General features: G+C 45.4%; 61 protein-coding genes and 1 pseudogene. 44 read left to right on the forward strand and 18 right to left on the reverse strand.

All coding sequences use genetic code 11. The annotated features are described in order from the left end of the window. Window positions 1–86 precede the first annotated feature (86 nt). Together GXP75_RS13175 and GXP75_RS13180 are read right to left on the reverse strand one after the other, a co-directional pair. Entirely contained in the window at window positions 87–944 is an 858-nt protein-coding gene (locus tag GXP75_RS13175; protein WP_242556986.1) for a manganese catalase family protein, read from the reverse strand. A 164-nt stretch (window positions 945–1108) separates the two neighbouring features. After that, window positions 1109–2227 carry an NADH-dependent flavin oxidoreductase gene (locus GXP75_RS13180; RefSeq protein ID WP_242556987.1) on the reverse strand — a complete coding sequence of 373 codons (1119 nt, stop codon included), beginning with the start codon at window positions 2225–2227 and terminating at the stop codon, window positions 1109–1111. 456 nt (window positions 2228–2683) lie between these two features. Here GXP75_RS13180 and GXP75_RS13185 point away from each other — a divergent pair, with 456 nt between their 5' ends. The 9 genes from GXP75_RS13185 to prpB all read left to right on the forward strand — a co-directional run bounded on the left by GXP75_RS13185 (window position 2684) and on the right by prpB (window position 11572). Then, window positions 2684–2986 carry a hypothetical protein gene (locus GXP75_RS13185; RefSeq protein ID WP_150223200.1) on the forward strand — a complete coding sequence of 101 codons (303 nt, stop codon included), beginning with the start codon at window positions 2684–2686 and terminating at the stop codon, window positions 2984–2986. A 22-nt stretch (window positions 2987–3008) separates the two neighbouring features. Continuing rightward, window positions 3009–3632, forward strand: coding sequence for an N-acetylmuramoyl-L-alanine amidase family protein (locus GXP75_RS13190; protein ID WP_242556988.1), 624 nt, complete (start codon window positions 3009–3011; stop codon window positions 3630–3632). Between the two features lie 110 nt (window positions 3633–3742). After that, window positions 3743–4486, forward strand: coding sequence for a glycerophosphodiester phosphodiesterase (locus tag GXP75_RS13195; RefSeq protein WP_242556989.1), 744 nt, complete (start codon window positions 3743–3745; stop codon window positions 4484–4486). A 245-nt stretch (window positions 4487–4731) separates the two neighbouring features. Then, window positions 4732–5913 (forward strand): acetyl-CoA C-acetyltransferase, encoded by a 1182-nt coding sequence (locus tag GXP75_RS13200; RefSeq protein WP_003325490.1) that lies wholly within the window; start codon window positions 4732–4734, stop codon window positions 5911–5913. A 28-nt stretch (window positions 5914–5941) separates the two neighbouring features. Next, window positions 5942–6793, forward strand: a complete 852-nt coding sequence (locus GXP75_RS13205) for a 3-hydroxybutyryl-CoA dehydrogenase (RefSeq protein ID WP_242556990.1) — start codon at window positions 5942–5944, stop codon at window positions 6791–6793. A 37-nt stretch (window positions 6794–6830) separates the two neighbouring features. Then, window positions 6831–7964 (forward strand): acyl-CoA dehydrogenase, encoded by a 1134-nt coding sequence (locus GXP75_RS13210; protein ID WP_063638522.1) that lies wholly within the window; start codon window positions 6831–6833, stop codon window positions 7962–7964. An 88-nt stretch (window positions 7965–8052) separates the two neighbouring features. Next, a complete protein-coding gene (mmgD, locus tag GXP75_RS13215; RefSeq protein ID WP_150223204.1) occupies window positions 8053–9171 on the forward strand; it encodes a citrate synthase in 1119 nt (372 codons plus the stop codon). A 43-nt stretch (window positions 9172–9214) separates the two neighbouring features. After that, window positions 9215–10648 (forward strand): bifunctional 2-methylcitrate dehydratase/aconitate hydratase, encoded by a 1434-nt coding sequence (locus tag GXP75_RS13220; protein WP_277990744.1) that lies wholly within the window; start codon window positions 9215–9217, stop codon window positions 10646–10648. A gap of 18 nt (window positions 10649–10666) precedes the next feature. Then, the gene (prpB, locus tag GXP75_RS13225; RefSeq protein WP_242556991.1) at window positions 10667–11572 is read left to right on the forward strand and encodes a methylisocitrate lyase; all 906 of its coding nucleotides are present in this window, start codon (window positions 10667–10669) and stop codon (window positions 11570–11572) included. Between the two features lie 73 nt (window positions 11573–11645). Here prpB and GXP75_RS13230 read toward each other — a convergent pair whose 3' ends face one another. Then, window positions 11646–11888 (reverse strand): DUF2627 domain-containing protein, encoded by a 243-nt coding sequence (locus tag GXP75_RS13230; RefSeq protein ID WP_003325497.1) that lies wholly within the window; start codon window positions 11886–11888, stop codon window positions 11646–11648. A 151-nt stretch (window positions 11889–12039) separates the two neighbouring features. Here GXP75_RS13230 and GXP75_RS13235 point away from each other — a divergent pair, with 151 nt between their 5' ends. The 8 genes from GXP75_RS13235 (at window position 12040) to GXP75_RS13270 (ending at window position 22101) form a co-directional block, all read left to right on the forward strand. Next, entirely contained in the window at window positions 12040–14118 is a 2079-nt protein-coding gene (locus tag GXP75_RS13235) for a sigma 54-interacting transcriptional regulator (protein WP_242556992.1), read from the forward strand. Between the two features lie 124 nt (window positions 14119–14242). Further along, the gene (gene yqiS / locus GXP75_RS13240) at window positions 14243–15148 is read left to right on the forward strand and encodes a phosphate butyryltransferase (RefSeq protein WP_242556993.1); all 906 of its coding nucleotides are present in this window, start codon (window positions 14243–14245) and stop codon (window positions 15146–15148) included. A gap of 11 nt (window positions 15149–15159) precedes the next feature. Next, window positions 15160–16254, forward strand: a complete 1095-nt coding sequence (gene bcd / locus GXP75_RS13245; RefSeq protein WP_003325501.1) for a branched-chain amino acid dehydrogenase — start codon at window positions 15160–15162, stop codon at window positions 16252–16254. A 17-nt stretch (window positions 16255–16271) separates the two neighbouring features. Continuing rightward, a complete protein-coding gene (gene buk, locus GXP75_RS13250; protein WP_242556994.1) occupies window positions 16272–17363 on the forward strand; it encodes a butyrate kinase in 1092 nt (363 codons plus the stop codon). 24 nt (window positions 17364–17387) lie between these two features. Continuing rightward, on the forward strand, window positions 17388–18812 hold the full coding sequence (gene lpdA / locus GXP75_RS13255; RefSeq protein WP_242556995.1) for a dihydrolipoyl dehydrogenase: 1425 nt from the start codon (window positions 17388–17390) through the stop codon (window positions 18810–18812). A 14-nt stretch (window positions 18813–18826) separates the two neighbouring features. Next, complete coding sequence (locus GXP75_RS13260; protein ID WP_242556996.1) at window positions 18827–19819, forward strand: thiamine pyrophosphate-dependent dehydrogenase E1 component subunit alpha; 993 nt, start codon at window positions 18827–18829, stop codon at window positions 19817–19819. Window positions 19820–19831: 12 nt separating this feature from the next. Continuing rightward, window positions 19832–20815, forward strand: a complete 984-nt coding sequence (bfmBAB, locus tag GXP75_RS13265; protein ID WP_106033466.1) for a 3-methyl-2-oxobutanoate dehydrogenase subunit beta — start codon at window positions 19832–19834, stop codon at window positions 20813–20815. 23 nt (window positions 20816–20838) lie between these two features. Beyond that, entirely contained in the window at window positions 20839–22101 is a 1263-nt protein-coding gene (locus tag GXP75_RS13270) for a dihydrolipoamide acetyltransferase family protein (protein ID WP_242556997.1), read from the forward strand. A gap of 85 nt (window positions 22102–22186) precedes the next feature. Here the strand turns inward: GXP75_RS13270 and GXP75_RS13275 are convergent, their stop codons facing one another. Together GXP75_RS13275 and GXP75_RS13280 are read right to left on the reverse strand one after the other, a co-directional pair. After that, window positions 22187–22564 carry a hypothetical protein gene (locus GXP75_RS13275; RefSeq protein WP_003325507.1) on the reverse strand — a complete coding sequence of 126 codons (378 nt, stop codon included), beginning with the start codon at window positions 22562–22564 and terminating at the stop codon, window positions 22187–22189. Between the two features lie 119 nt (window positions 22565–22683). Beyond that, window positions 22684–23586 (reverse strand): YegS/Rv2252/BmrU family lipid kinase, encoded by a 903-nt coding sequence (locus GXP75_RS13280; protein WP_242556998.1) that lies wholly within the window; start codon window positions 23584–23586, stop codon window positions 22684–22686. 164 nt (window positions 23587–23750) lie between these two features. Here GXP75_RS13280 and brxB point away from each other — a divergent pair, with 164 nt between their 5' ends. The 6 genes from brxB to GXP75_RS13310 all read left to right on the forward strand — a co-directional run bounded on the left by brxB (window position 23751) and on the right by GXP75_RS13310 (window position 28275). Continuing rightward, window positions 23751–24188, forward strand: a complete 438-nt coding sequence (brxB, locus tag GXP75_RS13285; protein ID WP_061572876.1) for a bacilliredoxin BrxB — start codon at window positions 23751–23753, stop codon at window positions 24186–24188. 257 nt (window positions 24189–24445) lie between these two features. After that, window positions 24446–25213: an arginine ABC transporter substrate-binding protein ArtP gene (gene artP, locus GXP75_RS13290; protein ID WP_150223213.1), complete on the forward strand. Its 768-nt coding sequence runs from the start codon at window positions 24446–24448 to the stop codon at window positions 25211–25213. 63 nt (window positions 25214–25276) lie between these two features. After that, window positions 25277–25936, forward strand: a complete 660-nt coding sequence (artQ, locus tag GXP75_RS13295) for an arginine ABC transporter permease ArtQ (protein WP_003325511.1) — start codon at window positions 25277–25279, stop codon at window positions 25934–25936. Beyond that, window positions 25929–26651, forward strand: coding sequence for an arginine ABC transporter ATP-binding protein ArtM (gene artM / locus GXP75_RS13300; RefSeq protein ID WP_061670033.1), 723 nt, complete (start codon window positions 25929–25931; stop codon window positions 26649–26651). The genes artQ and artM overlap by 8 nt, the downstream gene beginning before the upstream one ends. Window positions 26652–26724: 73 nt before the next feature. Continuing rightward, the gene (locus GXP75_RS13305; protein ID WP_010789152.1) at window positions 26725–27693 is read left to right on the forward strand and encodes an aromatic acid exporter family protein; all 969 of its coding nucleotides are present in this window, start codon (window positions 26725–26727) and stop codon (window positions 27691–27693) included. Between the two features lie 51 nt (window positions 27694–27744). Next, entirely contained in the window at window positions 27745–28275 is a 531-nt protein-coding gene (locus GXP75_RS13310) for a L,D-transpeptidase (RefSeq protein ID WP_242556999.1), read from the forward strand. A gap of 21 nt (window positions 28276–28296) precedes the next feature. Here the strand turns inward: GXP75_RS13310 and prli42 are convergent, their stop codons facing one another. Then, window positions 28297–28389 carry a stressosome-associated protein Prli42 gene (prli42, locus tag GXP75_RS13315; RefSeq protein ID WP_149917137.1) on the reverse strand — a complete coding sequence of 31 codons (93 nt, stop codon included), beginning with the start codon at window positions 28387–28389 and terminating at the stop codon, window positions 28297–28299. 103 nt (window positions 28390–28492) lie between these two features. Here prli42 and mce point away from each other — a divergent pair, with 103 nt between their 5' ends. Genes mce through GXP75_RS13330 form a run of 3 tightly spaced genes read left to right on the forward strand, consistent with a single transcriptional unit; the run spans window position 28493 to window position 31567 of the window. Then, window positions 28493–28921 (forward strand): methylmalonyl-CoA epimerase, encoded by a 429-nt coding sequence (gene mce / locus GXP75_RS13320; protein ID WP_242557000.1) that lies wholly within the window; start codon window positions 28493–28495, stop codon window positions 28919–28921. Further along, the gene (locus GXP75_RS13325; RefSeq protein ID WP_396022467.1) at window positions 28908–30434 is read left to right on the forward strand and encodes an acyl-CoA carboxylase subunit beta; all 1527 of its coding nucleotides are present in this window, start codon (window positions 28908–28910) and stop codon (window positions 30432–30434) included. The genes mce and GXP75_RS13325 overlap by 14 nt, the downstream gene beginning before the upstream one ends. A gap of 17 nt (window positions 30435–30451) precedes the next feature. After that, on the forward strand, window positions 30452–31567 hold the full coding sequence (locus GXP75_RS13330; protein ID WP_061572882.1) for a M20/M25/M40 family metallo-hydrolase: 1116 nt from the start codon (window positions 30452–30454) through the stop codon (window positions 31565–31567). A gap of 53 nt (window positions 31568–31620) precedes the next feature. Here GXP75_RS13330 and GXP75_RS13335 read toward each other — a convergent pair whose 3' ends face one another. From GXP75_RS13335 to GXP75_RS13345, 3 genes are all read right to left on the reverse strand, one after another. Beyond that, a complete protein-coding gene (locus tag GXP75_RS13335; protein ID WP_242557001.1) occupies window positions 31621–32355 on the reverse strand; it encodes a YqjF family protein in 735 nt (244 codons plus the stop codon). Between the two features lie 161 nt (window positions 32356–32516). Next, window positions 32517–33350, reverse strand: a complete 834-nt coding sequence (locus GXP75_RS13340) for a membrane protein insertase YidC (RefSeq protein WP_242557002.1) — start codon at window positions 33348–33350, stop codon at window positions 32517–32519. 29 nt (window positions 33351–33379) lie between these two features. After that, window positions 33380–33661, reverse strand: coding sequence for a hypothetical protein (locus GXP75_RS13345; RefSeq protein ID WP_003325522.1), 282 nt, complete (start codon window positions 33659–33661; stop codon window positions 33380–33382). A 78-nt stretch (window positions 33662–33739) separates the two neighbouring features. Between GXP75_RS13345 and GXP75_RS13350 the strand changes: the two genes are divergently transcribed. Next, a complete protein-coding gene (locus GXP75_RS13350; protein WP_242557003.1) occupies window positions 33740–34984 on the forward strand; it encodes a DNA polymerase IV in 1245 nt (414 codons plus the stop codon). A gap of 109 nt (window positions 34985–35093) precedes the next feature. After that, complete coding sequence (gene gndA, locus GXP75_RS13355; RefSeq protein ID WP_003325524.1) at window positions 35094–36503, forward strand: NADP-dependent phosphogluconate dehydrogenase; 1410 nt, start codon at window positions 35094–35096, stop codon at window positions 36501–36503. A 107-nt stretch (window positions 36504–36610) separates the two neighbouring features. Here gndA and zwf read toward each other — a convergent pair whose 3' ends face one another. Continuing rightward, window positions 36611–38083: a glucose-6-phosphate dehydrogenase gene (gene zwf, locus GXP75_RS13360; protein ID WP_242557004.1), complete on the reverse strand. Its 1473-nt coding sequence runs from the start codon at window positions 38081–38083 to the stop codon at window positions 36611–36613. Window positions 38084–38313: 230 nt separating this feature from the next. On the opposite strand from zwf, the gene rnz reads away from it, so the two are divergent. Together rnz and rpmG are read left to right on the forward strand one after the other, a co-directional pair. Beyond that, entirely contained in the window at window positions 38314–39240 is a 927-nt protein-coding gene (gene rnz / locus GXP75_RS13365; protein WP_242557005.1) for a ribonuclease Z, read from the forward strand. An 80-nt stretch (window positions 39241–39320) separates the two neighbouring features. After that, window positions 39321–39470, forward strand: coding sequence for a 50S ribosomal protein L33 (gene rpmG, locus GXP75_RS13370; protein WP_003325527.1), 150 nt, complete (start codon window positions 39321–39323; stop codon window positions 39468–39470). Between the two features lie 331 nt (window positions 39471–39801). On the opposite strand, the gene GXP75_RS13375 is transcribed toward rpmG, so the two are convergent. Together GXP75_RS13375 and namA are read right to left on the reverse strand one after the other, a co-directional pair. Continuing rightward, window positions 39802–40575, reverse strand: a complete 774-nt coding sequence (locus tag GXP75_RS13375) for an alpha/beta fold hydrolase (protein ID WP_242557006.1) — start codon at window positions 40573–40575, stop codon at window positions 39802–39804. A 121-nt stretch (window positions 40576–40696) separates the two neighbouring features. Further along, window positions 40697–41713 carry an NADPH dehydrogenase NamA gene (gene namA / locus GXP75_RS13380; protein WP_003325529.1) on the reverse strand — a complete coding sequence of 339 codons (1017 nt, stop codon included), beginning with the start codon at window positions 41711–41713 and terminating at the stop codon, window positions 40697–40699. A 175-nt stretch (window positions 41714–41888) separates the two neighbouring features. On the opposite strand from namA, the gene GXP75_RS13385 reads away from it, so the two are divergent. Continuing rightward, window positions 41889–43505 carry a M20/M25/M40 family metallo-hydrolase gene (locus GXP75_RS13385; RefSeq protein WP_242557007.1) on the forward strand — a complete coding sequence of 539 codons (1617 nt, stop codon included), beginning with the start codon at window positions 41889–41891 and terminating at the stop codon, window positions 43503–43505. Between the two features lie 90 nt (window positions 43506–43595). Here GXP75_RS13385 and proC read toward each other — a convergent pair whose 3' ends face one another. Beyond that, window positions 43596–44429 carry a pyrroline-5-carboxylate reductase gene (gene proC / locus GXP75_RS13390; RefSeq protein ID WP_242557008.1) on the reverse strand — a complete coding sequence of 278 codons (834 nt, stop codon included), beginning with the start codon at window positions 44427–44429 and terminating at the stop codon, window positions 43596–43598. Between the two features lie 418 nt (window positions 44430–44847). On the opposite strand from proC, the gene GXP75_RS13395 reads away from it, so the two are divergent. From GXP75_RS13395 to GXP75_RS13415, 5 genes are all read left to right on the forward strand, one after another. After that, on the forward strand, window positions 44848–45801 hold the full coding sequence (locus tag GXP75_RS13395) for an MBL fold metallo-hydrolase (protein ID WP_242557009.1): 954 nt from the start codon (window positions 44848–44850) through the stop codon (window positions 45799–45801). Between the two features lie 14 nt (window positions 45802–45815). Then, window positions 45816–46595 carry an SDR family NAD(P)-dependent oxidoreductase gene (locus GXP75_RS13400; RefSeq protein WP_242557010.1) on the forward strand — a complete coding sequence of 260 codons (780 nt, stop codon included), beginning with the start codon at window positions 45816–45818 and terminating at the stop codon, window positions 46593–46595. A 61-nt stretch (window positions 46596–46656) separates the two neighbouring features. Next, window positions 46657–48009: a D-serine ammonia-lyase gene (dsdA, locus tag GXP75_RS13405; protein ID WP_242557011.1), complete on the forward strand. Its 1353-nt coding sequence runs from the start codon at window positions 46657–46659 to the stop codon at window positions 48007–48009. Window positions 48010–48093: 84 nt separating this feature from the next. Continuing rightward, a complete protein-coding gene (coaA, locus tag GXP75_RS13410) occupies window positions 48094–49053 on the forward strand; it encodes a type I pantothenate kinase (protein WP_061572895.1) in 960 nt (319 codons plus the stop codon). Between the two features lie 27 nt (window positions 49054–49080). Beyond that, entirely contained in the window at window positions 49081–49467 is a 387-nt protein-coding gene (locus GXP75_RS13415) for a VOC family protein (protein WP_242557159.1), read from the forward strand. On the opposite strand, the gene GXP75_RS13420 is transcribed toward GXP75_RS13415, so the two are convergent. Continuing rightward, window positions 49462–49629: a hypothetical protein gene (locus tag GXP75_RS13420; protein WP_242557012.1), complete on the reverse strand. Its 168-nt coding sequence runs from the start codon at window positions 49627–49629 to the stop codon at window positions 49462–49464. The genes GXP75_RS13415 and GXP75_RS13420 overlap by 6 nt on opposite strands. Window positions 49630–49643: 14 nt before the next feature. Next, a pseudogene (locus GXP75_RS13425) lies at window positions 49644–50000 on the reverse strand (MDR family MFS transporter); the annotation flags it as partial. Between the two features lie 193 nt (window positions 50001–50193). On the opposite strand from GXP75_RS13425, the gene GXP75_RS13430 reads away from it, so the two are divergent. Continuing rightward, window positions 50194–50370 carry an MBL fold metallo-hydrolase gene (locus GXP75_RS13430; RefSeq protein WP_242557013.1) on the forward strand — a complete coding sequence of 59 codons (177 nt, stop codon included), beginning with the start codon at window positions 50194–50196 and terminating at the stop codon, window positions 50368–50370. 386 nt (window positions 50371–50756) lie between these two features. Here the strand turns inward: GXP75_RS13430 and GXP75_RS13435 are convergent, their stop codons facing one another. Both GXP75_RS13435 and GXP75_RS13440 read right to left on the reverse strand, forming a co-directional pair. Beyond that, window positions 50757–51851: an AI-2E family transporter gene (locus tag GXP75_RS13435; protein WP_214918617.1), complete on the reverse strand. Its 1095-nt coding sequence runs from the start codon at window positions 51849–51851 to the stop codon at window positions 50757–50759. 78 nt (window positions 51852–51929) lie between these two features. After that, window positions 51930–52136: a YqzH family protein gene (locus GXP75_RS13440; RefSeq protein ID WP_061572901.1), complete on the reverse strand. Its 207-nt coding sequence runs from the start codon at window positions 52134–52136 to the stop codon at window positions 51930–51932. Window positions 52137–52303: 167 nt separating this feature from the next. On the opposite strand from GXP75_RS13440, the gene GXP75_RS13445 reads away from it, so the two are divergent. From GXP75_RS13445 to GXP75_RS13475, 7 genes are all read left to right on the forward strand, one after another. Then, window positions 52304–53542 (forward strand): DNA polymerase IV, encoded by a 1239-nt coding sequence (locus GXP75_RS13445; RefSeq protein ID WP_088117527.1) that lies wholly within the window; start codon window positions 52304–52306, stop codon window positions 53540–53542. Continuing rightward, window positions 53539–53883 (forward strand): YolD-like family protein, encoded by a 345-nt coding sequence (locus tag GXP75_RS13450; protein ID WP_061572903.1) that lies wholly within the window; start codon window positions 53539–53541, stop codon window positions 53881–53883. Before GXP75_RS13445 ends, GXP75_RS13450 begins: the two co-directional genes overlap by 4 nt. A 276-nt stretch (window positions 53884–54159) precedes the next feature. After that, window positions 54160–54648 (forward strand): GNAT family N-acetyltransferase, encoded by a 489-nt coding sequence (locus GXP75_RS13455; RefSeq protein ID WP_061572904.1) that lies wholly within the window; start codon window positions 54160–54162, stop codon window positions 54646–54648. Then, window positions 54645–54989 carry an antibiotic biosynthesis monooxygenase family protein gene (locus GXP75_RS13460; RefSeq protein WP_061572905.1) on the forward strand — a complete coding sequence of 115 codons (345 nt, stop codon included), beginning with the start codon at window positions 54645–54647 and terminating at the stop codon, window positions 54987–54989. Before GXP75_RS13455 ends, GXP75_RS13460 begins: the two co-directional genes overlap by 4 nt. Further along, window positions 54986–55945, forward strand: coding sequence for a GNAT family N-acetyltransferase (locus GXP75_RS13465; protein WP_214918620.1), 960 nt, complete (start codon window positions 54986–54988; stop codon window positions 55943–55945). Before GXP75_RS13460 ends, GXP75_RS13465 begins: the two co-directional genes overlap by 4 nt. 77 nt (window positions 55946–56022) lie before the next feature. Beyond that, the gene (locus GXP75_RS13470) at window positions 56023–56346 is read left to right on the forward strand and encodes an iron-sulfur cluster biosynthesis family protein (RefSeq protein ID WP_061572907.1); all 324 of its coding nucleotides are present in this window, start codon (window positions 56023–56025) and stop codon (window positions 56344–56346) included. Between the two features lie 14 nt (window positions 56347–56360). Continuing rightward, window positions 56361–56600, forward strand: coding sequence for a DUF2552 family protein (locus GXP75_RS13475; RefSeq protein WP_003325550.1), 240 nt, complete (start codon window positions 56361–56363; stop codon window positions 56598–56600). 44 nt (window positions 56601–56644) lie between these two features. Here the strand turns inward: GXP75_RS13475 and GXP75_RS13480 are convergent, their stop codons facing one another. Then, window positions 56645–57556: an alpha/beta hydrolase gene (locus GXP75_RS13480; RefSeq protein WP_242557014.1), complete on the reverse strand. Its 912-nt coding sequence runs from the start codon at window positions 57554–57556 to the stop codon at window positions 56645–56647. Window positions 57557–57671 lie beyond the last annotated feature (115 nt).

A 57671-nucleotide genomic window follows, 5' to 3' on the forward strand; every position in this document is an offset into this window, starting at 1 on the left:
GTTCGTTGGTCTTTATTTCGTCTGTAAATACACAATGAAAAACCCCGGGTACAATCCCGGAGCCTGTGAGCGATGCTGTTTTCAATTTAAAAATTCAAATCTCTTGTCCCTGGGCTGTGCTCATTAGGCATTTCAGGCAACGTCGGAACAGGGAATCCTTTCGGAGGATCTGTGACAGCAAGGGTTTCATTATTTCGGCTAGGCGTTTGGCCTTGGAAAATTTCTTGTATTCTTGTTGGATCGAGTCTAAAGTTAAATTGGGCATTGTGATATCCCATCTCTACATATTTTCGGCATTCCGGATATTTATCAATATCATAATTCGGGACTGGAAAAAGCTTACCCCATTCTACACCTAGCGTTTCAAGCGCCTTGGCAAAAGCGTTTTGATGCGCGTTATCCCTTACAATCAGAAACGCCAGTGTTTCACGGAAGGTTTTGTTTGAACTCATCTCATAAATGCGGGTTTTCTGAAGGACGCCCGTTGATTCAAGCACCAGGTTATCAAGAAGATCACCAATCAGGTTGCCGTGGCTGTAAACCCAAGAACCGTTCCAAGGATTTCCGGCGGCATCAACCGGAAGGGAAGCTTGAGCGCCAATAATATAATGATGCGGATTTGCATGTCTGACGGCATCGTCAAGAGGCGCCTGATCAGCTCCTGCATTTCCCGGACGGGAGGATTCGCCTGAATCATTTAATAGTTGGTTGATCGTGTTTTGAACAAGCTCTACATGGGCAATTTCTTCTAAAAATACACCGCGAAGCAAATCACGGTATTGGTTATCTTTTCCTCTGAAATTTGAACTTTGGAAGAAATACTGCATCATTGTCCGCATTTCGCCAAAGTGACCGCCTAATATTTCCTGTAATACTTTTGCGGCTTCGGGATCAGGCTGATCAGGTGTAATCACATTGATTAATTCCTCTTTATAGTAGTACATCAAAAAACCTCATTTCTCACATAAGTTTTATTCAGCTATTATTGTTCAGCTTAATGGTGTTTTTATTCACGCATTTGTCTTTGGCAGATGCATAGATGCAACTAAACAGAGGATTACATTAAAAAAGACTGCCGAATGAATTTCGACAGTCTAAAATATGAGCTTTAATCTTCGAACGGCACCCAGCCCGGTGTGTTTATAATCATTTGCCACAAAGGTTCAGGCAGATGATACTTCGGTTTATCTCCCAATTTAATAATGGTTTCGATTTCTTCTTCACGGCCTTCTTTCACTTTCGCAGGCCATTGGGGATCAACTAAAATTTCTCGTCCCATGGCAGCTAACGGGATGCCGCTTTGGATAACTTGCAATGCCTCGTCAGCAGTATGAATTGAGCCTACTGCAATTAGCGGTACTTTGTTTCCGACACGCTCGTTCAGCAAGTCCATACGGGTGCGTGTTTCATCTGCTCCTCGGCGGGCTTTAGAATTGACGTCCATAAGCGATATGTGCAGGTAGTCAAGTTCTTTTTCTGCAAGAGCGTCAACAAGTGTAAAGGTTTCAGCCATTGTAAGCCCCGGAGTTTCCGGTTCTTCCGGAGACAGACGGTAGCCGAGTACAAAGGGCTCTTTAGCATGGGAGGCAATGGCTTTTTTTACTTCATCTACTATAGCGAGAGGAAATGCTAAACGTTTCTCAGCGCTTCCTCCCCAACGGTCTGTGCGCTGGTTTGTTTTTGGAGAATAGAACTGCTGAATTAAGTAACCGTTCGCTCCATGGATTTCCACGCCGTCAAAGCCTGCTTCAATCGCGCGTCTTGTTGCCTCTCCAAACGCTTTTACGATATTTTCGACCTCATGATCTTCAAGGGCGCGGACGATTTGTTTGCCATTATCAAATATATCACTTGCTCCGACAACTTCTTGATTCGGCACAAGTTCAGGAGGGCATTCAATGCCTCCGTGGTGAATTTGGACAATCGCTTTTGATCCTTGCGCTTGGATGGCTTGAGCTAACTTTTTCAAGCCGGATATTTGTGAATCTTGGTTGATTGCCGGCTGGCCCGGAAATGCTTTTCCGTCAGCCGTTACGTTGGCGCAAGCTGTGATAACCATTCCCATTTCTTTTGAACGGGGAATAATATAGTCAAGTTCTTGGTCAGAGATGGTTCCATCCTCGTTTGAAGAATAATGGGTCATCGGGGCAACCGCGATACGATTATCTATTGTTACACCGCTTGGAAATGTGAATGGCTCAAACAGAGGTTCATACTTTTTCTTCAATATCATCATCTTCTTTCTGTCAGTTAACTCGAGAGTATTCTAGCCCACATCTTAAATTTAATGCAAATGTTCTGCTTATGCCTTTCAGAATCAATTAAAAAATGTCTGATGGTTAGATGAAAATTAGCTGACTCCTCACCGTCGTTCATCACGCTTCCATTCTGATACAAAATACGTAAGAAAAGCTCAGGCTGCGGGCCTCTTTTTTTAGTTTGCCGCAAATTTTTGAAAAATGATGAAAAAGTCGTTCATTTCCGTTAATTTTTGCAAATGACATTCAAATATAGAGACATATTCATGGACGATTCAGCTTGCTTTCTTTCTAACAATAGGAAATCAGCAGGTAGGATAGCCCTTTATAAATTTATGGAAATGAAGCCGGGCTAACCGGCGTCCTTTACAAATCTATTATTCTGGTAAAAGATAGAGCCGAACAAGAAATTAAGAGGTGATCACGTGAGACAAACAGTTCTTCTTTTGTTCGGTGTCCTGATGCTGGCTGGGTGCGGAGCGGCGGCAAGCGCAAATCAGGCTGATTCTTCCCCGAAATTTACACAGGAAGGGAAGTATATTGGGGCGGCAGACCGCCATACCATAGCGGTGAATATTGACGGCGAAGAAAAAATGATTGAGGTGCCCAAGAATAAGCGGAATGAATGTGAATCACTCCCCGATTATACGAAAGTACAGGTGAAATATACAAAAGACGATAACGGAACGTTGAAGCTTGAAGATATTAAAGAGAACGAGAACTTATAGAGAGACCTGGAGGGAGAGTAACGTGAAAGTTTTATATAAAAGCTTGGCGATATTCGGGCTGGCGGCTCTGGTGCTGGCCCCGGAAGCCAAGGCGGCCGAACCGCTTGAAGGGAAAACCATTTATATTGATGCGGGACACGGCGGCTCTGACAGCGGAGCCGTCGGAAATGGATTATTCGAAAAAAATATCAACCTGGCTGTCTCTAATGATGTAATAGACAAGCTCAAAAATGAGGGTGCAACGGCTGTTGCGTCAAGAACAGACGATACCTTTTTAAGCTTGGAGGAGAGAGTCGCAAAAGCAAGCATGAACGGATCTGACCTGTTTGTCAGCATTCATGCAAATTCAGGTGTTTCTTCAGCTTCAGGGACTGAAACGTATTTTAATTCTGATTACGAAGCGGAAAATAGTGAACGCTTAGCGGCCGATATTCAGAATGAGCTGGTGCCGGCATTAGATACGACAGACAGAGGCGTCAAGGAAGCGGAATTTTATGTTATTACATATTCACAGATGCCAAGTGTATTAGCTGAGCTTGGTTTTATCACAAACAGCTCTGATGCGGAAAAGCTGAATAGCGGCCAATATCAAGAGAAGGCTGCCGACGCGATTGTCGGAGGAATTGAAACGTATTACGCGAAGTAGCGTTCAGCCGCCAATATTAAGAAAGTGTAAAAAAGCATTGGTTTCTAGATCACCCGGGCCAAAACATTTATAATAAAGAAAAATGCTGAGAATGGCTTTGAGGTGAAACAATGACGAAGATTTTTGCCCATCGGGGAGCTTCCGGGCATTTCCCTGAAAATACGATGCTCGCGTTTGAAAAAGCGATTGAAGCTGGCGCGGACGGTATTGAGCTGGATGTGCAGCTGACAAAAGACGGCCGAATTGTCGTCATTCATGATGAGAAGCTCAACAGAACGACGACTGCTGCAGGTTTTGTGAAGGATACGGCTTATGATGTGATCCGATCAGCCACTGCCTCCGCCAATCGGAAAGAGGAGTACGGGGATGTCAAGGTGCCGCTGCTTTCTGACGTCCTGTCATGGGCGGAAAAAGCTGATTTTCTTATTAACATAGAATTGAAAAACAGTGTATTCCGTTATGAGGGGATGGAAGAAAAAGTATTAGAGCAGATTAAGCGCTTCGGCATTGAGGAACGGATTATTTTGTCCTCGTTTAATCATGAGAGCCTTGCGTTGTGCAGCAGGCTTGCGCCCGAAATAGAACGGGCGGTTTTAACATTAGATGTGATTTACAAGCCTGAGCAATATGTGAACGCCATTCCGGCATCCGGTTATCATCCGAAACTCCACACTCCGGCAGTAACCGATGAGATCATAGAAAATCTAAAAGCCGGACATATTGCCTTCAGGCCTTTTACGGTCAATCATGCAGATGACATGAAATGGATGATTAAGGCTGGAGCAGAAGGGATTTTTACAGATTTTCCCGAAAAAGCCGTTTCTATTGCCCATAATGAAGATACTTTATGCTAAAATGAAATCAGGCTGCCGTGTTTTCTCGGCAGTCTGCAATTTACATAACAGTGATAGCGCTTACATGTGTGGACAAGTCTTTATATTGGTTAACAATTCATAACGGATTTGCCGATGCATAACATTCAAATAGGATGATGTATGGGTAAAAGTAATTGGTAAGATACACGTCATTTGTAAGCGCTGTCTTGTTTCTCCCATACGCAACGATGTGGAGATTAAAGAAGTAAGGAGAGGGTGAAATCATGACGAAAACAGTCATCGTGAGTGCCGCAAGAACGCCTTTTGGTAAATTTGGCGGGGCTTTAAAGGAGCTGAAGGCTGCTGAACTTGGGGGAATCGCCATTAAAGAAGCTTTGAACCGGGCGGGAATCAATGGGAGTCAAGCAGACGAAGTCATTATGGGCATGGTCGTTCAAGCAGGCGCAGGCCAAATCCCGTCTCGCCAGGCTGCCCGTTTGGCGGAGGTGCCGTGGGAGGTGCCGACTGAAACGATTAATAAAGTATGCGCATCAGGTCTTCGGGCGGTCACCTTGGGGGATCAAATCATTAGGGCTCAAGATGGGGATATCCTTGTAGCTGGAGGAATGGAAAGCATGAGTAATATTCCTTATGCCGTTCCGGCTGGACGCTGGGGCGCCCGTATGGGGGATGCTGCAATGCAGGATCTGATGGTTTATGACGGATTAACCTGTGCTTTTGATCAGGTTCACATGGCTGTTCATGGAAATACTGCGGCTGAAGAATATGGAATTACCCGTAAGGAGCAGGATGAGTGGGCTCTGCGCAGCCAGAAAAGGGCTGCTCATGCGATTGATGAAGGGAAGTTTAAAGAGGAAATTGTGCCGGTTGCTTGGGTTGACCGAAAAGGGAAGACGAAAACAGCGGATACCGATGAAGGTCTGCGCCGGGAGACCAGTTTAGAGCAGCTTGCTAAGCTGCCGCCGATTTATTCGAAGGAGGGATCGGTCACTGCCGGCAATGCACCGGGAGTAAATGACGGGGCGGGAGCTTTTGTGCTCATGTCAGAAGAAAAAGCCGCCGAGCTCGGAAAGAAACCGCTGGCGACGATACTCGGATTCGCAGCAGTCGGCCAAGAAGCATCATGTCTTGCTGCGGCCCCGGGGCTTGCCATCAATAAGCTGCTGAAAAAAACCGGTTTTTCGGTTCAGGATATCGACTTATTCGAAGTTAACGAAGCATTTGCTTCTGTTGCGTTGACATGCGAAAAAATCGTCGGATGGGACCGTGAAAAGGTAAACGTGAATGGCGGGGCCATTGCTCTTGGACACCCGATTGGAGCAAGCGGCGCAAGAATACTTATGACTTTGATATACGAATTGAAGCGAAGGGGAGGCGGTTTAGGCATCGCTGCCATCTGCAGCGGGGCCGCCCAAGGTGACGCTATATTAATCCGGGTCCATTGAAATCTATCTTGCGCAAAGGGAGATAAATATGGAAATAAAAAAAATCATGGTAGTAGGTGCGGGACAAATGGGAGCGGGAATCGCTCAAACAGCCGCTGAGGCAGGCTTCAATGTGATGATGAACGATCTGAAGCCGGACTTTGTTGAAAAGGGATTTGGCATCATAAAGAAACAGTTGGCAAGAGATGCGGAAAAAGGCCGGAAAACAGAGGAGGAAACAGAAGCCATCATAAACAGAATTTCCTGTACCGACAATCTGGAAAACGCGAATGATGCTGATTTTGTGATTGAGGCGATCATAGAGAGCATGGAAGCGAAAACAGCACTATTCAAAAAACTGGATCATATCTGTCCGTCGCATGCCATTTTAGCCAGCAATACGTCTTCCTTACCCATTACGGAGATTGCGGCAGTCACGAAGCGGCCGGAAAGCGTCATCGGCATGCACTTTATGAATCCGGTGCCGGTTATGAAGCTGGTAGAAGTGATTCGCGGCTTGGCCACCTCTGATGAGACATTTGCAACAGTTAAAAATCTATCTGAAAAGATGGGAAAAACGCCTGTTGAGGTAAATGACTTTCCCGGGTTTGTGTCTAACCGGGTGCTTCTCCCTATGATCAATGAAGCGGTCTATTGCATCTATGAAGGAGTAGCAGCCCCGGAGGCAATAGATGAAGTAATGAAACTTGGAATGAACCACCCTATGGGTCCGCTTCAACTGGCAGATTTTATCGGGCTGGATACGTGTCTTTACATTATGGAAGTCTTGCATTCAGGGCTCGGTGATCCCAAGTATCGCCCATGTCCGCTGCTGCGCAAATATGTAAAAGCAGGATGGCTTGGCAAAAAAAGCGGACGCGGGTTTTATGCCTATGAGTAATAAGCTTCCTAAGTAAATCCATCCGGGGGTGGCCGACGTGTATTTTAATGAAGAGCAAGTGATGATGCGGAAAATGGTGCGTGATTTTGCCAGAAAAGAAATAGCTCCCATTGTCGAAACGATGGAAATGACAGATGAATTTCCTTTGCAGCTGATACGGAAAATGGGTGAGTACGGTCTGATGGGTATTCCTGTTCCGGAAACATTTGGAGGAGCGGGAGCTGATATTACATCCTATATCTTGACCATTCATGAGATTTCGAAAGTCAGCGCTGCGATCGGAGTCATTTTATCTGTCCATACATCCGTCGGAACGAATCCGATCCTGTATTTCGGAACAGAAGAGCAAAAAAGAAAATATATACCCAAACTTGCATCAGGTGAATACCTCGGCGCGTTTGCCCTGACTGAGCCATACTCGGGATCAGATGCTGGCAGCATTCGTACAACGGCAGTAAAAAAGAATGGAAAATATGTATTAAACGGATCAAAAATGTTTATCACCAATGGCGGCGCGGCAGATACATACGTCACGTTTGCCCTCACAGAACCGGGAAAAGGCACAAGGGGCATTTCTGCCTTTATTGTAGAAAAAGACACGCCGGGTTTTATAATCGGGAAAAAAGAAAGAAAAATGGGTTTGCACGGTTCCAACACAACAGAATTAATCTTTGATAATGCTGAAATTCCCGCGGAAAACCTGTTAGGGCAAGAAGGTGAAGGGTTTAAAATCGCGCTTGCAAATCTTGATGTCGGACGGATCGGCATCGCGGCGCAAGGACTCGGAATCGCTGAAGCCGCTCTCGACTATTCCGTCCAATACTCAAAGCAGCGTGTGCAGTTTGGCAGACCCATAGCGTCCAATCAAGCCATTTCTTTTAAACTTGCAGATATGGCGACAAGAGCGGAGGCATCAAAACATCTTGTCTACCATGCGGCCGACCTTCATAACCGCGGTTTGAAATGCGGAAAGGAAGCATCCATGGCTAAGCAATTTGCCACGGACACGGCGATGAAAGCGGCGATAGATGCTGTTCAAATTTACGGGGGATACGGCTATACCAAGGATTATCCGGTGGAACGATTATTTCGTGACGCGAAAGTAACACAAATTTATGAAGGTACAAATGAAATTCAAAGACAAATCATCTCCAAATATATACTCCAATAATCGACCTCTGATATACTGCCAAACCTTCATGATCAACGTCAGAACAGACCATTTTGGACTAAAAATCTGTGAAGCGAGGATGATGAAAATGGAAAACGATAAAAAATATTCACCTGGGCTTGATGGCGTCATTGCGGCTGAAACAAAAATTTCTTACCTTGATACCGAGGCGGGCCAGATATTAATTCAAGGCTATGATCTGATTGAACTTTCTAAAACAAATAGCTACATGGAAATGGTTCATTTGCTTCTGGAAGGCTCGCTGCCGGATGAGCATGAAAAAAAATCACTTGAAACGAATGTGGAAAGCGAATGTGATCTGCCGTCTGACATTCTCAGTATGTTTAAGCTGCTCCCAGAAAACACACACCCGATGGATGGTTTGCGAACTGGGATTTCGGCCCTTGCCGGCTATGATCCCCAGATTGACGACCGCTCGCCGGAAGTGAACAAACACCGTGCTTATCAGCTTTTGGGGAAAATGCCAAACCTTGTGGCCAATAGTTATCGGATTATCCATCAAGAAGAATCTATGCAGCCTTTAAAACACTTATCCTACAGTGCGAATTTCTTATACATGATCACAGGCCGAGAGCCGAACGAATTGGAGGAACAGATATTCGACCGCTCTCTTGTGCTGTACAGCGAGCACGAGATGCCTAACTCAACCTTCACTGCCAGAGTCATCGCTTCCACGCAGTCAGATTTATACGGCGCGTTAACGGGAGCCGTCGCTTCCTTGAAAGGAAACCTGCATGGAGGGGCGAACGAGGCTGTCATGCATATGCTTTTGCAAGCAGGAACAAAGCCGGGTTTTGAAAGACTGCTAGAACAAAAGCTGCAAAAGAAAGAAAAAATAATGGGATTCGGCCATAGAGTGTATATGAAGAAAATGGACCCGAGGGCGCTCATGATGAAAGAGGCGTTGCAGCAGCTATGCGACAAGGCTGGGGACGACCATCTGTACGTCATGTGTGAAGCAGGTGAAAAACTGATGCTCAGAGAAAAAGGGTTGTATCCAAATTTAGATTATTACGCGGCGCCGGTGTATTGGATGCTCGGGATTCCGATCCCTCTGTATACGCCTATCTTTTTCAGCGCCAGAACGGTCGGCTTATGCGCCCATGTCATGGAGCAGCACGCTCATAATCGCCTATTCCGCCCGCGCGTCCATTACACGGGAGCGAGGCATATGAACAGTAAGTGAGCTAAAAGCAGAGATTCTGAACGAACGAAAGGAAGATGGGATAATGTTAAAAACGAACGAAATTCATCAAATGGATAAAGTAATAGAAGAAATGACAGACTACGTTTTACATCAAGAGATTACAAGTTCAGAAGCGTTTACGACAGCGGGCCATGTTCTGATTGATACGCTTGGCTGCGGTATATTGGCATTGAATTATCCCGAATGCACAAAACTGCTCGGACCGATTGTTCCTGAAACAGTCGTTCCTAACGGAAGCAGAGTTCCCGGAACACCGTTTGTGCTTGATCCTGTCCGTGCTGCCTTTAATATCGGATGTATGATCCGCTGGCTCGATTATAACGATACGTGGCTCGCAGCGGAATGGGGGCATCCATCGGATAATTTAGGCGGAATCTTGGCGGCGGCTGATTATGTATCAAGAGTGCGGCTGAGTGAAGGAAAAGAACCTTTAACCGTACGAGAAGTATTAGAAATGATGATTAAAGCCCATGAAATCCAAGGTGTGCTCGCGTTAGAAAACAGCTTAAACCGCGTCGGGCTTGACCATGTCTTATTTGTAAAGGTGGCGACGGCAGCAGTCGTAACAAAGCTTTTAGGCGGGGGACGAGAAGAAATCAATAATGCTTTATCACATGCGTGGATTGATAATTCCAGTTTACGCACGTATCGGCATTCACCAAATACCGGTTCGCGAAAATCGTGGGCGGCTGGTGACGCGACTAGCAGAGGCGTTCACTTAGCTATTATGGCGTTAAAAGGCGAAATGGGTTACCCGACAGCTTTGACTGCTCCGGGCTGGGGCTTTCAGGACGTTTTATTTAATAAGAAAGAGATTAAACTCGCCCGTCCGCTTCATTCTTATGTCATGGAAAACGTGTTATTTAAAGTTTCCTATCCTGCAGAATTCCATGCGCAAACCGCGGCGGAGTGCGCTGTCATTCTCCATCCGCATGTGAAGGACCGCCTTGATGAAATAGACCGGGTTCTCATCAATACACACGAATCAGCAATCAGAATTATTGACAAAAAAGGTCCGCTTCACAACCCGGCAGACCGTGACCATTGCCTGCAATACATTACCGCCATTGGGTTAATCCACGGTGACATTACGGCAGATCATTATGAGGATGAAACGGCGCGTGATCCAAGAATAGACAGACTAAGAGAAAAAATGGAAGTCACCGAAAATAAGGCGTACACAACAGACTACCTTAAACCGGATAAGCGCTCGATTTCTAACGCTGTTCAAGTTATTTTTAAAGACGGAACGAGCACTGACATGATTGAATGTGAATATCCATTGGGGCATCGTTTCCGGAGAGAAGAAGCGGTTCCTAAACTATTAGAAAAATTTTCAGCTAATATTGAAACACATTTCTCTCAAAAACAGCAGCGAAACATTTATGAGAACTGCACGGACCATGAAAAACTGGCTGCTATGAGCGTAAACGAATTTATTGATTTGTTTTTATAGGCAAAAGGAGGATTTAACATGTCGTGGATTGTCAATCAGCAGTCAACGCAAGAAGAGCTTGCGCAGCGATTCCGTTCGCTTATGTCAGCGCCGGGCATATTGCAAATTCCCGGTGCACACGATGCGATGGCCGCTCTTATCGCAAAACAAACCGGCTTTTCCGCTATATATTTATCGGGGGCTGCCTATACGGCCAGCAGGGGCCTCCCTGATTTAGGAATCGTCACATCGTCTGAAATGGCAGAAAGAGCGAAAGATCTTGTGCGGGCCGCCGATCTGCCTCTTCTTGTGGATATTGATACAGGCTTCGGCGGTGTATTGAATGCCGCCCGCACCGCTCGTGAAATGCTGGAAGCGCGCGTGGCTGCCGTGCAAATTGAAGATCAGCAGCTCCCTAAAAAATGCGGTCATTTAAACGGCAAACAGCTTGTTTCAGCAGAAGAAATGGCGCAAAAAATAAAAGCGATCAAACAAGTCGCGCCATCACTCGTTGTCGTGGCTCGTACAGATGCGCGGGCCCAAGAGGGGCTTGACGCCGCCATCAAACGATCAGCCGCATATATCGAAGCAGGCGCCGATGCGATTTTCCCGGAGGCGCTTCAATCAGAGGGAGAGTTCCGTCAATTCGCCAAGCGTATCACCGCTCCTTTGCTTGCGAATATGACTGAGTTTGGAAAAACACCTTATTATCATGCGGAAGAATTTGAAGATATGGGCTTTCAAATGGTGATCTATCCGGTAACATCACTTCGAACTGCCGCAAAGGCATTTGAGCGAATGTTTCGGCTGATCAAGGAACAGGGATCACAAAAAGAAGGGCTTCTGGAGATGCAAACAAGAAAAGAATTGTATGATACGATTTTTTATCATGATTATGAGGACTTAGATAAATCAATCGCAAAGACGATATTAACTGAGGAATGACAGGGATAGAAAAAAGCAGAGGCCATGGCAGGTCTCTGCTGACTAAGGTTCTTTCAAGCCGAAAGAACCTTTTTTACAGTTTTCTTTTTCTGAATCGCGGGCTGACCTGATTGCGTTTTCTGTCTCTGAAAAGAATAAAGCCGGCTAAAATATAAAGGCCGAACAGAAAAAAGATAAACCCTGATAAGCCTTGAAGCCAGAGGGAAGGAAACGGACGCAATAAATTGCCGAACAGCATATCCCTCATGAGCTTAATGCCGAGAGCGGAAACAGCCCCGGGGATCACTAAAATCAAAAGCGCAATGAGTCGACCCATTCAGAAAAACCCCTTTATCTTATCATTTCCTTTATTGTCCAGCGGAAAAAATATTTTGTCAAGTGAAGAAAACGTGGTAACATAGGGTTGTGCAAATTATTGCAACGGAAAAAATAGGTATGCAAATTTTTTCATACAAAGGGGTATCGGGATGCAGAAGGTGCTGATTATAGGTGCTGGCAAAGGGGGAACAGCGCTTTTACATATATTGATGAAAACAAATCTTATTCATGTAATTGCGGTTGTTGACCAAAACCCGGAGGCGGCTGGTTTAAAAGAAGCTGAGAAATATGGAATCGCCACTTCATCAGATTGGAAACCCTACATAAAAAGTGAACTTGATATTGTGATCAACACCACAGGCGATAAAGCTGTGCTGGAAGAGCTGCTCCGGGAAAAACATAAGCAGACCATTGTAATTCCGGGAAAGATGGCATATATGATGTTTCAGCTCATGGAAGAAAAGCAGCAGCTCATTCAGATGCTGAAGGATCAAACATATAAGCACGATCGGATTTTCAATTCCACCCATGACGGAATGATTTTTATTGATATCAACGAAGAAATCATTTTGTTTAACCATATGGCTGGAAAAATACTTGGAAAAAAACGTGAAGAAGTGATCGGAAGGCTTATCAAAGATGTGATTCCGAACACGAAACTGCACCGAATCTTAAAAACAAGAGAACCTGAATACAACCAAAAACAGCTTTTAGGCGATCACCTTCAAATTGTCACGACTAGACTGCCTATCATTGATGAAGGCGGCACGCTGCTCGGAGCGCTGTGTGTGTTTAAAGATATAACCGACGCAGTGGAGCTTGCGGAGGAAGTGACAAATTTAAAAGAAGTCCGCACGATGCTGGAGGCAATCTTTCAATCCTCGGACGAAGCCATTTCCGTCGTCGATGAGAATGGGACAGGTCTCTTAATTAATAAAGCCTACACAAAAATGACCGGTCTTTCTGAAAAGGAAGTGATCGGAAAACCCGCGAATACGGACATTTCCGAAGGGGAGAGCATGCATTTGAAGGTGCTTGAAACAAGAAGACCGGTGCGGGGCGTCAGAATGAAAGTCGGCCCCAACGAAAAGGATGTCATCGTCAATGTAGCGCCGGTTATTGTGGACGGAATTTTAAAAGGCAGTGTAGGTGTCATTCATGATGTGTCGGAAATCAAAATGCTGACCGCTGAACTCAACCGGGCAAGACAAATTATCCGCACACTGGAAGCGAAATACTCGTTTGACGACATCATCGGAAAAAGTGAACAAATGCTGGTCGCGCTCGAACAGGCCAAGCTTGGGGCGAAAACGCCGGCAACGATTTTGCTGCGGGGGGAATCAGGCACGGGAAAAGAGTTGTTTGCCCATGCCATTCATAATGACAGCGATCGGAAATACAACAAATTTATTCGGGTGAACTGCGCGGCGCTTTCAGAAACCCTGCTTGAATCTGAATTGTTCGGGTATGAAGATGGTGCTTTCTCGGGAGCGAAGCGAGGCGGGAAAAAAGGGCTGTTTGAAGAAGCGAATAACGGCAGTATTTTTCTGGATGAAATAGGAGAGCTGACGCAAAACACGCAGGCCAAATTGCTTCGCGTCTTGCAGGAAAAAGAAATCGTCAGAGTCGGCGGGACAAAGGCGATTCCCGTCAATGTCAGGGTTATCGCCGCGACGAATGTAAATATTGAGAAAGCGATGGCTGACGGAAAATTTCGTGAAGACCTTTATTACCGAATCAATCGCTATCCCATCTCTATTCCGCCGCTTAGGCAAAGAATGGAGGACATAGAGGATTTAAGCGTACGCCTTATTTCAAAAATCAATCAAGATTACGGCCGCAATGTAAAGGGGCTGACTGCGAATGCCTTGCGCGCTCTTTCTTCCTATCATTGGCCTGGAAATGTGCGTGAGCTTGAAAATGTTCTCGGCAGAGCAATGATATTTTTGAATCCTCATATGGAATACATTGAAAAAGATCATTTGCGTGTGTTCGAAACGGAGAAAAAAGCAAGCGGAACCGATCAGGCAGCAGGCGTTCCATTCCCTGACATTGAGGGGGAAAAACTCTCCTCGGCGGTCGAAAAGTTTGAAGCGCACGTGATTCAGCAAACGCTGGAAAAACATCGCTATAATCGGACGAAAACCGCAAAAGCCCTTGGCGTCAGTATTCGGAATTTATATTACAAAATGGACAAATACGGTCTTGCAAATGATGGCATGCAATAACATGCAGACAAAACGCAATCAGCTGCACGATGTGCTTTTTAGCTTAGAAAGACACCGGCTTTTCAAAGATGGCACAAAACTTGCATGATATAAACCTGACACGGAGCAGGAAAGGTGGTAACTGATGAAGCTGAAAGATTTGATTGAAAAAGCATCGCTGCACAAAAACAAAACAATTGCAGTAGCTCATGCAGAGGATTCAGAAGTGATGCAAGCTGTGAAACTTGCGGCAGAACAGCTGTCAGCCAGATTTTTACTTGTAGGTGACAGTGATAAACTGAAAGATCTCATTACATCTCATAATATATCAAGTCACCATATTGATATGATCCATGCTGATACTCCCGAAGAATCAGCGAGAATCGCGGTGAAGTCTGTGAGCAGCCGGCACGCAGATGTGTTAATGAAAGGGAATTTGCCGACATCGGTATTGCTGAAGGCAGTGCTGAATAGACAGGACGGACTCAGGTCTTCGCATGTTCTTTCCCATGTCGCGGCTTTTGAAATTCCGGGCTTTGACAGACTGATTTATGTAACGGATTCAGCTATGAATATTGCGCCTTCTTTGGAGGAGCTTCGGCAGATTTTGCTCAATGCCGTTCATGTCGCACGTGCGGTAGGGAATAATAATCCAAAAGCGGCCGCTCTTGCCGCTGTTGAAACCGTCAACCCGAAGATGGAGGCGACGCTTCATGCGGCCAGTTTGGCACAAATGTGTAAACGCGGACAAATCAAAGGCTGCGTTGTAGATGGTCCGTTTGCTTTGGATAACGCTGTCTCTGAACTTGCGGCGGCTCATAAAAACATTACGGGAGATGTGGCGGGCCGCGCGGATATTCTCCTGGTTCCCTCGATTGAAGCAGGCAACATTTTATATAAGTCCCTGATTTATTTTGCAAAAGCAAAGGTAGGCGCCGCCATTATCGGTGCGAAGGCGCCAATTGCTTTAACCAGCAGAGCAGATTCTGCGGAAAATAAACTGTATTCCCTTGCGCTCGCGTTATGCGCATCACAGGAACACAATCTTTAGGAGGAAATGATATGGAACTTTTTAAATATATGGAGCAATACGATTATGAACAATTGGTGTTTTGCCAAGATGAGCAGTCCGGATTAAAAGCAATTATCGCTATCCATGATACAACACTGGGCCCTGCGCTTGGGGGAACAAGAATGTGGACGTATGAGAATGAAGAAGCAGCTATAGAAGATGCGCTCAGACTGGCCAGAGGCATGACGTATAAAAATGCGGCAGCCGGCTTAAATCTCGGGGGAGGTAAAACAGTCATTATCGGGGACCCGCGCAAAGACAAAAATGAAGAAATGTTCCGCGCGTTCGGCCGCTATATACAAGGGCTGAACGGCAGATATATCACGGCTGAGGATGTAGGCACAACGGTTGAAGATATGGATATCATCCATGATGAAACAGACTTTGTCACAGGGATTTCCCCGGCATTCGGTTCATCAGGCAACCCTTCCCCGGTGACTGCTTACGGTGTGTATAAGGGGATGAAAGCCGCTGCAAAAGCAGCGTTCGGCACTGACTCGCTTGAAGGCAAAACAATCGCCGTTCAAGGAGTGGGAAATGTTGCGTATAATCTTTGCCGCCATCTTCATGAAGAAGGAGCAAATTTAATTGTGACGGATATCAATAAACAATCGGTAGAACGCGCTGTTGCTGATTTTGGCGCACGCGCTGTTGATCCCGATGATATCTATTCCCAAGACTGTGATATTTATGCACCGTGCGCCCTTGGAGCGACAATCAATGACAGCACGATTAAACAACTGAAAGCAAAAGTCATTGCAGGCGCAGCGAATAATCAGCTGAAGGAAGCGCGCCACGGCGACCAAATTCACGAAATGGGCATCGTTTACGCGCCGGATTACGTAATTAACGCTGGCGGTGTCATCAACGTAGCTGATGAGCTTTACGGATATAATGCGGACCGTGCGATGAAGAAGGTAGAAGGAATTTACGGAAACATCGAACGTGTTCTGGATATTTCAACACGTGACGGCATTCCTTCTTATTTGGCGGCAGACCGTTTGGCTGAAGAGAGAATTGCACGGATGCGCCGGTCCAGAAGCCAGTTTCTCCAAAACGGACATCATATATTAAGCAGACGCTAAGATATCATCTGGAGGTTTTGAAAGTGCTAAATAATGAAAAACGCATTCTCATTCTAAATCCAGGCTCAACATCCACGAAAATCGGTGTTTTTCATAATGAACGATGTATTTTTGAAGTAACACTGAGGCATAACGCAGAAGAGCTTCAACGCTTTCACAGCATCATTGATCAATATGAATTTCGCAAGCGCCATATATTGGAGTCTCTTCATGAACAGGGCATCAATATCTCAAAGTTTGATGCCGTTTGTGCAAGGGGCGGCCTCCTTCGGCCGATAGAAGGCGGCACATATGAAGTGAATGATGCGATGATTGAAGATTTGAAAAGCGGATATGCCGGCCAGCATGCGTCAAATCTTGGCGGGATCATTGCCAGAGAAATTGCAGATGGGTTAAATATCCCATCCTACATTGTAGATCCCGTTGTGGTGGATGAAATGTCAGCACTCGCCAAAATTTCAGGTATGCCTGAAATCGAACGCAAAAGCATTTTTCATGCCTTGAACCAAAAAGCGGTCGCCCGGCAAGCGGCGGCATCTCTTGGAAAACGTTATGAAAACATGAAAATGATCGTTACGCATATGGGCGGCGGCATAACAGTCGGCGTCCATGACCGGGGGAAGGTGGCCGATGTCAATAACGGACTCCACGGAGAAGGCCCCTTCAGTCCTGAACGTGCCGGTACAGTGCCGGCGGGGGACCTTGTAGATCTTTGTTTCTCGGGGAAGTATACGAGAGAGGATATAATGAAGAAACTGGTAGGTACCGGCGGGCTTTTAGGATATCTTGATACAACTGATGCAGTCAGAGTTGAAAACATGATTCAGAGCGGCGACAAAAAAGCGCGCTTAATTTATGACGCGATGGCGTATCAGGTGGCAAAAGAGATCGGAGCCGCAAGCGCCGTGTTAAAAGGTGAAGTTGAAATGATCGTACTGACGGGAGGCTTGGCTTACGGAAAAAGCTTTGTTTCCAGTATCAGATCATACATAGATTGGATATCTGACGTTTTGGTGTATCCGGGAGAAAACGAGCTCCAGTCATTGGCGCAAGGAGCGCTTAGGGTTTTGCTTGGTGAAGAACAATCGAAACGATATCCGAATGAATAAGTTTTTAAAAAAGGAGTGTGTCACATGGCGACAGAGTATGATGTAGTCATTCTCGGAGGCGGAACAGGCGGTTATGTCGCCGCCATCAGAGCGGCGCAGCTCGGCTTAAAAACAGCCGTGGTGGAAAAGGAAAAACTCGGCGGAACATGCCTTCATAAAGGCTGCATACCGAGTAAAGCCCTGTTAAGAAGCGCAGAGGTCTACAAAACGTCCCGCGAAGCGGCTCAATTTGGGGTTGAAACATCGGATGTTTCCCTCAATTTTGAAAAGGTGCAGCACCGTAAGCAAGAGATCGTAGATAAGCTGGCAAGCGGCGTCCAACATCTCATGAAAAAAGGGAAAATAGATATATACGAAGGGTACGGGCGTATTCTGGGCCCTTCCATCTTTTCGCCGATGCCGGGAACGATTTCTGTGGAGCGGAACAACGGTGAAGACAATGATATGCTCATCCCGAAACATGTCATTATCGCAACGGGCTCAAGGCCGAGGATGCTTCCGGGGCTGGAAGCGGACGGAAAGTATATTCTGACCTCTGACGAAGCGCTTCAATTGAAAGAGCTTCCGGAATCTATCATTATTGTCGGCGGAGGCGTCATCGGCATCGAATGGGCATCAATGCTTCACGATTTTGGAGTGAAGGTGACTGTTATCGAATATGCTGATCGAATATTGCCGACAGAGGACAAAGACATTTCAAAAGAAATGCAAACCCTGCTTGCGAAAAAAGGCATTGAGATTGCAACAGGTTCGAAAGTGCTGACTGATTCCTTTACTGCAAAAACAGACGGAGTCAGCATCCAAGCGGAAAAAGACGGCGAAACTGTAACATACAGCGCTGAAAAAATGCTTATATCCGTCGGCAGACAGGCGAACGTCGAGGGAATCGGCCTTGAAAATACCGATATCGTGACAGGAAACGGAGTCATTTCTGTCAATGATACGTATCAAACAAAAGAATCACATATTTACGCGATAGGTGATGTAATCGGAGGGCTGCAGCTTGCCCATGTCGCATCCCGTGAAGGCATCATCGCCGCCGAGCATATCGCCGGTTTAGAACCGCTTCCGCTTAATCCTGCATTTGTGCCAAAGTGCATCTATTCAAACCCGGAAGCTGCAAGTGTAGGACTGACAGAGGAAGAAGCAAAACAGAACGGTTATCAGACCAAAATAGGGAAGTTTCCGTTTATGGCGATAGGCAAGGCCTTGGTTCACGGAGAAACTGACGGGTTCGTCAAAATCGTCGCCGACGCTGATACCGATGATATTCTCGGGGTACATATGATCGGTCCGCATGTGACTGATATGATTTCTGAAGCTGGGCTCGCCAAGGTGCTTGACGCCTCTCCGTGGGAAATCGGCCATACGATCCACCCGCATCCATCGCTTTCGGAAGCGATCGGAGAAGCTGCTCTCGCTGCAGACGGCAAAGCCATTCATTTTTAAAGGAGGCAACTTGAATGAGTAAAAATCGGCACACAGCATTAGGACTTTCAGATAATGAAGCCATTGATATATATAGAACCATGCTGTTAGCAAGAAAGATTGACGAAAGAATGTGGCTGTTAAACCGCTCGGGGAAAATTCCGTTTGTCATTTCATGCCAAGGACAGGAAGCGGCTCAGGTCGGAGCGGCATTTGCGCTTGATAGAGACAACGATTATATTTTACCGTATTACAGAGATTTGGGAGTCGTCTTAACATTTGGAATGACGGCCATGGATTTAATGATGTCCGGATTTGCCAAAGAGGCTGATCCGAATTCCGCCGGGCGGCAAATGCCGGGTCACTTCGGGCAGAAAAAAAATCGAATTGTGACCGGTTCTTCACCGGTTACAACGCAGGTTCCGCATGCGGTCGGTATCGCTCTTGCAGGACGCATGGAGAAAAAAGACATCACCGCTTTCGTCACATTTGGAGAAGGATCTTCCAATCAGGGCGATTTTCATGAAGGAGCCAACTTCGCAGCGGTCCATAAGCTGCCGGTGATCTTTATGTGTGAAAACAATAAATATGCCATTTCTGTTCCGTATAATAAGCAGGTTGCATGCGAGAAGATTTCAGATCGCGCTATCGGATACGGCATGCCGGGAGTCACGGTAGACGGCAATGATCCGCTGACTGTGTATCAAGCTGTAAAAGAAGCAAGAGAGCGGGCTCGCAGAGGGGAAGGGCCGACGCTGATCGAAACCGTCTCTGACCGCCTCACACCCCATTCCAGCGACGACGATGACATGAGCTACAGAACCAAGGAAGAAGTCACAGAAGCACGAAAAAATGATCCGCTTCTCAATTACCAAGCCTATTTACAAGAAACTGGGCTGCTCACAGAAGAAACGGAGACAAAAATGCTTGAAGAAATCATGACGATCGTTAATCAAGCGACAGACGAAGCGGAGAAAGCGCCTTACGCAGCTCCAGAGTCCACGCTCGATAACGTTTATGCGGAGTAAGGGGGAATTAAAATGCCTGTAATGTCTTATATAGATGCCGTCAATTTGGCAATGAAAGAAGAAATGGAAAGAGATTCAAAGGTCTTCGTGCTCGGTGAAGACGTAGGAAAAAAAGGCGGCGTGTTCAAAGCTACGGCCGGCCTGTACGACCAATTTGGCAGTGAGCGTGTGATGGATACGCCGCTTGCTGAGTCAGCCATCGCCGGCGTAGGGATCGGAGCTGCCATGTATGGCATGCGCCCGATCGCAGAAATGCAGTTTGCCGATTTTATCATGCCGGCGGTCAACCAAATTATTTCTGAGGCGGCTAAAATTCGTTATCGCACAAACAACGACTGGAATTGTCCCATCGTCATCAGAGCCCCTTACGGAGGCGGTGTGCATGGCGCGCTTTATCACTCTCAGTCGGTAGAAGCCGTTTTTGCGAACCAGCCTGGGCTTAAAATCGTTATGCCTTCCACTCCGTATGATGTGAAGGGCCTTTTAAAAGCTGCCATTCGTGATGAAGATCCCGTGCTGTTTTTCGAACATAAGCGGGCGTACCGTCTTATAAAGGGAGAGGTTCCTGCGGAGGATTATACATTGCCGATTGGCAAGGCCGATGTAAAACGCGAAGGTGACGATATCACGGTTATCACCTACGGCTTGTGTGTGCATTTTGCTTTACAGGCTGCAGAGCGTCTCGAGAAGGATGGCATATCTGCACATGTCGTGGACTTGCGAACGGTTTACCCATTGGATAAAGAAGCGATTATTGAAGCCGCGTCAAAAACGGGGAAGGTCCTTTTGGTTACGGAAGATAACAAAGAGGGCAGCATCATGAGCGAAGTGGCGGCGATTATTTCCGAGAACTGCCTGTTTGACTTGGATGCGCCGATTAAACGGCTTGCGGGTCCGGACGTTCCGGCCATGCCTTATGCCCCGACAATGGAAAAATACTTTATGATGAACCCGGATAAAGTAGAAGCGGCAATGCGCGAATTGGCGGAGTTTTAAACAGACGTAAGGAGGTCATGATCATGGCAATACAACAAATGACAATGCCGCAGCTCGGTGAAAGCGTGACGGAGGGAACAATCAGCAAATGGCTTGTTTCTTCCGGAGATAAAGTGAATAAATACGATCCGATTGCGGAAGTCATGACAGATAAAGTAAATGCAGAGGTCCCATCCTCTTTTACCGGCACAATCACAGAGCTGGTGGGGGAAGAAGGGCAGACGCTGCAAATCGGTGAAGTGATCTGCAAGATAGAAACAGAAGAAACGCTAAATGCAGAAGAAACACCTGAAAAGCAGGACGTCTCAGCGCCTAAAGAAACCGAAGCGGCTGACAGCCCTGCGGCTAATAACCAATCAAGTAAAAAACGTTACTCACCTGCCGTTCTTCGCCTTGCCGGAGAGCACGGCATCAATTTGGAACAAGTCACTGGAACAGGCGCGGGCGGCAGAATCACGAGAAAAGATATTCAGCGTATCGTGGACTCCGGCGTGCAGCAGCAAACAAACACGCCAGAGCCTCAAACAGCTGAAGCGGCACCGCAACAAGCGGAAAAAAAGCAGCCGTCTCAGCCGTCGTCTGCAGCAGGAGATATAGAAATCCCCGTTACAGGTGTCAGAAAAGCGATTGCTTCTAATATGCAAAGAAGCAAAACGGAAATTCCGCATGCTTGGACAATGATGGAAGTGGATGTCACAAGCATGGTGTCATACCGAAACAGCATCAAGGACGCATTTAAGCAAAAAGAAGGCTTCAATCTGACCTTTTTCGCCTTCTTCGTAAAAGCGGTGGCTCAAGCGTTAAAAGAATTCCCGCAGATGAACAGCATGTGGGCGGGTGACAAGATCATTCAGAAAAAAGATATCAATATCTCAATAGCAGTCGCTACAGAGGATTCGTTATTTGTCCCTGTCATTAAGCATGCCGACGAGAAGACAATCAAAGGAATTGCGAGAGAGATATCTGACCTTGCAAAGAAAGTGAAAGCCGGCAAGCTCACAGCAGACGACATGCAGGGAGGAACATTTACCGTTAACAATACGGGGTCATTCGGTTCTGTCCAATCCATGGGTATTATCAACCACCCGCAGGCTGCGATTCTTCAAGTAGAATCCATCGTCAAACGCCCGGTTGTCATGGAGCATGGCATGATTGCGGTCAGAGATATGGTCAATCTGTGTCTGTCTCTGGACCATAGAGTGCTTGATGGACTCGTTTGCGGCCGATTCCTCGGACGAGTGAAGCAAATACTAGAAACCATTGACGAAAAGACATCGGTTTATTAAGAAAGTGTGGTCTCCTTTTGCCAAGGCAAAAGGAGATTTTTTATTGGATAAAAAAATGCACTCAGCCAGTGAGTGCATTTCGTCTTTAGTGGCAGCTGAAAGAAGAGACTTCATCAAGGTCTATTCCAAAGTATTGCCATCTATATTGGCGCGGTCTCCAGCGGTAGCCCGCGATGGAACGGCGGCCGACAAACACCGGATAAAACCAAAATCTTCTGCCGTTTTCTAAGCGGATGTAAGTGAAACGGTATAAGCAGCCTCTGATTCCGCCGGGGTCTATTGCATACGTTGATTGCTGCGGAACATAACTGGGAGGAGGCCCAGATGGCGGCTGTCCGAACTGACCTTGCTGGCCCTGCCCCTGTCCGCCAAATCCGGGAGGCGCTGGTAAAGTCGGCTGCCGATACGGATCGTACCCATAAGAATCATACGCATAAGGATCATAGTAATAATAAGGAAACATGAAAAAACTCCTTTCATGATACGTTCTGCTTTATATTATGAAAGGAGCAGGGAATTGGGAACTTGCCTATATCGATCCAAACAAAAAACCCAAGCCCTCAAAGCTCAGGTGAAATATGCTTACGCTTCAGTTTCTTCTTGCGGAATCAGCATTTCAATATGCTGCTTGAGCACTTCAATGACGCCGGGCGTATGGGTATACACCTCACCATCTGTATCAACCTTCATCTCACTTTCGGTTTCAATCTTCACCTTCGATGCCTGAATGTAAGACAGCTCTCCGGCAAAATTCTCAAAAGTGCCCTGTTCCATATTCATCAGCTCGCGTAATGCGGTAAGGTTTGTGCTGCGGCAAATGAGGATATCGGCTAAACCGTCAGTGATGCTGGCGTCTGGAAGCGGAATGCGGTTTGTGCCGATATATTGTCCATTCATCACCAGTAGCATAACAGCTTCATCCTCCCGCTCCTCTCCGTCAATGTTCAGTTTTACAGGGAAGGGCTGTGCTGATGACACCGTCCGCAATGCGCTTGTAAAATAGCTGATCTTCCCAAAAAGCGCTTTTTCTGTTTCATTTATATTATTTGATGTTTCTGTAATAAGACCGATCCCCCAAAAATTCAAAAAGAAGCGGTCATTCATTTTACACACATCCACGCTGATTTTTTTCCCTGACACAAGCGCTTCTGATGCCTTTTGAAGGTTTTGGGGGATGCCAAGTTCTCTCGAAAAATCATTGCACGTGCCTCCGGGCAAAATCCCTACTGCAGGTTTTTTATCGAGCGCCGCAATTCCGTTTATACATTCATGGACAGTGCCGTCTCCGCCGAGGACAAATAATATGTCGATCGTTTCATCTAACGTTTTGCAAAATTGGTAGGCATCATCTTTTCGCCTCGTCGGCTTGATGATTAATTCATCTATAGATTGAGATAAGATAGGGACGACGGAGCCAAGCGTTTTTTCTGTATTTTTTTTGCCGGCATTTCCGTTATAGATTAATAAAGCTTTTTGATAACTCATACAAATGCTCCTTCCTTATCATATTTTTCCCGTTTTTATCTAAGGATAAACTAATGATACCAGGCTGCCGCTTAAAAAAGTATTCGAAATAAGCAATGTTATTTGCCGATATAGTGATTTCCTTGCTATCATAAGAACAGATGATGAAAAAGGAGAGGTCTTCATTGAATATGGATTTTAATTTGTTTATGAACGATGTAGTGCGTCAGGCCAGACAGGAAATCACTGCGGCCGGATATACAGAACTGAAAACGGCTGAAGAAGTAGACGAAGCGCTTGCCAAAAAAGGAACAACGCTTGTGATGGTAAACTCCGTATGCGGATGTGCTGGCGGAATCGCAAGACCGGCCGCTTATCATTCCGTCCATTATGATAAGAGACCTGACCATCTTGTCACCGTTTTTGCCGGACAAGATAAAGAGGCTACAGCAAAAGCAAGAGAATATTTTGAAGGCTATCCGCCATCTTCACCTTCTTTTGCAATTTTAAAAGACGGCAAAATTCAAAAAATGGTAGAACGCCATGAAATTGAAGGCCATGAACCAATGGCTGTTGTCAACAAACTTCAGGAAGCCTTTGAAGAATATTGCGAGGAAGTATAAGAAAAGAAACCCGTCAGCGCTGTCAGCTGCGGGTTTTTTTGTGCATAATTTTGGCATCTATAATGAATAAATATTAATACTTAATCAGTCTTCGGCGCTCTGTTTATCAGTAGAAACGAATAGATAAACTATGATAGAAAAGGCATATAAGATAATTTTTAAAAATAGTATTGCATAAAAATAAGAAAGTGTTTAAAATACATATTAACGAATAAATATTCAAATGTGAAAGAAGTAATGATATGGGGGAAACAATCATGAAAAAATGGCTCTTATTGCTTGTTGCTGCTTGTATTACATTTGCACTGTCAGCTTGCGGATCAAGCAGTTCTGATTCAGCAGACGGCAAGAAAAAAATAATTATGGGTACATCGGCGGATTATAAACCGTTTGAATATAAAGATGGTGATAATATCGTCGGCTTTGATGTTGATTTGGCAAAGGCGCTTGCTAAGAAAACAGGCTACGAAATTGAAGTGCAGGATATGGATTTTAATAGTTTAATAACAGCGCTTAAATCAAAGCAGATTGATATGGTGCTTTCAGGAATGACACCGACACCTGAACGAAAAAAACAAGTCGACTTTTCTGATATTTATTACACGGCGCATCACATGATCGTCAGCAAAAAAGACAGCGGCCTCGACTCGCTTAGCGACCTGAAAGGGAAAACAGTCGGAGTTCAGCTGGGCTCAATTCAGGAAGAGAAGGGTAAAGAGCTTTCTCCGGATTATGATTTTAAAACAGAAGACCGCAACAGAATCTCTGATTTGGTCCAAGAGATCAAATCCGGCCGTTTTGACGCAGCCATTATTGAAGACATGGTGGCAGAGGGCTACTTCAATTCAAATGAAGACTTACAAGGCTTTACGATTCCGGATGCAAAAGCAGAGGAAGCCGGTTCAGCCATTGCGTTCAGAAAAGACAGCGACCTCACTGACAAGTTCAACAAGGCCCTTAAAGAAATGAAAGACAATGGCGAGCTCGATAAATTGAAGAAAAAGTGGTTCAGCAACGAGAAATAAAAAGGCGGCTCAACTTTTCGTTGAGCCTTTTTAGCGAAAAGGAACTTAAAGGAGACAAAAATTATGAATTTGGATTTCTCGGCAACAATCCCCCAAATTCCTTTTATATTAGAAGGTTTAGGAATTACTCTCAAAATTGTAGTGGTTTCAGCGGTCATCGGACTTATTTTAGGAATTGTGCTAAGCTTATGTAAAATCAGCACGTTTCGTCCGCTGATTTGGATCGCTGATTTTTATACTTCCGTATTTCGCGGGACACCGCTCGTCCTGCAGCTGATGATTGTGTATTTTGGACTTCCTCAGCTTCTCGGATTTCAAATTGACCAATTTTGGGCGGCAGTTGCAGCATTGTCCCTGAACTCCGCTGCCTATGTATCGGAAATCATCAGAGCGGGCATCAACGCGATAGATAAAGGGCAAAAGGAAGCGGCAGTCGCCCTCGGAGTGCCTTACAGCAAAATGATGAAGGACTTGCTTTTGCCTCAGGCGTTCAAAAACATTTCTCCCGCGATCGTCAACGAATTAATTACGCTGACAAAAGAATCAGCGATTGTCACGGTGATCGGTCTCGGCGATATCATGAGACGGGCGTATCAGGCAGGAGCGGCCACCTACAATTATCTTGAGCCGCTGATCATCGCAGGATTGATTTATTATGTGCTTGTCCTTATTTTAACATTTGTTGGTAAGGCTATAGAAAGGAAGCTGAAAGCCAATGATTAAGATTGAAAAGCTGTCAAAATCATTCGGGAAAAACGAAGTGTTAAAGAATATTTCAACAACAATAGGCGAAGGTGAAGTCGTCGCGGTCATCGGGCCTTCAGGCTCAGGCAAATCAACTTTCCTCCGCTGTTTAAATCTTTTGGAAAAACCAAATGGCGGCACAATTATGATCAAAGACAACGAAATCACCAAACCGAAAACAAATACATTGAAGGTGCGGGAAAATATCGGGATGGTTTTTCAGCATTTTCATCTGTTTCCTCATAAAACAGTGCTGGAAAATATTATGTATGCACCTGTGAATGTGAAAAAAGAGTCCAAACAGGCGGCTCAGGAGAAAGCCGAAGAACTTCTGCGTAAAGTCGGCTTGTTTGATAAAAGAAACGACTATCCGAACCGCTTGTCAGGCGGGCAAAAACAGCGTGTCGCCATCGCACGTGCCTTGGCGATGAACCCGGACATCATGCTGTTTGACGAGCCGACCTCAGCGCTTGATCCTGAGATGGTGAAAGAGGTGCTGCAAGTGATGAAAGAGCTGGTCGAAACAGGAATGACAATGGTCATCGTCACACATGAAATGGGCTTTGCGAAAGAAGTCGCAGACCGCGTGTTATTTATGGATGAAGGAATGATTGTGGAGGACGGAAATCCGAAAGAATTTTTTCTTTCCCCAAAATCCAGAAGAGCGCAGGACTTTTTGGAGAAAATATTATAAAATAAAGTGAAAAAGAAGAAGGCGTGATCTTCTTCTTTTTTGATTTCAAAGTAACAAAAGAATGGAGTTCGCAATGTTTAAAATTGGTTATCGCACCCTAAAGACGGCACTTGGAACTGCTTTGGCCATCTATTTGGCTCAGCTTTTACATTTGCAAAACTTCGCATCAGCAGGAATCATCACCATTTTGTGCATACAAATCACGCAAAAACGGTCACTGCAGGCGTCTTGGGCCCGTTTTGCGGCCTGCTGTTTGGCTATTCTCTTTTCATATCTTTTTTTCGAGCTGATCGGCTATCATCCGTTTGTTATCGGAGCGCTTCTGCTGCTATTTATTCCGACGACTGTTGTGCTGAAAATCAATGAAGGCATCGTCACAAGTTCAGTTATCATTCTGCACTTATACATGTCAGGAGGCATAACGTTTGGTTTTGTCTGGAATGAAGTTCAATTAATTACGATCGGTATCGGTGTGGCTCTTTTAATGAATCTGTATATGCCGAGTCTTGAAAGGAAGCTTTTGGCCTATCAAAAGAAAATTGAGGACAACTTTGCCGTTATCTTTGCTGAAATAGAGCGTTACTTGTTAACCGGTGAGCAAGACTGGACGGGAAAAGAAATACCTGAAACCCACCAGCTGATACATGAGGCGAAAAACCTCGCATATCGTGATGTGCAAAATCACATCTTACGCCATGAAAATCTTTATTATCATTACTTTAAAATGCGGGAAAAGCAATTTGAAATTATAGAACGCCTGCTGCCGAAAATCACTTCTATATCCATAACGGTAGAGCAGGGGAAAATCATCGCTGCGTTTATTCAGGATTTACGAGAAGCCATCCATCCCGGAAATACGGCTCATAAGTTTTTAAAGAGACTTTGTGAAATGAGAAAAGAATTCGAGGAAATGCCGCTTCCGATTTCAAGAGAAGAATTTGAAGCAAGAGCCGCATTATTTCATTTGCTTGGCGAAATGGAACAATATTTGGTCATTAAAAGCTACTTTAAAGGAATAAAACCTCAAAAATCACTCGGATAATTCGCATGAGCTCCTCCTTCATTGGTCAACCTAATGAAAAAGGAGGAGCTTATGCGCTTTTTTTTATGTTCGATCCTGCTGATGCTGTCCCCGCTTTGGCCGCTGGGTGAAAATCCGCTCCCTGGAGATCCTTATGTCATTATTAATAAAGCGTCAAATCAGCTTGCTTATATTGTGGATAATCAAGTTGAAGGCATCTATCAAGTAGCCACCGGGAAAACAGATGATCTCACGCCTGAAGGAGAATTCTCCATAACGGTGAAGGCGGCAAATCCTTATTACCGAAAGAAAAATATTGAAGGCGGAGCTCCTGAAAATCCGCTTGGCGCAAGGTGGATCGGTTTTGACGCGGAAGGAACTGACGGAAGAATATATGGGATACACGGAACAAACCGTGACGAATTGATCGGTGAGTTTGTTTCAAACGGCTGTATAAGAATGCATAATCAAGAGGTCATTCATTTATTCGATAGCATTCCCTTAGGCACGAAAGTGTTGATTACGAAGGACAGCCGTTCTTTTGAGGATATAGCTATAGAGCACAAAGCCCTGACAAAAAAGCAGGGTGTTCCCGTTCAATAAGGCCGCCTGCTTTTTTAATCACTATAAAAACATCATGACTCCCGAGAGCACTGTAGACAGGATAAAAACTCCCAAAATCACGATTAAAACACTTTTCATTAGTTTTTGGGACATAATTTCACTCCTTAGTTATGCTGTCTATTATTTTAACGTGTTTTGAACTGGCGGACAAGCCATATCATCACCTGCCTGAAGTATATTGAAAGTGGGGATTTTTGTGAAAAAGCTTGATCATATCGCGATTGCCGTATGTTCCATAGAAAAGGAAAGAGCGTTTTATGAGCGTGTGTTGGGACTCACCTTAATCGGTCAAGAGGTGATAGAAGACCAGCAGGTGAAAACGGCATTTTTTCAGGCTGGAGAAACAAAGCTGGAGCTGATCGAACCGTTAACGCCGGACAGCCCCGTCGGTTCATTTTTGAAGAAAAAAGGTCAGGGACTGCACCACCTGGCCTTTTTGTGCGGCGATTTATCTGAAAAGCTTACGGCCTTGGCGAATCAGCGGATTGAATTAATAGACCGCGAGCCAAGAAAAGGGGCGGGCGGCAAACAGATCGCGTTTATCTCTCCGAAGGAAACAAATGGTGTGCTCATCGAACTGTGTGAGTATGGCAAGAAAGGGGATTCGGACTATGGACATGAATGACCATATCAACGATTTGCACAAAAGGCGGCTGCTTGCGGCAGAGGGCGGAGGAATGGAAAAGCAGAATCAGCAGCGAAAGAAAGGAAAGCTGACAGCGAGAGAGCGAATCTCATGTTTGCTTGATAAGGATAGCTTTATAGAGCTGAATCCCTTTATGGAAAGCCGCTACCCCGCCCATAAGCGCGTTTTTCCCGGAGACGGCGTGGTCACCGGTTATGGAACGATTGAAGGCCGCCCTGTTTATTTATTTGCACATGACTTCACTGTTTTCGGCGGGGCGCTTGGAGAAACGCACGCCAAAAAGATTACCGCTGTGATGGATTTGGCAGCGAAAAGCAAAGCGCCGTTTATCGGATTGAACGACTCAGGTGGTGCGAGAATTCAAGAGGGTGTGGTATCATTAGATGGATACGGTCACATATTTTACCGCAACGTGCTTTATTCCGGAGTGATCCCGCAAATCTCAGTTATTTTAGGTCCGTGCGCTGGGGGTGCCGTCTATTCTCCGGCTCTCACTGATTTTGTTTTTATGGCCGAAAACACGGGCCAGATGTTTATCACAGGACCGAAAGTGATTGAAAAAGTAACCGGGGAACACATTGACGCGGAGAGCTTGGGCGGAGCAGGTATACATAACGTGGTAAGCGGAAATGCACACTTTTCAGGAAAAACGGAAGAAGAGGTGCTGGCAGAGGTTAGAAAGCTGCTTTCCTATTTTCCGCACAGCCGCCAATCATCGCCGCCCGCTCAAAAAGAAACGGCCAGACCGTTATTAAATAAACTTGTGCCCGCTGACGGTTCAAAGCCGTATGACATTCGGCATGTGATTGAGGAGCTGGCCGATCGGGACACATTTTTTGAGGTGCAGCCGTATTTTGCGAAAAACATTGTCATTGGATTTGCAAGGCTTGGCCAAAAGGCGATCGGAATCGTCGCCAGCCAGCCAAAACATTTGGCGGGCAGCCTGACCATTGATGCTGCTGACAAAGCGTCACGGTTCATCCGCTTTTGCGACGCTTTTCACATCCCGCTTTTAACGGTGGAAGATGTCCCCGGGTTTCTCCCCGGAATACAGCAGGAACACGGCGGAATTATCAGACACGGCGCGAAATTGCTGTTTGCTTATGCGGAAGCAACAGTTCCGAAAGTGACACTCATTGTCAGAAAAGCTTATGGAGGCGCCTATGTCGCAATGAACAGCAAGGCGATCGGGGCAGACCTTGTTTTCGCCTGGCCGAGCGCTGAAATTGCCGTCATGGGGTCAGAAGGCGCAGCATCCATACTGTACGAAAAGGAAATTAAAGCCTCGGCTGATCCGGAAAAAGCAAAGCGGAAAAAAACAGCAGAATACAAAAAACAAAATGCCGGCCCTTACAAAGCAGCGGCCTATGGAATGGTGGACGACATCATTCTGCCGGAAGAATCAAGGAAAAGGCTGATTCAAGCTTTTGACATGCTGACACATAAGACAGAAGAGAGACCGAAAAAAAAGCACGGTAATATACCGCTTTAAAATGGAGGGACTTACAAATGGTGAATGAAAAACGCCTGCTCGAAGAATTTTTAGAACTTGTCCAAATTGACTCAGAAACAAAACATGAGGCTGAAATCTGCAAAGTCTTAAAACAAAAATTTTCTGATTTAGGCGTAACCGTGACAGAGGACGATACAACGGCTGTCACCGGACATGGAGCAGGAAACCTGATTTGTACATTAAAAGGAACCAAGCAAGCGGATACCATTTATTTTACTTCGCACATGGATACCGTTGTCCCGGGAAACGGCGTGAAACCAACTGTGGAAAACGGTTATGTCAAAACAGATGGCACAACGATTTTAGGCGCTGACGATAAAGCCGGACTTGCGGCGATGCTTGAAGCGATCAAAGTGCTGAAGGAAGAAAATATTGAGCACGGCACGATTGAATTTATCATTACTGTCGGAGAAGAGTCAGGTTTGATAGGAGCAAAAGCACTCGATCGTTCGCTCATTACCGCGAAATACGGGTTTGCGCTTGACTCAGACGGAAAAGTGGGGAATATCATTGTAGCCGCACCGACTCAGGCGAAGGTGAAAGCCTCTATTTACGGAAAAACAGCGCACGCCGGGGTTGAACCGGAAAAAGGCATCTCTGCCATTACGATCGCCTCTAAAGCAATCTCCAAAATGCCGTTAGGCCGGATTGATAAAGAGACGACAGCCAATATCGGACGATTTGAGGGCGGCACGCAAACCAATATTGTCTGCGACCAAGTTGATATCCTAGCTGAAGCGCGTTCTTTAGTTCCTGAAAAAATGGAGGCGCAAGTTCAAAAAATGAAAGCGGCTTTTGAAGAGGCTGCGGCTGATATGGGCGGACGCGCGGAAGTAACGATTGAAGTCATGTATCCGGGCTTTAAATATCAAGACGGAGACCAGGTTGTTGAAGTCGCGAAAAAAGCGGCGGCAAAAATCGGCCGTCCGAGCGAGCTGCAAACGAGCGGAGGCGGAAGCGACGCTAACGTTATCGCAGGCCACGGCATCCCGACCGTCAACCTTGCAGTAGGCTACGAAGAGATTCATACGAAAAATGAAAAAATGCCTGTCGAAGAACTTGTCAAAACAGCAGAAATCGTTGTTGCGATTATTGAAGAGGCGGCAAAATAAAAGTTAACCCGAATGCAGGACATAATCTGCATTCGGGTTTTTTTATAAGCATTTTACCGCCACCGTCTAAGGGGCCAAAATAAGACGTCTTGTTTTTCAGCGTAATGAAGCAAAGGTTCTGAGTGCGGCAATTGTATACCGTGAGCTTCGGCTGTCGTATTGATGGTAAAGTGAGCCTCTGCCCTTTTCAGCATCCATGGATGGTGGTGAATGTCTTCAAAATAAAGCTTGTTGTGATGAGAGGTATATAGTCTGTATCGTTCTGTGAGCCAGTAATCTAGCGACTCCTTTTCGGCTGTAAAAGGGGCAGATATCGGCCGATAACTGGCGCTGAATTCAGCCTTCGCGCTTCTGGCATCTTGTCTTTTACTGGCATATTGAATGATATCACCGCTTTTTTCAGCATTCATATCAGCATAGAAATAAGGAAGATGAAAAAAGGTGCGGGCGCCTTGAACCGCCAGCCTGTGATCGGCGTCTAAGCTGAAAAAATAAATGCCGGGTTTGCCTTTATAGGTTACATAGGTACGGAAGTTAAGTTCAGGAAAGGAATGAGCTCCGGGAATCGGAGGAAGAAAACGAGCCCGAAGATCCGTTAACATAAAGGGCAGCACGCTGATCCAAGCCATCCCGTTATAGGTATCTAATTTCAAAACAGAGGGGACTTTGTCACGAAGGATCGAGGGATCGACCGGCCAATGGGCAAATAAGACATCATTCCATGTTTGTCTCATTATCCATACACCCTTAGGTACAGAAGTATTTTTTTGATTAAAACGGTCAGTCATCATTTTCTGCTCCTTTTTTTATTGCATGTGTGTAAAGCTATTCCCGGTTACTCTGTTTTTAAACGAAATATCACACGGCACGGTGCATCGCCATTCATCTGCTAGCGTCCGTTATGAATCCAAAAGAATAACCCCGGCTTTTAGCCGGGGTTATTTACTATTTAATTTGCAGGCTCGGTTTGAGCTGCGATCTCTTTGTTTTTATTTTTGTGATAGGTCTGCTGCAAAATGACGTTTTGCACGGTTAGGAACAGCCCGCTTGTAAACCAGTAAAGAGGCAGAGCGGCCGGAACATTAAGCGAGAAAATCGTCATCATCACAGGGAAGAAAAACACCATGATCTTCGCAGATTGCTGTGCTGCAGGGTTTTGCGGCGCTGCTGAATATTTAGTGTTCAGTTTTTGCGACGCATATGCCTGAATAAAGTACATGGCTCCGGCGCAAAGGGAAACAAGAATATCGGATTGGCCTAAGCTGAACCATAAGAAAGAGTGTGACGCAATTTCAGGCGTCGAACGAATGGCATAATAAAATCCGATCAGAATCGGAAACTGCACAAGCATGGGTAGACAGCCCATTGCAAGCGGATTGAGATTGTTTTCCTGATACAGCTTCATCATTTCCATTTGCAGTTCTTTCTGCTTTTCCGGGTCTTTGTTTTTTTTAATTTTTGCCTGAATGCTGTCAACCTGCGGCTTGATTACCGCCATCTTTTCCTGGAACACACGCTGCTTTTTAAATTGATGAACAAACAAAGGCAGCACGATCACCCGGACAATAATAGTTACAAGTATAATAGAAAGCCCGTATTCTCCGTTAAACAGCCCGGCAACCCCTTTCAGCAATGCTGAAAACGGCTCGATTAAATAGTCGTGGAAAAATCCGATATTACCAAGGCCGCCCGTCTGCGGGGTTGCGGCAAAAGCCGCATTTCCTGTGAATAGTACGATAAAAAAGAATCCAAAAGCAATCAATTTTTTATAAGTTTTGAACAATATGTTCTCCTCCTTTTTATAAATGCTGTTTATAAAAGAAGGGAACCGAATTCTTCATCATCATTCGCCGGAGAATTCATGCGAATGACTTTACGTATCCATGTCGTAATGCGATGATATATAATAATAAGAAAGTCTGTTCGGTTAATTTGAACGACCGTCTGGTATTCATCTATGCGTTTCGTCTTCCATTGCTCGCCAATTCGGCACTCCCGCAACAAAAAAGCGATGCCGATTGCCGTCAAAGCGGGAAGAATAATTGTGAAGAAATCGACTAAGAATAAAAAGTCATTCATCGATTCAACTACCATTAAATCACATCCATTCAATACCTATAGTTTACTATATGTACAAGCGATTGTCTATTGAACGAAAAAGGAGAAATCTTTATGTCAGGCAAGGGCAGAATCATTTTTCATATTGATATGAATAGTTTTTATGCATCTGTCGAAATGGCGTACGATCCTTCTTTAAAAGGAAAGCCGATCGCAGTTGCTGGGAATGTTAAGGAGAGAAAGGGAATTGTGGTCACATGCAGCTATGAAGCAAGAGCGCGCGGCGTGAAAACCACGATGCCCGTGTGGGAAGCGAAGCGCAAGTGCCCCGAGCTGATCATTCTGCCTCCGAACTTTGACCGCTACAGAAGCTCGTCAAGAGAAATGTTTCAGATTCTGCGCCAGTATACTGAGCTTGTTGAACCTGTTTCGATTGATGAAGGATATATGGATATTACCGATACGCCATACAGCTTCACGGCATACGACACAGCAAAGGAGATTCAGAACCGGCTGCAAAAGGAGCTTCTGCTTCCGTCAAGCATCGGCATTGCCCCGAATAAATTCCTAGCTAAGATGGCGTCTAATATGAAAAAGCCGCTTGGCATTACCATTTTAAGAAAAAGGGAGGTACCGGACATTCTTTGGCCGCTGCCAGTCGGGGAAATGCACGGTGTTGGAAAGAAGACGGCGGAAAAAATAAAGAGCCTTGGCATATATACGATCGGAGATCTGGCCGCTGCCGATGAGCATGCATTAAAACGTCTGCTCGGCATAAATGGACCGCGGCTGAAAAATAAAGCAAACGGGATTCACCATGCGGAGGTTGACCCGGAGCGTATTTATGAATTTAAAAGTGTGGGCAACTCCTCGACACTTTCGCATGACAGCACAGACGAAGAAGAGCTGCTTGGTGTTTTCAGAAAGCTCGCGGCTTCTGTCAGCGACCGTCTTCAGCGAAAAGAAGTCATGGCTTCAAAGCTTTTTATCATGATCCGCTATAGTAATTGGAAAACAATCACCAGAAGCCTGATGCTGAAAAATCCAATTGATCAGAAGAACGAAATTATGCAAGAGGCGGAAAATCTCTTTTTTAAGCACTGGAGCAGAGAGCCTGTCAGACTTCTCGGCATTACGGGAACTGATCTGGTTGAAAAAGAACAAGCGTATAAACAGCTTGACTTGTTTTCATTTACAGAAGATGCAAAAGATGAACCGATTCAACAGATGATGGAAAAGCTCAATCAGAAGTTCGGTTCCAATATGATCAAAAAGGGCGCCAAAGTCAAAAAGAAAGAAAGTAAAACAAAGGGAACGAGCTTTAATAAAGACTTTTTTCAAGACGAAAAGAAAAGCTGAATAACTTGAAAAAAGGGGGTGAAGTATGGTAATTTCAATATTATAAATATCATTTTATTTTAATTTAAATTTTAAAATGGTTAAACGTTTGTAGAAGGGACGTTAGAATATGTCAAAACAACAAATCGGAGTTATCGGCCTTGCCGTAATGGGTAAAAATCTTGCTCTAAATATCGAAAGCCGCGGTTTCTCTGTTTCGGTTTACAACAGATCCAGCAGCAAAACAGAAGAATTTCTGCAAGAAGCTCAAGGCAAGAACGTTGTCGGTACATACAGCATTGAAGAGTTTGTCCAATCTTTAGAAGCGCCTCGCAAAATCTTGCTTATGGTTAAAGCGGGTGCAGCAACAGATGCGACAATTCAATCGCTTCTTCCTCATTTAGAGAAAGACGACATTTTGATTGACGGCGGAAATACATATTATAAAGATACACAGCGCCGCAATAAGGAGCTCGCAGAAAGCGGAATCCACTTTATCGGCACAGGCGTATCAGGCGGAGAAGAAGGAGCGCTTAAAGGGCCTTCTATTATGCCTGGCGGACAAAAAGAAGCTCATGAGCTTGTGAAGCCGATCCTCGAAGCGATTGCAGCAAAAGTAGACGGTGAAGCTTGTACAACGTATATCGGTCCTGACGGTGCCGGTCACTATGTCAAAATGGTCCACAACGGAATTGAATACGGAGACATGCAGCTGATCTCAGAATCCTACTTCATTTTGAAACAGGTGCTCGGACTTTCCGCTGAAGAACTTCACGAAGTATTTGCCGAGTGGAATAAAGGCGAGCTTGACAGCTATTTGATTGAGATCACAGCTGACATCTTCACGAAAAAAGATGAAGAAACAGGCAAACCGCTTGTTGACGTGATTCTTGATAAAGCAGGTCAAAAAGGAACAGGGAAATGGACAAGCCAAAGCGCGCTTGATTTAGGCGTACCGCTGCCGATTATCACTGAATCTGTTTTTGCCCGCTTTATTTCAGCAATGAAGGATGAGCGTGTGAAAGCCAGCGGTCTTCTTGCAGGCCCTGAAGCTAAACCTGTTACTGAAAACAAAGCTGAATTGATCGAAGCGGTCAGAAAAGCATTGTTCATGAGTAAAATTTGTTCTTACGCACAAGGTTTTGCTCAAATGAAAGCTGCTTCTGACGAATACAACTGGGATTTGAAATATGGCGAAATCGCTATGATTTTCCGCGGCGGCTGTATCATCCGCGCTGCGTTCCTTCAGCAGATTAAAGAAGCTTACGACCGTGAGCCGGAGCTTGATAACCTGCTGCTAGACAACTATTTCAAAAACATAGTGGAAAGCTACCAAGGAGCGCTTCGCCAAGTGATATCACTCGCTGTCAGCCAAGGCGTGCCGGTTCCTTCTTTCTCCAGCGCACTTGCTTACTATGACAGCTACCGCACAGCTGTACTGCCTGCAAATTTAATTCAGGCGCAGCGTGACTACTTTGGTGCTCATACTTACGAGCGCACTGATAAAGAAGGCGTATTCCATACTGAATGGATGAAGTAATTAAAATGAACCCCGCAGGCCTATACGCTGCGGGGTTTTTTATAATCGAAATACGATAATAAGTATGCAAATCAAAGGCCAGAGCTATAGCTCTGGCCTTTGATTTGTTAAATATTCCACCATTGAAAGCCGTCTTTTGATAAAAGATCGTCTGATTCTTTCGGACCCATTGAGCCTGCTTCATAGTTAGGAGAAAGGGTTTTGTTTGAAGCCCATGTTTCTGAAATTGAATCGACGAAACTCCAGGAAAGCGCCACTTCATCCCAATGCGCAAAGTTTGTCGCATCACCGAGCAGACAGTCGTGGATGAGCTTCTCGTAAGCTTCCGGCGTGTTCATTTCATCACTGCAATTGCTGCAGTAATCAAGTTTGATCGGCTGAGCATGCGCGGCTCCGCCCAATTTTTTTGCATTTAAATATAAGGTAATCCCTTCATCCGGCTGAATGTGAATGACAAGTAAATTAGGGTTTATTTGTTTTTCATTGCCGTAATATAGATTCATTGGGATTTCCTTGAATTCAACCACGATTTTTGTGGATTTTTCTTTCATTCGTTTCCCTGTGCGGATATAGAATGGAACACCCGCCCATCTGAAGTTATCAATCAAGAGCTTCCCTGAAACAAATGTTTCTGTATTTGAATCTGGTGCAACGTTTTGCTCTTCCGGATAAGCCGGTACAGGCCTGCCATCAATCATGCCTGCCTGATATTGTCCGCGTACAAAGTATTGATCCACTTCTTCTTTGGCGATCGGCCGAAGCGCTCTGAGAACCTTTACCTTTTCACTGCGGATTTCTTCAGTGTTAAGCTTGATTGGCGGCTCCATGGCAAGCAGGGCGACCATTTGTAAAATGTGGTTTTGCACCATGTCGCGAAGGGCGCCGGATGTTTCATAATATCTGGCACGGTCTTCTACGCCCAGATCCTCACTTGATGTGATTTGAATATTTGAGATGTAGCGGTTTGTCCACAGCGGTTCGAAAATCGCATTGGCAAATCGGATAACTTCAATATTCTGCACCATCTGTTTGCCTAAATAGTGGTCAATTCGGTAAATCTGATCTTCGGTGAACGCTTCACGAATTTCTTTGTTTAGTTCTTTCGCGCTCGGCAGGTCATGGCCGAACGGTTTTTCAATCACAAGGCGCGACCAGCCTGTTGTAGCCGTCACTCCTTCTGATTTTAAGGATTTCGCGATCGTGCCGAAAAATTCAGGAGCCATCGCTAAGTAGAACATTCTGTTGTTCGGAATTTCGTATGTAAGTTCTAACTGATCGAGGAGCACTTTCAGCTCCTGATACGAACTCGGATTTGTCACGTCAAACGGATGATAATAAAAGTGAGACGTGAAATCATCTGTATGTTTATCGCCGCCTGCTGAAATGGACTTTTTAACGGTTTGCCGAAGATCCTCATTCGACCAAGGTCTTCTTCCGACACCAACAACCGCAAATTCTTCCCCTATCTGGCCATTCTTATATAAACGGTGAATGGACGGATAAAGTTTCCGCTTGGCTAAATCTCCTGTTGCGCCGAATATAACAATCACTGCTTTTGGATGTTTTTGATCTGTTTTCACTAAAAGTACCTCACTTTATTCGAAGCATTATTTTAGTACCCCGTATATTTTCTTCATTTTAAATCTAAAATTCAATGAAAGCAAACATTTCAGCCTCTTTTTTGCAGAATGGAGAAAAAACTTTTTTAAATGACCAATCGGCGGAGAAACCGAAAGCAGGGCGAGATTCACATTTTCAGTTTGATCCTGTATTCTTGTAGGTAACAAGCGTTGTGTAGGAGGAAAGAAATGTGGAATTACTATTTTTAGGGACCGGCGCCGGCATACCGGCCAAATCAAGAAACGTCTCATCCATTGCGTTAAAGCTGCTGGAAGAAAGGCGTTCAGTCTGGCTGTTTGACTGCGGGGAAGCCACACAGCATCAAATATTACATACATCTATTAAGCCCCGTAAAATTGAAAAAATCTTTATCACCCACATGCACGGTGACCATGTGTACGGCCTTCCAGGGCTGCTCGGAAGCCGATCCTTTCAAGGGGGGGAGGATGAACTGACAATCTACGGACCTAAAGGTATTAGAGCCTTCATAGAGACGAGCCTTAACGTGACAGCGACACGTCTGACTTATCCTCTCGCCATCATAGAAATAGAAGAAGGAGTTATCTTTGAAGATGACCAATTTACCGTGACTGCCAAGCCTGTGATTCATGGTGTTCCTGCATTTGGTTATCGCGTACAGGAAAAAGATATGCCGGGTGCGTTAAAAGCAGATTTATTAAAAGAAATGAAAATCCCGCCGGGTCCGATTTATCAAAAAATCAAACAAGGGGAAGAGGTCACACTCGAAGACGGGCGTGTGATTAATGGAAGAGATTTTCTGGACGAGCCTAAAAAGGGACGGGTCGTAGCATTTTCCGGAGATACAAGAGTGTGCTCAAATGTGAAGGAGCTTGCGGCAGGTGCAGATGTGCTTGTCCATGAAGCTACCTTTGCAAAGGGAGATGATAAGCTTGCCCATGATTATTTTCACAGCACAACTGAACAAGCTGCAAAAACAGCTAAGGAAGCAGGGGCAAAGAAGCTCATATTAACCCATATCAGTGCGAGATATCAGGGAGAAGCCTCTTTGCAGATGCTGTTAACGGAAGCGGAGGATATTTTCCCAAACAGTATGACAGCATTTGATTTTCTGGAAATTGATGTACACCGGAGCTAAAAAAGGTTTATGGTTGACAGGATATGCTCATATTGTATAATAAAGCGTAATAATTACGTTTTAAGAGGAGGATTTTAAAAATGAGAGTCAATGTTACTTTAGCATGCACTGAAACAGGGGACAGAAACTACATCACAACAAAAAATAAACGCACGAATCCAGATCGTCTGGAGCTTAAAAAATACTCACCGCGTTTAAAGAAATACACGATTCACCGTGAAACAAAGTAATTGGTAAAATAACCGAGTCTGCCCGGTTCCTTGAGCAGATCTTGTACAGCCTTTGTGTTCTGATTTCTATCGGAGAACAAAGGCTGTATTTTTTAGGTTTAATTTTAGAGGAGAAAGGCAATTTCCTTTTAGCCGAATTCTCTTAGGGAACATTTCCTTACAACGAATCGAAACCAATGACTTACGGTTCTTCTGAATATTAGGTGTACGCTGTTCTATCAGCAATAAAAAATCCCCTCCAAGTAAAAGTGTTTCATCCTGAATCCGCGGACTCTTTTACATGGTTGGGGATCATTATCACTGGTCTGTATTTAAATTGGTTTTACGCCGGTCAGTTCACCGCTTGATAGACTGGAGCGCCCATTTGCTGGCGGGCTGCGCACCATACATCGTAAAGAGCAAGATGAACGATATGCGGTTCATCGTGATGAATGTCGTGGGAGCTGTTTTCAGCCTGAATCCAGCCGCTTTGATTAGATAAGGACAGGATGCTGCTGTGCAGCTTTTGCCATTCTTTGTGCGCCTTTTTTAAGCGTTCGTTTCGCTCTCCGGAAGATAAAATCAAAAGCGGCATATCACCTAAGTGGATTTGCTGTTTTTTGATCTGGCGGAGGCTTGTAAGAAATTCTGCGTGTGAACCTTCTAATATAAACTGTCTGTAATACGCGGCTTGCATGTCTTCAGGCATAAGGGGGAGCACATTGTTTTCTTGATCTTCAGAAGCCGGATCAAGCAGTACCATTCCTATAATATCCCGGCGGTTCTGGCTGGCCCATAATCTGCTGATAATTGCACCGTATGAATGCGAGACAACAAGATATGGAGGCTTTACACCTGCTCGATGAAGCAATGCTTTCAATTCCTTTACCATGCGGTCTGCCGTTCTGCTGTATGCGCTTCGTCCGCTTTTGCCGAGTCCGGCTCTATCGTATGTGAAAATTCCAAGTTCTTCATCAATGTTAGCCAGTAATGGGTTCCATGTCTCAGAAGATGTGCCGTAGCCGGCTTCAAAGACAACCGTAACATCACTAGATCCTTTGCGGTGTTTTGTATGAAAAGGGCATCCGTCAACTGTATATGTCTTTTCTTCCCATGCTGTATTCATTGGAGTCATCTCCTCTAATTGGTTCTAATAGGGAGACGCAGAACGTCGGGCAATCGTTTCTCGAAAAATAAAAAAAGAGATATCCGGCGGTGTTTCCGCGGATATCTCGGGGGAGTTGGTGTTACCACGCTCTATCGTATTGTACGGGCGCCGGGATGTTTGTATTCAGCTGTTGAGCAGCGGTTCTTGCGAAAAATGGGTCCCGCAAAAGCTCTCTGGCAATAAAAATAAGATCAGCGCGGCCGTTTTGCAAAATTTCTTCAGCTGCTAAACCATTTGTAATCATTCCTACCGCCCCGGTCGGTATGTCAGCCTGTTCGCGGATCTTATCGGCGAAACTCACCTGGTAGCCGGGGAACACGTTAATATCGGCATGAACAAGAGCTCCTGAGCTGCAATCGATTAGATCGACGCCCTGCTCCTTCATCCATTTGGCAAACCCGATGTGATCCGCGATGTCTAACCCTTTTGGTGTGTAGTCAGAAGCAGAAACGCGAACAAATAAAGGACCGTCCCATACTTGTTTGACTTCATCAATTGTTTCTCTTAAAAAGCGGTAGCGATTTTCCGGTGAACCGCCGTATTCATCAGTGCGATGATTGGAAAGCGGAGATAAGAACTCATGAATTAAGTATCCGTGCGCTGCATGCAATTCAATAATATCAAAGCCGGCTTCTTTTGCGCGGACAGCAGCCTGTTTAAACTCCTGAATCGTCTCTTTGATTTTTTCCTCTGTCATTTCAACCGGCGTGTTTGAATGTTCATCAAACGCAATGGCTGACGGAGCGTAAATATCTCCTTCAAGCTCAGCTTTTCGGCCGGCGTGCGCGAGCTGAATGCCGATTTTTGAACCTTGGGCTTTCACCTGTTCTGTCAGCTTTGAAAGCTCTTCGATATGATCATCGCTCCAGATTCCCAAATCTTGATCTGAAATCCGGCCTTGAGGGGTAACGGCTGTCGCTTCAACGATAATCAGCCCCACCTGTCCGATTGCGCGGGTTATGTAATGGGCCATGTGGAACGGCTGCAGTTTCCCATCTTTATTATGAGAGGAGTACATGCACATTGGAGACATCACAATCCGGTTTTTTATGGTTACATCTTTTACACTCCACGGAGTAAATAATTTTCTGCTCAATATCTTTCGCCTCCCGATATGTTTTTAGAGATTGATTATAACAAGTCATTTCTTTCCCGTCATATAAACTGCTCAAACGCGTTACGAATATTAGAATTTTCTGTATAATAGACAGGGAATTCTTTTTATTTTGAAGAACTTAAATGATTTTATACATATGAGGAGCAGATGTCTTATGAATTGGCAGACGAAGGAAGAATTGCGGGAACTTTTAGTTTCTCTCGTTCAGTACGACAGTATTACCGGTTCAACGGGAGAGGTAGCCCTCGCTGAATATCTTTATTACTTATTAAAAGACAGACCCTATTTTGAAAGGAATCCCGAGCATCTTACTCTCCATCCGATGAATGACGGAAGATACTTTTTGACGGCGCTAGTGAAGAAAGAGGACATAGCGCAGGCCGTCCTGCTGCTGAGCCATTTTGATGTTGTAGACATTGAAGACTATGGGGAATTCAAACATATGGCATGCAAGCCGAATGAACTTCTGGACTCTTTTCTAGAGAAAAAAGATTTGCTGCCTGAGCATGTGAGGCAGGACGCAGAGAGCGGGGATTGGCTGTTTGGGAGAGGCGCGATGGACATGAAGGCCGGCCTCACTGTTCAGCTTTCCATGCTTGAGAGGGCAATGGAGGGCCAATTTGACGGTAATCTTCTGCTTGTGACGGTGCCGGACGAGGAAGTGAATTCCCAAGGCATGCTTGAAGCCGTTCCGGTATTAAAAGAGTGGAAAAAAAAACATGGTTTGCGCTATACCGCTTGTGTAAATTGTGAACCGATGTTTGAAAAATTCCCCGGTGATTCAAACCAATATATATACTCTGGGAGCATCGGGAAAGTACTGGCGGGATTTTTTTGCAAAGGAATTGAAACGCATGTCGGAGAGCCATTTTCAGGCTTGAATGCCAATTTGATGGTTTCTGAAATTAACCGTCTTCTTGAACTGAATGTCAGTTATTGCGAAGAGGCTGACGGGGAGATTACACCGCCGCCGGCCAATTTAATGCAAAAGGATTTGAAGGAAGCCTATTCAGTCCAGACGCCTCATACCGCTGTCACTTTATTTAATGTGCTGACGATGAAGCGCTCTGCCAGTGAGCTTCACCGGATGCTGCTTGATACCGCAAAAAAAGCAGCTATTAATATAGCGGCCAATATCCAGCATAAAACACTTGATTTTCAGCGGTTCGAATCGTTTCAGCCGATTGACCGAAATGTTTCTGTCCTGACCTTTGAAGAACTTCTGGATCGTGCCAGGCAGCGTGTCGGAAGCTCGGAGGCAGAACGGGTGCTGAACTATACATTTGCTAACAAAGGGAGCCTCGGCGACCGGGATTTTTCAACAAAAATTGTATCTGAACTTGCCGCACTATGTAAGGAAGACGCCCCGCTGATTGTTTTGTTCTATAGCCCGCCATTTTATCCCGCAGTCACCTCAAAGGAAGACCGGATCATAAAAACAGCGGTAGAACAGCTTACAGATTATGCGGGTGAAAAACACGGACTTCGCTTAAAAGAAGTTCAGTATTTTCCGGGACTCTCTGATTTAAGCTACCTTCAGCTTGAAAAGCAGGAGGTTGGTGCTTATACAAGCAATATGCCGCTGTATAACAGAGGATATTCACTTCCGTCAGGCAAAGAACAAGCTTTGTTTGTGCCTGTGCTGAATGTCGGTCCGGCAGGGAAAGACCCCCATAAGTGGACAGAAAGGCTGAATATGCCGTACTCATTTGAGGTTCTTCCTGACCTGCTTTCATTTACCATTACAGCTTTATTAAAAAGCCATAAATAAGTTTTACCATGGGATATACGGCTTTTCACCTGTATATATTTTACTGCTTATCAAAAAAAGCATGAACGGTTATTCGCTCATGCTTTTTGATTACATATGCTTTAAAACAGTGGCCGCAAACTCTTCTTTTATTTCCCTGGACCGTTTGGCCGTTTCTTCAATGCAGTGAACAATGGCGTCTTCAAAACACCGTTCCTTTAAGACGCGCAGTCCGGCTTCTGTTGTGCCGCCTGCGCTTGTAATCTCCGTTCTCAGCTGTGCTGGCTGTTTTCCGCTTTGTTGAAGCATTTCTATGGCGCCGGCCATCGTTTGCAGAATCAATCGCTTTGCAAAGCCTTCCTCAAGGCCGACTTTATGTGCCGCCGTCTCCATTGCCTCTGCATAATGATAAAGGTACGCAGGGCCGCTTCCCGCAATCGCCGTTACTGCATCCATGTGCTTTTCTTCCACGAGAGACGCCTCACCGATCGTTTCTAACAACGTTTTTGCAGTTTTGATCGCGTCCGCGCCTGCTTCAGGGCTTGCGGAAAACGCGGTTGCCGATTTTCCGATTGCCGCGGATGTATTTGGCATTGCCCGTATGACGGTCAGATTTCTTTCAAAATAACACTGGATAGTCTCAATTGTAATGCCGGCAAGCACTGATATAACAAGTTGATTTTTGATATGAGAACGAATGCCGGCGATGCTTTTTGCTGCATCTTTCGGCTTTATCGCAAGGACGATGATATCCGTTTTCTCAAAAAAAGCAGTTTTATCTCTGCACGGCAGCACGCCGTATGTGTCTTTTAATTCCTTCAGCCGCGCTTCATTTGACCTGTTGGTAACGAGTATGTGATCGGGTTTCATCATTCCGCTCTTCAATAAGCCGTTGATCATTGCTTCAGCCATAGAGCCGGCCCCTATAAATCCAATTGTTTTCATTTGAATCCTCCTTCATTCTATCCGGAAACACAAAAAACCTTTTCGTCAAGTAAAGGACGAAAAGGTTCGCGGTACCACCCTAAATTAGCACAAAGATGTGCTCAGCTCATATCCCGTAACGCGGGAAACGTTTAGGTTTTCCTAACCGCTCTAAGGGCAGGTTCTGCAAACAAGAGGGCCGCGATATCTTTCAGCCTGAGGATCATCGCTCTCTTTGGCCATTGTTTGTATACTATTCCTCGTCATAGCGTTCCATGTTCGTATTTTAGTTTGTTGTTCATTATGCAATGGAGGACAAGTTTATGTCAATAACTTTTTAAAAAAGGGAGGCTTAAAGAGAAAGCATGAATGACACCGAAGAGAGAAAAAGCTAAAATATGAATAACAATAGAAACAGACTTAGACAAGGAGTTTAAAGATGGCAACTACAGAGATTATTCCGATCTGCGTGCCGACGCCATTTGCAGTCGGTGATGTGATCGTTTATTTAGTAAAAGGCGAGGCGCTGACGCTCATAGATGCCGGGCCGAAAACAAAAGAGGCGGCTTCTGCTCTTGAGCATCAGCTTGCAGCTCAAGGTGTAGCGATATCAGATATTGAGCAGGTGGTGCTTACCCATCACCACGCGGATCACGCAGGGCTCCTTGATCTATTCTCTGACCAAACAGGGTTGATCGGACATGCTTATAATCAACCTTATATCAGTCGAGATAAAGCATTTTTTGAGTGGCAAGGAACCTATTTTCAACAGCTGTTCTCTGAATTAGGCGCACCGCTAGAACATAAACAGGCAGAAAGGCTCCTCCGGTCTGCGTACAAATTTTCCTGTACGCGTTCTTTGACAAAAACAGTCGGAGAAGGAATGGAAATTGACGGATTAAAAGGATGGACGGTCTTAGAGATGCCCGGCCATGCGGAATCACATATCGTTCTGTTCCACGAACAGGAAGGAAGAATGATTGGAGGGGACCTGCTGTTGCAAAACAGCTCATCTAATCCGATTATCGAAGCGCCAAAAACGGGAAGCAAAAGAACGGCGCCTTTATTAGACTATCAGCATTCATTAAAACGGCTGTATGACTTAAATCCTGCCATCATGTATCCCGGCCATGGAGATGCCGTCAAAAATGTACAAACACTTATTACGAAACGCCTGGATAAACAGCGGAAGCGGACGGAGGACGTGTGGCGCATGCTGTCTGAAAGGCCGCATACCGCTTTTCAAATCTGCCAGCGGCTATTTCCGGAGTTCTATCAAAAAGAATTGTTTTTAACGATGTCAGAAACCGTCGGACAACTGGATGTCTTAACGCACAATAAAAGAATTACAACAGAGCGGGACGGAGCGACTCAATATTTTAAAGCCGTATAAGAGGTGGATTTAATATGAAGAAGTTAGCAGGAAAGCGTATATGGATTACCGGTGCTTCTGGCGGTCTCGGCGAACGAATTGCTTATTTATGCGCCGCCGAGGGAGCCCGCGTCTTGCTATCGGCGAGACGGGAGGACCGTTTGCAAGAGATCAAAAGAAAAATAGCGGAAGAATGGAGCGGGCTGTGTGATATCTTTCCGCTGGATGTAGGAAGCCTTGATGAGATCGCCAGTGTGCATCGCAGGATTGGTTCTGTTGATGTCTTGATTAACAATGCGGGGTTTGGCGTATTTGACACGGTTTCGGACTCATCACTGGATGACATGAAGCAGATGTTTGAAGTGAACGTCTTTGGCCTGATTGCCTGCACAAAAGCGGTTCTTCCAGGGATGCTCGAGCAAAAAAGCGGCCATATCATCAATATCGCATCTCAAGCCGGAAAGCTGGCAACACCGAAATCTAGCCTTTACTCGGCAACCAAACACGCCGTCTTAGGTTATTCAAACGCATTGAGAATGGAGCTGGCGGAAACCGGCATATATGTGACAACCGTGAATCCGGGGCCCATTGAAACAGACTTCTTCTCGATTGCCGATAAGGGCGGGGACTATGTGAAAAATGTGAGGAAGTGGATGCTTGATCCTGATGATGTCGCAGCCCAAATCACGGCAGCCATCCTGACCGGAAAGCGCGAAATCAACCTCCCGCGCTGGATGAACGCCGGCACAAAACTGTATCAGCTATTCCCTTCGCTAGTGGAAAAGCTGGCCGGGCGGGCTATGATGAAGAAGTAGATAAAGTCTCAGCTAAATCTTAGGCTGGTTTTATACTAGAAAAAAGGGAGAGATGTTTTACATGTCTAAAAGTCAGAGAGCATTGGACTCACTCCGTCAAGATCCGCTGATCCAAAAGCTCGTTAAAACGCGTCCGGTCTTTTGGTCAAATCCTAAAAAAACCGATGTCTTTGCGCCGGACCGTATGAGGTGGGAAGAGGAGGTAGTCCAAGCTGAGAAGAGAATGCAGCGATTTGCACCATACATTGCAGCTGTGTTTCCGGAGACAAGGGATGCTAAAGGCATTATTGAATCGCCTTTGACGGAAATCCAGCACATGAAGAGTCAGCTGGAGAATACATACAACACATCGCTTCATGGCAAAATGCTGTTGAAATGTGATCATGACCTCCCCATATCTGGTTCCATTAAAGCGAGAGGGGGCATCTATGAAGTGCTGAAGCACGCTGAAGATTTAGCTCTTCAAGAGGGAATGCTTTCAATTGCGGACGATTATAGCATCTTGAATGAAGAACGATTTAAAGCCCTTTTCTCCCGCTATTCAATCGCAGTCGGTTCAACCGGAAACCTGGGTTTAAGCATCGGAATTATCGGCGCGAAACTTGGATTCCGCGTTACAGTTCATATGTCAGCCGACGCAAAACAGTGGAAGAAGAACTTGCTTCGAGAAAAAGGGGTTACAGTAGCGGAATATGAATCTGACTACAGTGAAGCCGTCAAAGAAGGCCGTCTGCAGGCGGAACAGGATCCTTACTGTTATTTTGTTGATGATGAACACTCCCGCCAGCTGTTTTTAGGCTATGCGGCTGCTGCTAGCCGTTTAAAGAAACAATTAGACCATTTGAAGATAAACCCGGATACTGATCATCCCTTGTTTGTGTATCTGCCCTGCGGAGTCGGAGGGGGACCTGGCGGAGTGGCGTATGGGCTGAAGCTTTTGTACGGCGAGAATGTTCATGTGTTTTTCGGCGAGCCGACTCATTCACCGTGTATGCTGTTAGGGCTATATTCAGGTCTTCATGACGGCATATGCGTACAGGATATCGGACTTGACAATGAGACAGCTGCGGACGGCCTTGCGGTGGGAAGACCATCTGGATTTGCAGGAAAAATGATGGAGCCGCTGCTGAGCGGATGCTATACCGCAGAAGATAACACGCTGTATGAGTTACTGCATATGCTGGCCGATTCTGAAAACAAGTATTTAGAACCCTCGGCGCTAGCCGGGATGTTCGGACCTGTTCAGCTATTTACAACAGAAGAGGGGGAGCGTTATCTTCAAGCCAATCAATTGCAATCTAAAATGAAAAACGCCGTGCATATCATTTGGGGCACCGGAGGCAGTATGGTTCCCCGTGGAGAAATGGAAACGTATCATCGTATCGGGTCTGCATTGATAAATTCCAAAAAATGAGCAGACAGTGAGAGCGTTTTCCGTTACAATCTTTGTAGGTATGAGTTTAGTAACGGAAGCTATATAGAGAGATTGGTGTGAATATTGAAAAAGAAAGAACTTAATTTACATACCTTATACACGCAGCATGACCGCACGTCTTGGTCGGGGTTTGGCGGCCACCTGTCAATAGCGGTTTCTGAAGCGGAAGCCAAGGCGGTGGAGGGGCTGAATGATCATTTATCGGTAGAAGAGGTTGAAACGATTTATATTCCGCTTGTCCGCCTGCTTCATTTACATGTTGCATCTGCCGCTCGGCGAAATAAGCATGTGAATGTTTTTTTAAAGCACCCGCATTCGGCCAAGATCCCGTTTATTATCGGAATTGCCGGCAGCGTCGCAGTCGGGAAAAGCACGACAGCGAGAATTTTACAGAAGCTGCTTTCGCGTTTGCCTGACCGCCCCAAGGTGAGTCTTGTGACAACCGACGGCTTTTTGTTCCCTACGGCGGAGCTGAAAAAAAGAAATCTGCTGTCCAGAAAAGGATTTCCCGACAGCTATGACGTAAAAGCGCTGCTTGAATTTTTAAATAATCTCAAGTCAGGAAAAGACAGGGTGGAGGCGCCGGTGTATTCCCACCTTACCTATGACAGGGAGGAAGGCGTCTTTGAAGTTGTGGAGCAGGCTGATATTGTCATTATTGAAGGCATTAATGTTCTTCAGTCTCCGACATTGGAAGATGACAGAGAGGATCCCCGTATTTTTGTTTCTGATTTCTTTGATTTTTCCATTTATGTCGATGCTGAAGAACACCGCATTCTTACATGGTACCTGGAGCGCTTCCGGCTTCTCAGGGAAACGGCGTTTCAAAATCCGGCGTCCTATTTTCATAAATTTAAAGACCTCTCTGACAAGGAAGCGGACGAGATGGCGACTTCAATCTGGGAAAGCGTCAACCGCCCTAATTTATATGAAAACATTTTGCCGACAAAATTCCGCTCGGATCTGATTCTGCGAAAAGGAGATCGGCATAAGGTGGAAGAAGTTTTAGTCAGAAGAGTGTGAAGAAAGAGCTTGGGGGTGAGACAAGTGATACATCATATTGAATTGTATGTCTCAGATTTGGAAGCCTCAAAGCGATTTTGGGGATGGTTTTTAGGTGAGCTTGGCTATGAACCATTCCAAAAGTGGGACTCCGGCATCAGCTGGAAAAAGGACGATTTTTATCTGGTGTTTGTGCAAACAGAAGAACGATTCCTGGAGCAAGGATTTCACAGACGCCGGATCGGCCTGAATCATCTGGCTTTTCATGCTGAATCAAGAGAGCAAGTTGATATGATGACAGAAAAGCTGTTGGAAAGAGGTTATCATGTGTTATACAGAGACAGGCATCCGTATGCGGGCGGCGGCGCGCATTATGCCGTATACGCAGAGGACCCGGACCGGATAAAGATCGAGCTGGTTGCTCCGGGTCTATAAATTCTGTTTTTCCTCTTTACTGAGCGTATCCAGCTTTTTTTCAATTCGTTCTAACTGTGCTTTACGTTTTTTCAGAGTTCTTAGACCTGCAACAGTTGCAAAAATGATCACTGTTAATAATAATAATGGCACCAATTGAAAGATTAAGTCTCCGATATTCATTTGCTTGCCTCCTTTTAAAGGGAGAGGGGGTTTTCATCGCTCCCGAGTATTTTACAGCGGTTATTCAATCCAGGCCGAGCTTGAGCGGTTCCGGCCGTCAGCTGCCGGTATGCAAATGCTAAAAACGGCAGTCCGATCAGCGTGATGCCGGCAAGAATAGAAAAAATGAAGCCGGGTCTGCCCGGTCTAAATACATCAATACATATGCCTCCTGCCCAAGGGCTTATTACATTTCCCAGCTGTGAAAAGCCTATTGCTCCAAAATAAGTGCCTTTCAATTCAGGCTTTGCGAGCTGGTCTGCGAACAAATCCTTCATAGAAAACAAAAGCACTTCCCCAATTGTAAAGGTAATAATGATGATAACAAGTGTTAAGTAGATTGCTGAAAGGGATGCTCATTGATGTTGCCATTCTGCCGAAAATGGTCCTGATAATGATGGTCCATCTGCTGTTCTCTCCTGTACGCGTTCTTTCTTTATCACACATGAAAAATTTTCCTTATCCAACAGCGATTCTAAAAACAATTCTCTATAGATGTATTGACCTTCGCTGAAAGAAATCGGAATGCCGTTTGAAAATTTAAAGGCGGTGGTTTTGACCCATCAGGATATAGATCACATCGGAGGAGCGCCTGCTTTTACCCAGAAGGCCGGACACGACATTACAATCTATGCCCATGAGTTGGAATGCCTTTATATAGAAGGGGGGTTCCGCTTATTAAAACCGATATCAGCCGTATGACCAAGGAGAAAGCAGCATCTCTTCCGGAGGAAATAAGGCAACTGTATAAAACCCTTCGAAGATAAAGGTGCAGGAAACCATAGAGGATGGGCCATTGCTTCCGTTTTGCGGCGGCCGCGTGATTTTTATACAAGGTCAGCCTTTATGTGGAGGAAAAGAAACTTCTCATTGCCGCAGATGCATTGGTTAAGACTGATGGCGCTTTACACTGGCCTGTTGGAGGGGCGACATTGGATATGGATCAGGCTTTACTATCTTTGGGAAATTTTCAGACTATGACATAAGTCCGGTGGTTTGTTATCATGGCGGTGTTTTTCAAGAAAGCCTGCATCAGCGGATAAAAGAGCTGCAAGGAACAACAGAGATGTGAAAACATCTCTGTTGTTTTATGAAGAGTGATCTGTATGTTTTTTTCTCAGCAGCACAAGTCTCCATATATGACTCACGATCACCTTGGCGACAGCATACCCCGGTATCGCCAGCAGCATGCCGACAATGCCTGCAAAATTTCCGACGGCGAGCAAGAGAAAAATAATGGTCAGCGGATGGATCGAAAGCTTCCGTCCCATTACCTGCGGGGAAATGATTTGACTTTCAATTTGCTGGGCGATGACAACGACCACGATGACCAGTACGGCGGTTGTCGGCGAATCAAACAGACCGACAACAACGCCGGGAAACGTGCCGATCCACGGGCCGATAAACGGGATGACATTGGTCACCATGGCGACAACACCCAGCATTAGCGGGTAATCCAATCCGATGATAAAATAACCGATTGTCACAAGAACGCCGACACAGCAGCTGACGATAATCTGACCCTGTATGTAAGCGCTGAGCGTCTGATCCATGTCTTCGAGAATCCGTTTTCCTTCTTTTTGCTGTTTTTTAGGGAGAAAATGCAACAAGTACCGGGGCGCTTTTTCGCCCTCTTTTAACATGTAATACAGCACAAAAGGAATTATGACAATGGTAATGACCGCATTGGTCACAGCTCCTGCCATACTTTTTATGTTGTCTCCCAGCGAAGAGATGAAGCTGTTAGAGTAGTTTGTGACTTTATCTGTGATTTGATTAAGCGAACTTTGCTCTTGCAGGCGGGAAAACCACTTGTTGTGCTGTATGGTTTCACTCCAATCCCTTGCCTGATCAAGCAGTTTCGGGAAGTTGCTGACAAAGCTGTTGAACTGTTTCTGAATCTCAGGTCCTGCTGTATAAATGAAGAGGGTAAAGAGTCCGCCGGCGGTTAAATAGATCAGCAAGATCGCGATACCCTTTGGCAGTTTGGCTTTTGTATGCAGCAGTTTAACGAGCGGACGAAACAAATAGTAAAGCACACCCGACAGTATAATCGGCCCGAATAAGGTTTGGCAGAAAATAATGAAGGGACGGAACAAAAAGTCAATCAACGTTCCGAGATAGATGATGAGAAACAACAAAAGAATCCCATATCCGATTTTAAAATATTTACCGACAGGCATAGGCACACCACGCAATCAAAAGATTTGAAACATTCCTCCTGCGTTCCATTCCCATTCTGTGTGCCGTATAAACGTTTATCAGGAAAATAGCCCTTGATTTGTGACATAGTCATAAATAACATCCTCTATATGCGCATGCAGATCCTCATCAGGCTCTTCGTTTTGTCTTTCTTTCAAGGCGGCCTTCAAGCTCTGTTTTTCATACGGGCTTAACGGGTCCGTGGCGACATTCCGGCCATATTGGCGAAGCGCCTGTCCTAACATTTTTTCCAGGAATTTATCCATTGTTTCTTCTCCCATCTTTATTGTTGCTTTTATTCTACTAAATGTTTTGCCGCTCTCAAACCGTCAGATCATAGTTTCTGTCAGGCAAGAATCATTTACCAGTATAAACCGAACGTATTTTCGCATATAATAGCAAGAGCGAACATAAGTTCTTTTTAGAGGTGTATATGATGAAAGAAAAAGTGATTTTTCTCGTTGATATGCAATCGTTTTATGCATCCGTGGAAAAAGCGGAGAATCCCCATTTGAAGAATCGGCCGGTTATTGTTTCCGGTGATCCGAAGAGAAGGAGCGGGGTGGTGCTGGCTGCTTGTCCTCTTGCAAAGAAAAAGGGGGTCGCCAATGCTTCGCGGCTTTGGGAAGCCCAGGAAAAGTGCCCCGAGGCTGTGGTGCTTCGTCCCCGCATGCAGCGTTATATTGATGTGTCTTTGCAAATTACCGCGATTCTCGAGGAATACACAGATATGGTCGAGCCTTATTCCATTGATGAGCAGTTTATGGACGTCACTGGCAGCCAGAAGCTGTTTGGACGGCCGGAGGATATAGCCAGAAGCATTCAAGACAGAGTGATGCGGGAGATGGGGGTTTATGCGCGGGTTGGCATCGGACCGAATAAAGCTCTCGCGAAAATCGCCTGTGACAACTTTGCAAAAAAGAATGCCAGCGGGATATTTTATTTAACTGAAAACAATATGAAAACACATATGTGGCCTCTCCCTGTCGGCTGCTTGTTTGGCGTCGGAAGCCGGATGAAGCATCATTTACGCCGGATGGGGATCAGCACCATCGGCGGGCTTGCGGCCTTTCCGGTGGAGCTTTTAAAAAAGAAGTGGGGCATTAACGGACACGTGCTGTGGATGACCGCAAACGGCATTGACTATTCGCCCGTGACGACTGCGTCTTTGGATGGCCAAAAAGCGATCGGACATGGAATGACGCTCCCGAAAGACTACGAACATTTTGACAGGGAGATTAAGGTCGTGCTGCTGGAGCTATGTGAAGAGGTGTGCAGGCGAAGCAGAAGATCAGGGGCGATGGGGCAGACGGTGTCGGTGAGCTGCCGGGGCGCTGATTTTGATATTCCGACGGGCTTTCACCGGCAAGTGAAGCTGTCTGAGCCGACCAACCGCACACAGGATGTGTACCGGGCGGTATGCAGATTGTTTCTTGCGTTTTGGGATGGGAAACCTGTGCGCCGCCTCGGCGTCAGTCTTTCTCAGCTCTCTTCTGATGACGTATGGCAGCTCAATTTGTTTCATGACTATGCGAAGAACATGAGCCTCGGCTACGTAATGGACGGCATTAAAAGCAGGTTCGGCGACACAGCGATTGTCAGAGCCTCATCGTTAACAGCCGCGGGACAGGCGTTTGAACGCGCGGCTAAAATAGGAGGGCATTACAAATGAGCGATCATTTAAAAAGAGGCAACTTATTATGGGAAGGAAGCCGAATGTTTTTGCCGGAACATAAAGAAAGTCTGCTGGCGAGAAAACGCCATAAACAGAAGCTGAAGAAGCCGATCCTTGACCCTGATAAGCTGGAAGAGATGAATCAGACGGTCTGTGAGGCGATGGAATATGCGCAGGAGGTAATGGTCAGCTACTTCGAAGACGGAGCGCTTATCTATTACAGCGGGAAAATCTGCCGTTATGAGGAACTGCAAAATATGCTATGGATAAAGGGAGCCGCTGATCAGCCGCATAGATTAAAGCTTGAGCATGTGCTCGATATTTCTCTATCTGTTTGAGCTGAAAAAAGAGCGCAGGCAACAGATCATTCTGCGGGCTTGATCTATGAGAAGAGTGTAGGAATAAAAGGAAAATCAGTCGCAGACAGCTGTTTGGGCTGATTTTTTTTATTTTATTTTTTCTATCCGCACACGTGTACATAGTTCCTTTGGCTGTCTGAAAACGTATAGTAACAGAAAGAATCCATTTACAATTGCACTCAGGCAAAATATAATTTTTATATCGCATAAGAGAATGACATTCGTTTTTGCCAGACGGAGGGAGATCAAATCGAAATGGATATACGGACAATCACGTCTTCAGATTATGAAATGGTTACGTCTGTAATAAATGAATGGTGGGGCGGAAGACAGCTGAAAGAGAAGCTGCCCAGATTATTTTTTGAACATTTTCAGGACACAAGTTTTATCACGTATGAAAACGGAGCGATGACCGGGTTTTTAATTGGATTTCAATCACAGTCAGATCCGAAAACCGCATACATCCATTTCTCAGGTGTCCATCCAGATTTCAGAAAAATGCAAATTGGAAAACAATTATACGAGGTTTTTATTGAAACGGTCAAAAAGAGAGGCTGCACCCAAGTAAAGTGCGTGACATCGCCTGTAAACAAAGTATCCGTCGCTTATCACGCCAGATTGGGCTTTACAATTGAGAAAGGCGATAAAACAGTGAACGGGATCTCAGTTTTTGCGGACTACAACGGGCCCGGCCAAGACCGGGTGCTGTTTGTAAAACAGATTCAGGAGGGGGAGAATCTATGACTTTTCTATCTCAAACACCTACACCTCCTTACTATGCCGTGATTTTTACTTCGATAAAACGAGAATACGATATCGAATATGAGAAAACGGCAGAACATATGATGTTACTTGCGGAGAACCAGCCTGGTTTTTTAGGCGTGGAGAGCGTTCGGGAGGATAACGGAAACGGGATTACGGTTTCCTATTGGGATAGTCTGGAGGCGATCCAAAACTGGAAAATCCATACCGAGCATCAATCGGCAAAAGAAAAAGGGAAAAGCGTTTGGTATGAAGCGTACGCGGTTCGTGTGACAAAAGTGGAAACGCAGCGCTTATTTCAACCGAAGGAGACAAAAAATTGATTGAATATCTTTGGCACAGCCATGAACCAATTGCACAGGAGATCGCGGCGCTTCAGCAGGAGGCTTATCGAAAAGAAGCGGAACTGATCGGTTTTTTCGGCATTCCCGCATTGAAAGAGAAAGCAATCGATATCATCAAATCACAAGAGCGGTTTGCCGGCTATAAAGAACGAGAGAGGCTCCTCGGCGTGATTTCCTATGAAAGGAATGCCGGCGAGCTGACCATTTGCAGGCTGGCGGTACATCCGGACGGCTTCAGAAAAGGAATCGGACAAGCCTTGACGAAATTTGTGATCGCAGAAAATGAAGATGCCGAAAAAATAGAAGTCACAACCGCTGAAAACAATACCCCGGCGATATCGCTGTATACAAAAGCGGGATTTACAAAGGCGGCAAGGATCAAAGCGGCAGAGGGGATTTTTTTGTCCGTCTTTCAATTATATCCGAAAAGGAAAGTGGAGGTCGTTCCATATCGAGAAGAGTGGAAGCGCATGTTCGCAAAGGAAAAGATACAGCTTGAGCATATCCTTGGTCCTGAAATCATTGCAATCAGCCACATCGGAAGCACGTCCATCCCCGGAATGAGCGCAAAGCCGGTGATAGATATACTGATAGAAGTAAAAGATATTGAGGCGATAAATCAATATAACTTGCAAATGGAGGCGCTTGGCTATGAAGCGAAAGGGGAAAACGGCCTGAAAGGAAGGTGTTTTTTTCGAAAAGGCGGGAACAAGCGCACACACCACGTTCATATTTATGAAAATGGAAATAGGGAAATCGTGAGGCATACGTTATTCAGGGACTACCTCATCGCCCATCCTGAAAAGGCGGCTGAATACGCAACGCTAAAAAAACAGCTGGCTGCAAGATATCCGGATGACATCAAACCATATATAGAAGGGAAAAATGAGTGGATCAAGGATACAGAAGAAAAAGCGAACCGCTGGAAAAACTAAGCCGGAGGCGCAAACAATGCAGACAGCCGTATTGTGTGCTACAATAGCGAAAATAACAAAAACGGGGGATCAATCTGATGCAAATTCATTTGACAGATACGGCAAAACAAACGCTGCAGCAAGCGATAGTTGCCAACCCGGGCAAAAAAGCACAGCTCCGTTTTGATGCTGAAGGCTGCGGCTGCGCAGTCAGCGGCGTGCCTACAATATGGCTTTCGGAACAGTTGACAGGCGAATGTGAACAGCTCGAAACAAATGGAGTCCCATTGTATATTCAATCATCGCAAAAAGTGTTTTTTGACGATCAAATGACGATAGATTACAATGAAAAAGCCAATACGCTGGCGCTGAAAAGCCCGGCGCAAATGCTAAGCCCAAGAATGAGCATATTAGTAAAGTAGGGAGACAGCAAAACGTGGATCAAAAGCTGAAATCAATTAAACAAACAGCTCAGCATAAAACGTGGGTATCCTTCCTGAATAAAAATCACCCGTACAGCCTGCTGCATTGGTCGATCGGAGGAGCAGAATCCATCCAAAAAGATGTATGGCTTCTACAGGACGAGATGACTTTTGACACACAGGAGTTCACAACGATTGATCTTGCCATCAACTGGATTGGCGAGAACATGGACGGAATTACAGACGTTTTATAATGAGAAAGCGAAAGAACTGCAGTGTTCTTTCGCTTTTTTTAATATTATGGTTTAGCAACACGGTCCAAAAACGTTTTCACGGCATTGCGGTAACTTTCACGGTTTTTCGTATAGGACATGGCATGCTCTCCGGCTTCCGCGATATATAACGATTTCGGTCCGTTTTTCTTTTTATAAAGAAGCTCGCTCGCTTCAGCGGGGATATAATCATCGTCTTTACTGTGAATAAACAGGACCGGCTGTGGTATGCGTCCAATGACTGAGAGCGGTGACACATCGCGTGTGCGGTAGCCGTCTCTCCACCGCAAAAACAGATTAGCGAGGGGAAGAATCGGCCGCGCCGGCAGCCGGTACTCCATTTTTAGCCTATAGGCCAGCTGTTCATCAAAGCTTGCGAACGGACAATCGGCGATATAAAAATCAGCGCCATCATCAGGATGGGCGCCCGCATACAAAAGTGCGGTGACTGCTCCCATGGATTCCCCGTGAATTCCGACCAATCCCCGCTGCCCGACCCTCTCTCTCAGCCAGGAAACCACCTCTTTCAAATCATCCTTTTCGTAATAACCATAGCTCGTCGTTTTGCCGCCGCTCTGGCCGTGCCGGCGGTGATCATAAACCAGGACATTCCATCCTAAATCAAGAAACAAGTGCATGTATTTAAGTGAATTAAACAAATTCATTGTCACACCGTGGCAAATGATCATTGTATTTTGTGTATCGTGGGGCGAGATATAATAGCCTTTTAGATCGTACCCATAGGAAGACGGGATGACAAAAGCCGTTTTCTCCATGCGGTCAAACGCTTCAAAAACGTCATGCCCGTCCTCCGTCTCTCTTTTAATAATCTCTTCATCTGTTTTTTTCTTCATGAACATGATGATATTTGTAAAGCATATGCCGATAGCTGCGATAATTCCAACTGCGGCTCCGATGGCAGTCAGCCACTTTTTCATGTGTCCGCTCCTTTCCAAGACAACAGCATTATATCTTAAATAGTATGACAAATGATCAAAAAATCCTTTAAAAGGAGCGTTTTTCATTTGTCAGCATCCATTTTTAACATTGGAA

Origin of the sequence: Bacillus sp. HU-1818 (genome assembly GCF_022695965.1) — a bacterium.
Classification (GTDB): domain Bacteria; phylum Bacillota; class Bacilli; order Bacillales; family Bacillaceae; genus Bacillus; species Bacillus atrophaeus.

Coding starts and splice junctions, on each gene's coding strand:
- GXP75_RS13440 (WP_061572901.1), bottom strand. CDS start 52,136: ATGGATAAATTCCTGGAAAAAATGTTAGGACAGGCGCTTCGCCAATAT.
- artM (WP_061670033.1), top strand. CDS start 25,929: ATGATTAAGATTGAAAAGCTGTCAAAATCATTCGGGAAAAACGAAGTG.
- prpB (WP_242556991.1), top strand. CDS start 10,667: ATGTCGTGGATTGTCAATCAGCAGTCAACGCAAGAAGAGCTTGCGCAG.
- GXP75_RS13235 (WP_242556992.1), top strand. CDS start 12,040: ATGCAGAAGGTGCTGATTATAGGTGCTGGCAAAGGGGGAACAGCGCTT.
- GXP75_RS13375 (WP_242557006.1), bottom strand. CDS start 40,575: ATGAATACAGCATGGGAAGAAAAGACATATACAGTTGACGGATGCCCT.
- GXP75_RS13395 (WP_242557009.1), top strand. CDS start 44,848: ATGGCAACTACAGAGATTATTCCGATCTGCGTGCCGACGCCATTTGCA.
- GXP75_RS13330 (WP_061572882.1), top strand. CDS start 30,452: ATGGTGAATGAAAAACGCCTGCTCGAAGAATTTTTAGAACTTGTCCAA.
- GXP75_RS13350 (WP_242557003.1), top strand. CDS start 33,740: ATGTCAGGCAAGGGCAGAATCATTTTTCATATTGATATGAATAGTTTT.
- GXP75_RS13200 (WP_003325490.1), top strand. CDS start 4,732: ATGACGAAAACAGTCATCGTGAGTGCCGCAAGAACGCCTTTTGGTAAA.
- GXP75_RS13220 (WP_277990744.1), top strand. CDS start 9,215: ATGTTAAAAACGAACGAAATTCATCAAATGGATAAAGTAATAGAAGAA.
- GXP75_RS13480 (WP_242557014.1), bottom strand. CDS start 57,556: ATGAAAAAGTGGCTGACTGCCATCGGAGCCGCAGTTGGAATTATCGCA.
- GXP75_RS13400 (WP_242557010.1), top strand. CDS start 45,816: ATGAAGAAGTTAGCAGGAAAGCGTATATGGATTACCGGTGCTTCTGGC.
- lpdA (WP_242556995.1), top strand. CDS start 17,388: ATGGCGACAGAGTATGATGTAGTCATTCTCGGAGGCGGAACAGGCGGT.
- GXP75_RS13455 (WP_061572904.1), top strand. CDS start 54,160: ATGGATATACGGACAATCACGTCTTCAGATTATGAAATGGTTACGTCT.
- prli42 (WP_149917137.1), bottom strand. CDS start 28,389: ATGTCCCAAAAACTAATGAAAAGTGTTTTAATCGTGATTTTGGGAGTT.
- GXP75_RS13420 (WP_242557012.1), bottom strand. CDS start 49,629: ATGAATATCGGAGACTTAATCTTTCAATTGGTGCCATTATTATTATTA.
- GXP75_RS13195 (WP_242556989.1), top strand. CDS start 3,743: ATGACGAAGATTTTTGCCCATCGGGGAGCTTCCGGGCATTTCCCTGAA.
- GXP75_RS13445 (WP_088117527.1), top strand. CDS start 52,304: ATGATGAAAGAAAAAGTGATTTTTCTCGTTGATATGCAATCGTTTTAT.
- rpmG (WP_003325527.1), top strand. CDS start 39,321: ATGAGAGTCAATGTTACTTTAGCATGCACTGAAACAGGGGACAGAAAC.
- GXP75_RS13450 (WP_061572903.1), top strand. CDS start 53,539: ATGAGCGATCATTTAAAAAGAGGCAACTTATTATGGGAAGGAAGCCGA.
- GXP75_RS13385 (WP_242557007.1), top strand. CDS start 41,889: ATGAATTGGCAGACGAAGGAAGAATTGCGGGAACTTTTAGTTTCTCTC.
- GXP75_RS13205 (WP_242556990.1), top strand. CDS start 5,942: ATGGAAATAAAAAAAATCATGGTAGTAGGTGCGGGACAAATGGGAGCG.
- GXP75_RS13305 (WP_010789152.1), top strand. CDS start 26,725: ATGTTTAAAATTGGTTATCGCACCCTAAAGACGGCACTTGGAACTGCT.
- GXP75_RS13345 (WP_003325522.1), bottom strand. CDS start 33,661: ATGGTAGTTGAATCGATGAATGACTTTTTATTCTTAGTCGATTTCTTC.
- yqiS (WP_242556993.1), top strand. CDS start 14,243: ATGAAGCTGAAAGATTTGATTGAAAAAGCATCGCTGCACAAAAACAAA.
- GXP75_RS13175 (WP_242556986.1), bottom strand. CDS start 944: ATGTACTACTATAAAGAGGAATTAATCAATGTGATTACACCTGATCAG.
- proC (WP_242557008.1), bottom strand. CDS start 44,429: ATGAAAACAATTGGATTTATAGGGGCCGGCTCTATGGCTGAAGCAATG.
- dsdA (WP_242557011.1), top strand. CDS start 46,657: ATGTCTAAAAGTCAGAGAGCATTGGACTCACTCCGTCAAGATCCGCTG.
- GXP75_RS13270 (WP_242556997.1), top strand. CDS start 20,839: ATGGCAATACAACAAATGACAATGCCGCAGCTCGGTGAAAGCGTGACG.
- GXP75_RS13460 (WP_061572905.1), top strand. CDS start 54,645: ATGACTTTTCTATCTCAAACACCTACACCTCCTTACTATGCCGTGATT.
- bfmBAB (WP_106033466.1), top strand. CDS start 19,832: ATGCCTGTAATGTCTTATATAGATGCCGTCAATTTGGCAATGAAAGAA.
- GXP75_RS13435 (WP_214918617.1), bottom strand. CDS start 51,851: ATGCCTGTCGGTAAATATTTTAAAATCGGATATGGGATTCTTTTGTTG.
- GXP75_RS13430 (WP_242557013.1), top strand. CDS start 50,194: ATGCCGTTTGAAAATTTAAAGGCGGTGGTTTTGACCCATCAGGATATA.
- GXP75_RS13280 (WP_242556998.1), bottom strand. CDS start 23,586: ATGAGTTATCAAAAAGCTTTATTAATCTATAACGGAAATGCCGGCAAA.
- GXP75_RS13230 (WP_003325497.1), bottom strand. CDS start 11,888: ATGGGTCGACTCATTGCGCTTTTGATTTTAGTGATCCCCGGGGCTGTT.
- artP (WP_150223213.1), top strand. CDS start 24,446: ATGAAAAAATGGCTCTTATTGCTTGTTGCTGCTTGTATTACATTTGCA.
- gndA (WP_003325524.1), top strand. CDS start 35,094: ATGTCAAAACAACAAATCGGAGTTATCGGCCTTGCCGTAATGGGTAAA.
- GXP75_RS13260 (WP_242556996.1), top strand. CDS start 18,827: ATGAGTAAAAATCGGCACACAGCATTAGGACTTTCAGATAATGAAGCC.
- GXP75_RS13470 (WP_061572907.1), top strand. CDS start 56,023: ATGCAAATTCATTTGACAGATACGGCAAAACAAACGCTGCAGCAAGCG.
- GXP75_RS13310 (WP_242556999.1), top strand. CDS start 27,745: ATGCGCTTTTTTTTATGTTCGATCCTGCTGATGCTGTCCCCGCTTTGG.
- mmgD (WP_150223204.1), top strand. CDS start 8,053: ATGGAAAACGATAAAAAATATTCACCTGGGCTTGATGGCGTCATTGCG.
- artQ (WP_003325511.1), top strand. CDS start 25,277: ATGAATTTGGATTTCTCGGCAACAATCCCCCAAATTCCTTTTATATTA.
- bcd (WP_003325501.1), top strand. CDS start 15,160: ATGGAACTTTTTAAATATATGGAGCAATACGATTATGAACAATTGGTG.
- GXP75_RS13335 (WP_242557001.1), bottom strand. CDS start 32,355: ATGACTGACCGTTTTAATCAAAAAAATACTTCTGTACCTAAGGGTGTA.
- GXP75_RS13325 (WP_396022467.1), top strand. CDS start 28,908: ATGGACATGAATGACCATATCAACGATTTGCACAAAAGGCGGCTGCTT.
- GXP75_RS13275 (WP_003325507.1), bottom strand. CDS start 22,564: ATGTTTCCTTATTATTACTATGATCCTTATGCGTATGATTCTTATGGG.